General features: G+C 68.2%; 42 protein-coding genes, 2 tRNA genes and 1 pseudogene (2 of these 45 only partly in view). 23 read left to right on the top strand and 22 right to left on the bottom strand.

The window, feature by feature from the left end; all coding sequences use genetic code 11:
* Positions 1–398: the final stretch of an IclR family transcriptional regulator gene (locus OM513_RS01575; protein ID WP_264942389.1), read on the top strand. Its footprint begins 439 nt before the window's first position; 398 of the gene's 837 nt are visible here — the last part of the coding sequence; the start codon falls outside the window, past its left edge; its stop codon occupies positions 396–398.
* 6 nt (positions 399–404) lie between these two features.
* Here the strand turns inward: OM513_RS01575 and OM513_RS01570 are convergent, their stop codons facing one another.
* A complete protein-coding gene (locus OM513_RS01570) occupies positions 405–2039 on the bottom strand; it encodes a thiamine pyrophosphate-binding protein (RefSeq protein WP_264943008.1) in 1635 nt (544 codons plus the stop codon).
* On the opposite strand from OM513_RS01570, the gene OM513_RS01565 reads away from it, so the two are divergent.
* Positions 1929–2192, top strand: coding sequence for a hypothetical protein (locus tag OM513_RS01565; protein WP_264943052.1), 264 nt, complete (start codon positions 1929–1931; stop codon positions 2190–2192). The two genes, OM513_RS01570 and OM513_RS01565, sit on opposite strands and share 111 nt — an antisense overlap.
* Positions 2193–2244: 52 nt before the next feature.
* Here the strand turns inward: OM513_RS01565 and OM513_RS01560 are convergent, their stop codons facing one another.
* Positions 2245–3165 (bottom strand): AraC family transcriptional regulator, encoded by a 921-nt coding sequence (locus tag OM513_RS01560; RefSeq protein WP_264942388.1) that lies wholly within the window; start codon positions 3163–3165, stop codon positions 2245–2247.
* Positions 3166–3362: 197 nt separating this feature from the next.
* On the opposite strand from OM513_RS01560, the gene OM513_RS01555 reads away from it, so the two are divergent.
* From OM513_RS01555 to OM513_RS01540, 4 genes and pseudogenes are all read left to right on the top strand, one after another.
* Entirely contained in the window at positions 3363–5732 is a 2370-nt protein-coding gene (locus OM513_RS01555; RefSeq protein WP_264942387.1) for a TonB-dependent receptor, read from the top strand.
* Between the two features lie 31 nt (positions 5733–5763).
* Complete coding sequence (locus OM513_RS01550; protein WP_264942386.1) at positions 5764–7158, top strand: FAD-binding oxidoreductase; 1395 nt, start codon at positions 5764–5766, stop codon at positions 7156–7158.
* A gap of 28 nt (positions 7159–7186) precedes the next feature.
* Positions 7187–8788, top strand: a complete 1602-nt coding sequence (locus tag OM513_RS01545; protein ID WP_264942385.1) for a GMC family oxidoreductase — start codon at positions 7187–7189, stop codon at positions 8786–8788.
* Positions 8785–8976, top strand: a pseudogene (locus OM513_RS01540) (hypothetical protein); the annotation flags it as partial. The gene OM513_RS01545 and the pseudogene OM513_RS01540, both read left to right, overlap by 4 nt.
* 364 nt (positions 8977–9340) lie before the next feature.
* On the opposite strand, the gene OM513_RS01535 reads toward OM513_RS01540, so the two are convergent.
* The 3 genes from OM513_RS01535 to OM513_RS01525 are packed head-to-tail and all read right to left on the bottom strand — an operon-like array spanning position 9341 to position 12656.
* The gene (locus OM513_RS01535) at positions 9341–10285 is read right to left on the bottom strand and encodes an alpha/beta hydrolase (protein WP_264942384.1); all 945 of its coding nucleotides are present in this window, start codon (positions 10283–10285) and stop codon (positions 9341–9343) included.
* A gap of 32 nt (positions 10286–10317) precedes the next feature.
* The gene (locus OM513_RS01530; RefSeq protein ID WP_264942383.1) at positions 10318–11325 is read right to left on the bottom strand and encodes a glycoside hydrolase family 43 protein; all 1008 of its coding nucleotides are present in this window, start codon (positions 11323–11325) and stop codon (positions 10318–10320) included.
* Between the two features lie 29 nt (positions 11326–11354).
* The gene (locus tag OM513_RS01525) at positions 11355–12656 is read right to left on the bottom strand and encodes a sugar MFS transporter (protein WP_264942382.1); all 1302 of its coding nucleotides are present in this window, start codon (positions 12654–12656) and stop codon (positions 11355–11357) included.
* A 103-nt stretch (positions 12657–12759) separates the two neighbouring features.
* On the opposite strand from OM513_RS01525, the gene OM513_RS01520 reads away from it, so the two are divergent.
* The 3 genes from OM513_RS01520 to OM513_RS01510 are packed head-to-tail and all read left to right on the top strand — an operon-like array spanning position 12760 to position 17303.
* On the top strand, positions 12760–13884 hold the full coding sequence (locus tag OM513_RS01520; protein WP_264942381.1) for an aldose epimerase family protein: 1125 nt from the start codon (positions 12760–12762) through the stop codon (positions 13882–13884).
* Between the two features lie 12 nt (positions 13885–13896).
* On the top strand, positions 13897–15687 hold the full coding sequence (locus tag OM513_RS01515; RefSeq protein ID WP_264942380.1) for an IlvD/Edd family dehydratase: 1791 nt from the start codon (positions 13897–13899) through the stop codon (positions 15685–15687).
* A 23-nt stretch (positions 15688–15710) separates the two neighbouring features.
* A complete protein-coding gene (locus tag OM513_RS01510) occupies positions 15711–17303 on the top strand; it encodes an alpha-N-arabinofuranosidase (RefSeq protein ID WP_264942379.1) in 1593 nt (530 codons plus the stop codon).
* Positions 17304–17315: 12 nt separating this feature from the next.
* Here the strand turns inward: OM513_RS01510 and OM513_RS01505 are convergent, their stop codons facing one another.
* Together OM513_RS01505 and araD1 are read right to left on the bottom strand one after the other, a co-directional pair.
* A complete protein-coding gene (locus OM513_RS01505) occupies positions 17316–18251 on the bottom strand; it encodes a Gfo/Idh/MocA family protein (RefSeq protein WP_264942378.1) in 936 nt (311 codons plus the stop codon).
* A complete protein-coding gene (gene araD1 / locus OM513_RS01500; RefSeq protein WP_264942377.1) occupies positions 18248–19246 on the bottom strand; it encodes an AraD1 family protein in 999 nt (332 codons plus the stop codon). Before araD1 ends, OM513_RS01505 begins: the two co-directional genes overlap by 4 nt.
* Positions 19247–19357: 111 nt before the next feature.
* Here araD1 and OM513_RS01495 point away from each other — a divergent pair, with 111 nt between their 5' ends.
* The gene (locus tag OM513_RS01495) at positions 19358–20125 is read left to right on the top strand and encodes a FadR/GntR family transcriptional regulator (protein WP_380916264.1); all 768 of its coding nucleotides are present in this window, start codon (positions 19358–19360) and stop codon (positions 20123–20125) included.
* Between the two features lie 48 nt (positions 20126–20173).
* On the opposite strand, the gene rtcA is transcribed toward OM513_RS01495, so the two are convergent.
* The 5 genes from rtcA to OM513_RS01470 form a co-directional block, all read right to left on the bottom strand.
* Positions 20174–21199: an RNA 3'-terminal phosphate cyclase gene (gene rtcA, locus OM513_RS01490; RefSeq protein ID WP_264942375.1), complete on the bottom strand. Its 1026-nt coding sequence runs from the start codon at positions 21197–21199 to the stop codon at positions 20174–20176.
* Between the two features lie 189 nt (positions 21200–21388).
* The gene (locus tag OM513_RS01485; RefSeq protein WP_319951588.1) at positions 21389–22615 is read right to left on the bottom strand and encodes an RtcB family protein; all 1227 of its coding nucleotides are present in this window, start codon (positions 22613–22615) and stop codon (positions 21389–21391) included.
* 293 nt (positions 22616–22908) lie between these two features.
* Positions 22909–23038, bottom strand: a tRNA-OTHER gene (locus OM513_RS01480).
* Position 23039: 1 nt separating this feature from the next.
* Positions 23040–23128: transfer RNA gene (locus OM513_RS01475), tRNA-Arg, on the bottom strand.
* Between the two features lie 161 nt (positions 23129–23289).
* Positions 23290–24840 (bottom strand): RNA-binding protein, encoded by a 1551-nt coding sequence (locus OM513_RS01470; protein WP_264942374.1) that lies wholly within the window; start codon positions 24838–24840, stop codon positions 23290–23292.
* Between the two features lie 392 nt (positions 24841–25232).
* Here OM513_RS01470 and rtcR point away from each other — a divergent pair, with 392 nt between their 5' ends.
* Positions 25233–26831, top strand: coding sequence for an RNA repair transcriptional activator RtcR (gene rtcR / locus OM513_RS01465; RefSeq protein WP_264942373.1), 1599 nt, complete (start codon positions 25233–25235; stop codon positions 26829–26831).
* A gap of 33 nt (positions 26832–26864) precedes the next feature.
* On the opposite strand, the gene OM513_RS01460 is transcribed toward rtcR, so the two are convergent.
* Complete coding sequence (locus tag OM513_RS01460; protein WP_264942372.1) at positions 26865–27923, bottom strand: hypothetical protein; 1059 nt, start codon at positions 27921–27923, stop codon at positions 26865–26867.
* Between the two features lie 217 nt (positions 27924–28140).
* Between OM513_RS01460 and OM513_RS01455 the strand changes: the two genes are divergently transcribed.
* The 4 genes from OM513_RS01455 to OM513_RS01440 all read left to right on the top strand — a co-directional run bounded on the left by OM513_RS01455 (position 28141) and on the right by OM513_RS01440 (position 33486).
* Positions 28141–28560, top strand: coding sequence for a tetratricopeptide repeat protein (locus tag OM513_RS01455; RefSeq protein WP_264942371.1), 420 nt, complete (start codon positions 28141–28143; stop codon positions 28558–28560).
* Between the two features lie 67 nt (positions 28561–28627).
* Positions 28628–29329 (top strand): response regulator, encoded by a 702-nt coding sequence (locus tag OM513_RS01450; RefSeq protein ID WP_264942370.1) that lies wholly within the window; start codon positions 28628–28630, stop codon positions 29327–29329.
* Positions 29330–29421: 92 nt separating this feature from the next.
* A complete protein-coding gene (locus OM513_RS01445; RefSeq protein ID WP_264942369.1) occupies positions 29422–33072 on the top strand; it encodes an autotransporter domain-containing protein in 3651 nt (1216 codons plus the stop codon).
* Positions 33073–33153: 81 nt separating this feature from the next.
* Positions 33154–33486 (top strand): DUF1176 domain-containing protein, encoded by a 333-nt coding sequence (locus tag OM513_RS01440; RefSeq protein ID WP_264942368.1) that lies wholly within the window; start codon positions 33154–33156, stop codon positions 33484–33486.
* 11 nt (positions 33487–33497) lie between these two features.
* Here the strand turns inward: OM513_RS01440 and OM513_RS01435 are convergent, their stop codons facing one another.
* From OM513_RS01435 to OM513_RS01415, 5 genes are all read right to left on the bottom strand, one after another.
* Positions 33498–35447 carry a sensor histidine kinase gene (locus OM513_RS01435; protein WP_264942367.1) on the bottom strand — a complete coding sequence of 650 codons (1950 nt, stop codon included), beginning with the start codon at positions 35445–35447 and terminating at the stop codon, positions 33498–33500.
* A gap of 15 nt (positions 35448–35462) precedes the next feature.
* Positions 35463–36050 (bottom strand): hypothetical protein, encoded by a 588-nt coding sequence (locus OM513_RS01430; protein WP_264942366.1) that lies wholly within the window; start codon positions 36048–36050, stop codon positions 35463–35465.
* Complete coding sequence (locus tag OM513_RS01425; RefSeq protein ID WP_264942365.1) at positions 36050–36652, bottom strand: hypothetical protein; 603 nt, start codon at positions 36650–36652, stop codon at positions 36050–36052. The genes OM513_RS01430 and OM513_RS01425 overlap by 1 nt, the downstream gene beginning before the upstream one ends.
* 327 nt (positions 36653–36979) lie before the next feature.
* A complete protein-coding gene (locus OM513_RS01420; protein ID WP_264942364.1) occupies positions 36980–38398 on the bottom strand; it encodes a M20 family metallopeptidase in 1419 nt (472 codons plus the stop codon).
* 127 nt (positions 38399–38525) lie between these two features.
* Positions 38526–40853: a transketolase gene (locus OM513_RS01415; RefSeq protein WP_264942363.1), complete on the bottom strand. Its 2328-nt coding sequence runs from the start codon at positions 40851–40853 to the stop codon at positions 38526–38528.
* A 118-nt stretch (positions 40854–40971) separates the two neighbouring features.
* Between OM513_RS01415 and OM513_RS01410 the strand changes: the two genes are divergently transcribed.
* On the top strand, positions 40972–41445 hold the full coding sequence (locus tag OM513_RS01410; protein ID WP_264942362.1) for an Lrp/AsnC family transcriptional regulator: 474 nt from the start codon (positions 40972–40974) through the stop codon (positions 41443–41445).
* Positions 41446–41461: 16 nt separating this feature from the next.
* Here OM513_RS01410 and OM513_RS01405 read toward each other — a convergent pair whose 3' ends face one another.
* Positions 41462–42547 carry an NAD(P)/FAD-dependent oxidoreductase gene (locus OM513_RS01405; protein WP_264942361.1) on the bottom strand — a complete coding sequence of 362 codons (1086 nt, stop codon included), beginning with the start codon at positions 42545–42547 and terminating at the stop codon, positions 41462–41464.
* A gap of 83 nt (positions 42548–42630) precedes the next feature.
* On the opposite strand from OM513_RS01405, the gene OM513_RS01400 reads away from it, so the two are divergent.
* Genes OM513_RS01400 through OM513_RS01390 form a run of 3 tightly spaced genes read left to right on the top strand, consistent with a single transcriptional unit; the run spans position 42631 to position 48151 of the window.
* Positions 42631–44223, top strand: a complete 1593-nt coding sequence (locus OM513_RS01400; protein ID WP_264942360.1) for an N-acyl-D-amino-acid deacylase family protein — start codon at positions 42631–42633, stop codon at positions 44221–44223.
* Complete coding sequence (locus tag OM513_RS01395) at positions 44220–45752, top strand: serine hydrolase (RefSeq protein WP_264942359.1); 1533 nt, start codon at positions 44220–44222, stop codon at positions 45750–45752. The genes OM513_RS01400 and OM513_RS01395 overlap by 4 nt, the downstream gene beginning before the upstream one ends.
* Complete coding sequence (locus OM513_RS01390; protein WP_264942358.1) at positions 45749–48151, top strand: penicillin acylase family protein; 2403 nt, start codon at positions 45749–45751, stop codon at positions 48149–48151. The genes OM513_RS01395 and OM513_RS01390 overlap by 4 nt, the downstream gene beginning before the upstream one ends.
* Positions 48152–48259: 108 nt before the next feature.
* Here OM513_RS01390 and OM513_RS01385 read toward each other — a convergent pair whose 3' ends face one another.
* The 3 genes from OM513_RS01385 to OM513_RS01375 all read right to left on the bottom strand — a co-directional run bounded on the left by OM513_RS01385 (position 48260) and on the right by OM513_RS01375 (position 52602).
* Positions 48260–49459 carry a DmpA family aminopeptidase gene (locus tag OM513_RS01385; protein WP_264942357.1) on the bottom strand — a complete coding sequence of 400 codons (1200 nt, stop codon included), beginning with the start codon at positions 49457–49459 and terminating at the stop codon, positions 48260–48262.
* A gap of 40 nt (positions 49460–49499) precedes the next feature.
* Positions 49500–51680, bottom strand: a complete 2181-nt coding sequence (locus OM513_RS01380) for a TonB-dependent receptor (RefSeq protein WP_264942356.1) — start codon at positions 51678–51680, stop codon at positions 49500–49502.
* A 106-nt stretch (positions 51681–51786) separates the two neighbouring features.
* The gene (locus OM513_RS01375; protein ID WP_264942355.1) at positions 51787–52602 is read right to left on the bottom strand and encodes a TetR/AcrR family transcriptional regulator; all 816 of its coding nucleotides are present in this window, start codon (positions 52600–52602) and stop codon (positions 51787–51789) included.
* A gap of 60 nt (positions 52603–52662) precedes the next feature.
* On the opposite strand from OM513_RS01375, the gene OM513_RS01370 reads away from it, so the two are divergent.
* The 4 genes from OM513_RS01370 to OM513_RS01355 all read left to right on the top strand — a co-directional run.
* On the top strand, positions 52663–53151 hold the full coding sequence (locus OM513_RS01370) for a MaoC family dehydratase (RefSeq protein ID WP_264942354.1): 489 nt from the start codon (positions 52663–52665) through the stop codon (positions 53149–53151).
* Positions 53144–54430 (top strand): MFS transporter, encoded by a 1287-nt coding sequence (locus OM513_RS01365; RefSeq protein ID WP_264942353.1) that lies wholly within the window; start codon positions 53144–53146, stop codon positions 54428–54430. Before OM513_RS01370 ends, OM513_RS01365 begins: the two co-directional genes overlap by 8 nt.
* Positions 54427–55974, top strand: a complete 1548-nt coding sequence (locus OM513_RS01360) for a class I adenylate-forming enzyme family protein (RefSeq protein ID WP_264942352.1) — start codon at positions 54427–54429, stop codon at positions 55972–55974. Before OM513_RS01365 ends, OM513_RS01360 begins: the two co-directional genes overlap by 4 nt.
* A 150-nt stretch (positions 55975–56124) precedes the next feature.
* On the top strand, positions 56125–57671 hold the 5' portion of the coding sequence (locus OM513_RS01355) for a TonB-dependent receptor (RefSeq protein WP_264942351.1). The gene runs 613 nt beyond the window's last position; the window shows 1547 of its 2160 coding nt (coding positions 1–1547); its start codon is at positions 56125–56127; its stop codon lies off the right edge, out of view.

The following is a 57671-nucleotide window of genomic DNA, read 5'->3' as shown; positions in this document are numbered from 1 at the left end:
CCTCGCGTGCGGCCAAGGCGATGCATCAGCGCTACGCTGTGGAAATGGCGGCGAGCGGCCTGGGCAGCTCTTGGGAAGAGGTCCGGCGCGCGCTGCGGCGGATCAGGGCGGAGGAGATTTCCACGGCCTCGGACGGGCAAGAGCCCGGTCAGGCGACGACGTCGGTCGGCATGTTCGGCCATGACGGCGCCGTGGTCGGCAGCCTCAGCACGGTCATGCCGGCGCGCGCCCAGGCGCGGGTCGCCTTCGATGAGCTCAAAAGGCGCCTGCTGGATGCGGCGCAAACCATCCGTGCCGGCATCGCGCTGCTCGCCCAATCGGACCGCGCGGCCGAATTCCTGCGCCGCTCCGGCGAGATTGCGGGCGGCGAGGTCAGGCCCCCACGCTGGCGCTATTGAGGCCGGTCAGTCGGCCGAAAGCGGATCGCGGCCGAGCATGATCTTGGCCTCCGGCGGCACCGCATCGAAATCGACACGGATGTTGATGCAGGCCGGCCCACCGCTGGCAATCGCCGAACGCACCGCCGCCGCAACGTCGGCAGGCTGATCGATATAGCAGCCGAAGGCGCCGAACGCAGCGGCGGCATCGTGATAGTCGCCATTCTCCAATTGCGTGCCGGTGACGCGGTTCGGGCCTGAGAAGACCTCCTGGAAATGGCGCGTCGCGCCCCAATTGCGATTGTTCATAATGATGACGACCACGGGCAGCCTATGCCGGAACATCGTATCGAATTCGGCTACGCTGTATCCGAAGGCGCCGTCGCCGGTGACCAGGATCACGGGGCGGGTGCGATCCGCAGCCTGTGCGCCCATTGCCAGCCCGATTCCGATGCCCATCGATCCGAGAAAGCTGTGGGTCAGGAAGGTCGCTGGCCGGCGGCCGGGCACGACCTCCGTGAACCAGTGATAGCATTCGGCCCCGTCCGCGACATAATCCGCGCGCTCGCCTGAGGCCTCCACAATGGAGGAGGCGGCGCGGAAAGGGTGGATCGGCGAACGATCATGGGCAAGCCCGTCTAGAGCTATCCGGCGCGCGCGTGCATGATCGCGCGCCGCGTCCCGCCAGGCGATCCGCGCGTCCGACGGCGCACCTGCTGCCAGCGCCTCAACGAGCGCGGCCAGCATCTGCGCGCTGTCCGCGCTGACGGCGAGCGCCGGATCGCGCAAACGCCCTAGTTCGCGGGCGTCCTGATCGACCTGGATCACCGCCGCATCCTCGGGGATGAGACGGCCCGAGCCGCCCGCCGTGTACAGCCCGAAGCGCACGCCGAGCATCAGCGCGGCATCGGCCCTCTTGCCGTCCAGCATCAGGCCGTGCGCTCCCTGGATCAGGCCGGCGGCCGCCGGATGTTCGTCGGGGAGAAGCCCGTGGCCCTCATAATCCGAGAAAACTGGTATGCCGGTGCGATCGACGAAGGCGCGCAGAGCGGATGCGGCACCGCTGCGCACCGCTTCTGATCCGACGACGATGATCGGCCGTTCGGCCGCCTCCAGAATGGTGATCGCCCGCGCGACGGCCTGTGGCGAGGGCGCGGCGGGGAGGCCGGCGTCGAGCGCATCGGGCAAGGCGATGGCGTCCTGGTCAATCTCCTGAGTAAGGATGTTCCAGGGAAAATCGAGAAGGACCGGCCCGCGCGGACCGGACATCGCGATCCGCAGCGCTTGTGCGACCAGACGCGGAATGTTGGCTGTAACGGTGACCTGATGCGCCCATTTCGTGATCGGCTTGGCCAGCGCGACCTGATCGATCCCGGCCTGCAGCGTGTTCGTTTCGTCATCGGCCATGGCGCCGGAGCCCGTGATGAACAGCACCGGGGTACGATCGAGGAAGGCATTGGCGATCGGCGTCACCGCGTTGGTAAAGCCGCCGCCGGCGGTCACCAGGGCCACACCGAGCTTTCCCGAAGCCCGGGCATAGCCCTCCGCAGCATGGCCGGCGGCAGCCTCGTGCCGCGTATCGATCAACTCCAGCCCATGATCGGCGCAGCTCTGGAAAACCGTCTCGATATGAGCGCCGTGAAGGCCGAATATCGTGTCCACACCGGCCTTGCGCAGGACGCGCACCAGCAATTCCCCGCCCGTGATCTTTGCCATCGAAATCCTCCCCAATCAGCGGCGCGTTGTCGTCGAGCTGCCGGCGTCGTCGTTTCGAGGGGGATAATAATCTACAAAATTATTAGATATCAAGAATAATGAACATATTTTCCCGGGAGGCGGCCGGGTAGAGGCGCGTTTTGCGGCCGCGTCACCCGGTTTGCTGAACATCTGCGCGCGCCCGCCGCCGATAATCGCCTGGGCTTGCATGGTAGATTTTCTTGAAGGCGCGATGGAAGGCTGCCTCCGAATGATAGCCGACACGATAGGAGATGGACGAAATCGGCACGGCCTCCTTGAGGAGCATATCGGCCGCGCGCTCCACGCGCAGACGGGCGAGATAATTCATCGGTGTTGCGCCGATAACGGCCTTGAAGCGATCGATGAACCCCGAGCGACTGAGATGGGCGCGCTCGCTGAGATCGGAAACCGACCAGCGCGCCTCGGGATGCTGGTGCATTTCGAGCAGGACCTGCTTGATACGGTCGTCGTCGAGCCGCGCATTGTAGCTCGGCACTGGCGCCAGCTCGCGCATCCCGCACGCCAGGAGATAGATGGCCATCATCTCGTCAAGCCTGCGGTCGATCATCGCCTGCAACTGATCGGTCTCGGTAAATTGTTGATATATATCGAGAATCGACTGAAATCTGGGAGTTTTTGCGATGGTCTCCCGGGAAATAAGGACGATGTAGGGAAGCATGCCCTTGAACGGCGAATCCAGGGTTGAGGCTTCGGAGCTGAACACGATCGCGCCGCCGTCGCCGGGGGCGGCTTCGTTCACCCCCCCCTCTATGGCGCGGATCGGCGCGCACAGATGCGAATCCTCCGCGCGCTCGGTCATGCGAATCGTATGCGCGTACCAGCGATTGAGCACTAGGATGCAGCCCTCATCGACCGGCACAGGAACGTGGCGATCGACTTCGACCCAAATCCTTCCGCGCCTTACATAATAGAAAGTCGCGAAATCACGCCGGGCATCGCGGCGGATCGTCTCGGCCGCGCGCAATTCGAAATGCTGTTTGCGGCAACCCTGGAATCTGAGGTCTTCCAGCAATCCCAGATGACCGTGCATGTCTCCCCTCCCGAACCGGCGCGCCTCGCTCGGGCCGCCGATTTCCGTGCTCGGCCCGGCAAGCCGGTCGCGCCGACTCCGGGGCATAGCTTCCGTCCTCTGGGACATTGCATATGACGGTGACCCCTCTAAGTCCATAAGAAGCGCGATATTCTTAATAAACGCGAAATCTGTGTAAAACAGAGAGGGAGAGGGTGATGAGCAAAGCACGTCGTTTCATGGGGCCGCGGTCGTGGATGGGGGCGTCGGCTGCGGTACTCGCGGTGTCGCTGGCGGCGGTACCGGCGCATGCTCAGGAGTCCGCGCAGGAGCCTGCGTCCGAAAATGAGCCGGCGAGCGAGCCGGCGGTCGAAGATATCGTCGTCACCGCGCAGTTTCGCGAACAGAATCTCCAGCAAACGCCGCTCGCGATCACGGCGATCTCCGGGGACATGCTCGAGGCGCGCGGGCAGACCAGCATTGCCGACGTCGCGGGACAGGCCCCGAGCGTGACGCTGAAGGCCCAGGGGGCGGCATTCGGCCCGTCGCTCGTCGCGTCGATACGCGGCGTCGGACAGTTCGATTTCAATCCGGCGCTGGAGCCGGGCGTCGGCGTCTATGTCGATGACGTCTATTACGCCACGCTGACGGGCTCCATCTTCGATCTGCTTGATCTCGATCGCGTTGAAGTGTTGCGTGGACCGCAGGGCACACTGGCCGGCCGCAACTCGATCGGCGGCGCCATCAGGCTCTATTCAAGCCGGCCCACCGGCTCCGGCAACGGCTCGATTTCGGCCACTTATGGCAGCGATAACCGCATCGACCTGCGCGGATCGATGGATATCGCGATGGCCGACGATCTCTTCCTTCGCGTGGCCGGTGTCTCTAAGTCGCAGAACGGCTATATCGACCGGATCGACTATGGCTGCGCCTTCCCAGCCAGCGGCGTCCCGTCGCTGGCCGGCACTGCCGGCGACTGCATCATCGATCGCAACGGCGAGGTGAACTACGATGCCGGCCGCGTCCAACTGCGTTACGCGCCGTCCTCCGGGTTCGAGATCAATCTTGCGGCCGATTATACGCGCGACCGCCACAATACGCCGGGCGGTGTGCTGACTTTTGCGAACTATGCGGGGCCGGGGGACGTAAACCCCTTCGCGGTCAACGTTCCTTATGACAGCCGTTTCATGCCGCCCTATGGCTCCTTCTACAATTACGCCAATTTCTACAATCCGGCGGACGGCCCCAGCGCCCAATATGTTGCGGACGATATCACCGATTTCGAAGGGTGGGGCGTTTCCGGATCCGTCGCGGTCGATCTGTCGAGCCGGCTGAAGCTGACCTCGATCACGGCCTATCGCGCTTACGCGCTCTATTTCACCAACGACGACGATTATTCGCCGCTGGCGCTCAGCCTGGCGATCAGCGATCTCGATTTCTGGTCGTTCAGCCAGGAGGTGCGCCTCAGCGGCTCGCTGGGAACCGGGGACCGGCTCGAATACACGCTCGGAGGCTATTATTCGGAGCAGAAGTCCGTCTACCTGACGACCCAGGACATTCGCTATGCGGGCATTCCGGCCTTCACTGGCAATGATCCTGTGACAGCCGACACGCTCGCCGCCTTTGCGCATGTGGCATGGCAGGCGACCGATCGCCTGACGCTCACCGGCGGCCTGCGCTATACCGAGGAGAGTAAGGATTACACGTTCGGGCGCACCATGCCCGATGGCTCGCCCCATCCCGTACTCGGGGCGCTGGACGGGCTGACCGGCCGTTACTCCGGCAATCGCGTCGATTACCGTGCTAACGTCCAATATCGGTGGTCGCCGACGGTGATGACCTATGCCCAGGTTTCAACCGGCTTCAAGGGCGGAGGCGTCAACCCGCGTCCGTTCAGCGCCGCGCAGCTTCAGCCCTTCAATCCGGAAACGCTGACCTCCTATGAAGCGGGGATCAAGACGGACCTGCTCGACCGGCGCCTCCGTCTCAATCTTGCAGCCTTTCACAGCCGCTATTCGAACATCCAGTTGCAGCTCAATTCCTGTCCGCAATTCGGCGGGCCGGGTCCGTGCGCGATGATCGCCAATGCCGGCAGCGCCGATGTGAACGGCATCGAGCTGGAGGCCGCCCTGCGCCCTGTCTCCGGGCTGATGATCGATGGCTCGATCAGCTATCTCGACTTCGAATATACGGACGTGAATCCCCAGGCTGGCGGCGTCGGCGGCGTCCAGCTCGGGTTTGTTCCTCCTTATGTTCCGGAATGGAAGTGGAGCATCGGCATCCAGTATGAGATCCCGCTGGGCGATGCGGGATCGCTGACGCCGCGCTTCGACGCAGCCTATCAGAGCCGCGTCTTCTCCAGTGCGGTCAATGCGGGGACCAACCGGATTCCGGGCTATACGCTCGCCAATGCCAGCCTCACCTGGCGGACGGCCGACGAAGACTGGGCGGTTGCCTTCGAAGTTTCGAACCTGTTCGACCAATATTATTACACGACCAGCTTCGATCAATCCGCGATCGGGGGTGCGGCCAGCGCGCAGCCGGGCCGCCCCCGGCAGTGGGCGCTCACCGTGCGGCGGCAATTCTGATCGCCCCGGCGGGGCCTCCGAGGACAATAAGATGACCTTTCCTGACGTGTCGAAGCTCGCGGATGAGGTGGTGGGGGAGGTTATCTCGCCCGATCACCCCCGTTATGATGAATATCGCCGGATCTGGAATGCGATGATCGATCGCCGACCGGGCGCCATCGTCCGGGTCACGTGCCAGGCCGATGTCGTCGCGACGATCAACTTTGCGCGCAACGCGGGTGTCAATGTCGCGATCAAGGGTGGCGGGCACAGCGCCCCCGGCCACAGCATGTGCGATGATGGCATCGTCATCGACCTCGCGCTGATGAATCGCGTGATCGTCGATCCGGAGACCCGCCTTGTCCGCGTGGAGGGAGGTTGCCTGCTGCGCGATCTCGATACGGAAGCCCGAAAATATGGGCTGGCAGTGCCGGCCGGCGCCATTTCACATACCGGTGTTGCGGGCCTGGCGCTGGGCGGCGGCTTCGGCAATCTGATGCGCAAATACGGGCTGACCGTGGACAGCATGGTCGGGCTGGATGTCGTGCTGGCCGATGGTAAGGTCGTGCGCGTCGATGCCGGTAATCACGAAGATCTGTTCTGGGCGATGCGCGGCGGCAGCGGCAACTTCGGGGTCGTGACCGAGTTCACCTTCCAGGGACACGAGGTCTGCGATCCCGTGATCACGATCCTGCTGCATCCGTTGCCGGGGGCGAAGCCGGTGCTCGAGGAATGGCGCGCCTTGACCTCGGGGGGGATGGCGGACGAACTCAACTGGCTCACCTATTATCGATGGGCCCCCGATCAGCCGGGCGTTCCGGCGGAGCTTGTTAACAAGCCGGTGCTGATGTCGATGCTCCAGTGGAACGGAGATTCGGCGGAAGGCCTTCGGGTCCACCGGGAGATCGCCGACCGGATCGGCGGCCACGTGCTTTATCACGATGTGATGCCCTTTCTCGCGCTTCAGACGATCGCGGATGAACTCGGCGCGCATGGCAACCATGCCTGGATGAAGGCGGGCTTCTTCGACGAGATTGATGACGGCCTGCTCGATGCGCTGATCGCTGCGGGTGGCCAGGCGAACGGCTGGCGCTGCGCGATCGAAGTGCTGCCGCTGGGCGGACAGATCGACCGCGTCGATCCGGCGCTCACCGCTTTCTCTCATCGCGGCTCGCGCTATGTGTTCAACGTGATCGGCCTTTGGGACGATCCGGCGGATACGGACGCAGGCATTCGCTGGGTGCGCAACTCCTATGCCGCGCTCGAGCCCTATATGACAGGCGGCGTCTATGTGAACTATATGGGCGGCGATGAGACCGGCGGCGTTGATGCGGCTTATGGCGGCGAGGAATATCTCAATCGCTTGCGCGCGCTGAAGGGCCGGTACGATCCGACCAACCTCTTCTGCTACAATTTCAACATCAAGCCGCTTGAGACGGCGGGCTGAATGCGGAGCCGCGCGGGAGGGGCGCAACATGCCTAGCTACGACTATATCGTCGTCGGCGCGGGCTCGGCGGGCGCCGTCGTGGCCGCGCGCCTTTCCGAGGATCCGGACGTGTCGGTGCTGCTCGTCGAAGCCGGGCGCCGCAGGCACCGGCATCCCTTGATCCGGATGCCGATCGGTTTTCTCAAGGCCTTTCCGAGACCGGCCTTCAGCGTCTCATTCGAAGGAGAGCCGGAGCCGCAGCTCGACGGCCGGCGTATCACCTGCTTTCGCGGCCGCGCGCTCGGCGGATCGAGCATCATCAACGGGTTGATGTACAATCGCGGCAATGCGCGGGATTATGATCTGTGGGCGCAACGCGGGCTGAGAGGCTGGAGCTACGATGATCTCCTGCCTTATTTCACTCGGCTCGAGAGCAGTTGGCGTGGCGCGAGCGAGCATCATGGCGACAGCGGCCCGGTCGGCGTCTCCCTGATCAAAGATCCAGCCCTCCTTTACGAGGATTTCGAACGTTCGGCGGTGGAGGCGGGTTTTACCGCGCGCGAGGATCTGTTCGCCGGACGGACCGACGGCGTCAGCCGCGTCGAACTCACCGTTGGCCGGGGTGAACGGGCGAGTACGGCGCGCGCCTATCTCGATCCGGCCATGCGCCGAAGCAACCTGACCGTGCTGACCGATGCCCGCGTGTCGCGCGTGCGGCTTGATGGCGGGCGCGCCACCGGCATAGACTATGTTCGAAAAGGGCGGGCCGCGACCGCTTTCGCGCGGCGCGAGGTAGTCCTGAGCGCGGGTGCCGTCCAGTCTCCCCAGCTCCTGATGCTGTCCGGCATCGGGCCGGCGGATGATTTGCGGGAGGTGGGGGTCGCGCCCGTGATCGACCTCCCCGGGGTCGGCCGGAATCTCATGGAACATCCGATGTTCCCGATGATGTGGCTGGCCAACCGTAAGGACACCTTCCTCAACAATCTTCGTCTCGATCGGGCCGCGATCGCCGCGATGCGCTGGATGCTGGCCCGCAGCGGCCCCTTCACCACCACGGCTTGCCACGGCATGGTCTATGCGAAGTCAAAGCCGGAGCTGGACCGGGCGGATCTGTTCCTGGGAGCGACGGCCGTTGGGCTCGATGCCGACCTGTGGTTCCCGGGTTTGACCGCAAAAGCGGTCCATCGGTTCGTCTGCTGCATCGCGCTCAACTATCCGCAAAGCCGGGGTTGGCTGAAGCTGCGCTCGAACGATCCGGCGGCGCCGCCGCGCATCCAGTACAATCTGCTCGAAGCGCCCGAAGATATGGCCGCCATGGTCGCCTCGGTCAGGATCGCCCGCGACATCTATGGCGCCGGGCCGCAGGGGGCGTCGATCGAATCAGAGTTGCTTCCCGGCCCCGATGTGCGCGCGGATGCGCAGATCGAGACATTCCTGCGCGGGATCGTGCGGGTGGCAGAGCATATTTGCGGCACCTGCGCGATGGGGGCGGGCGACGACGCGGTCGTGGACGATCAACTGCGCGTTCACGGCGTGGCCGGGCTGCGCGTGATCGATGCATCGGTGATGCCTGACATTCCGGGCGGCAATATCAACATCCCCACCATCATGATTGGCGAGAAAGGCGCGGACCTCCTGCGTCGGCCTTGAGGGGCGCTGTCGGCCCAGGCGTCTGGCCCCGGTCTCCAAACGCGAGTGGGAGGAGGCAGGTGCGGCGCGGGAGCGCTCGTGCGACCGCGACGGTCCTTCGAGCGATACGGCATAGTCAAGAGAGCCTGAGGGTTCTGGCCAGGCGGCACGGCCTCAACTCGAAGGCGACCGCCAAGTGGATGAAGCGCCGGGCGTGGCGCCGCCATCATGCAGGAACGTCCGGTGCCGGTGGTGGATGCGCCGGGCGGCCTGGTGCAGGTCAACCGCTACGACGAGTTCGGCATTCCGCAGACGGATCATGTCTCTGGTGTATTGCTGAACCTCAATCCGAGGCGGTTCCAGCAGGAATTTCGGGGAATTCCGGGGACGTTATACCTAATTGCCGGTATCGCGGCGCGGTGCTGGTTCGTCGGGATGGCAAGGCTTGCGCGGCGTGCGAACGATACGCGCGGCGGGTTTGCGACGCGCTACGGCTATGATTCGGTCTCGCGTCTGGAGCGGCGTCCGCGCCTCCGATTGGGGCGCCCGCCATGTTGCCGCTCCGGCGATCTCTCACCCAAGAAAACCATGCATGGTGATCCAGGCGACGAAAGCGTCGAACCATCCGGTGCTGGTGGTCTTCTTCGGATACATGCCGAACCCGTGCCCGCCTTGCTCGTACAGGTGGAATTCCACCGGCCGCTTTGCCGCGCGCCAGCTCTCGATGAGGCCGAAGCCGGTGTTCCCGAACAGCGGATCGTCCGCCGCCAGCGCGACGAACATCGGGGGCGCGTCGAGCGGGACGGTGACCGGCGCCAGCGAGCCATAGATGTTGCCGATGAAGGCGGGCCGGGCATCCTCGCCCGCGAGCGTGGTCGCCATGGTGAGCATTGCGCCCGCGGAAAAGCCGACCATGCCGATGCGTTCGGGATCGATCCGCCACGCCTTCGCCCTTGCCCGGACCAGCGCAAAGGCGGCGCGCGCGTCGGCGATCTGCGGCGCCAGCCCGGCGATCTGCGCGCCGGGCGAGAGCCGGGGCGGGCGCGCCGCGCCAGAGAACATCTGCCGCATCGATTCCTCGAACGCCGCCATTTCCGCCGGCGTCTGGTTCAGCCGGTATTTGAGCACGAAGGCCGCCACGCCCCGCGCCGCCAGCGCGCGTGCGACATCCCAGCCCTCATTCTCCATAGAAAGCGTGCGAAAGCCGCCGCCGGGCGCCACGATCACGGCCGCGCCGGTCGCCTTGCCCTCCTCGGGCAGAAAGGGGGTGAGCGTGGCCACGGTAACGTTGCGCGCGAACTTGCTGCCATATTGGCTGTGCCACGCCTCCGGCGCGGTCGCGCCCGGCAGCGGGCCGGTGTCCAGCACGATCGCCGTCGGCTGTGCGGGGATCGCGATCGGCGTCATCCGGTCGTTCTGCGCCATAACAGGCGTCGCGATCGCGCAGCAGGCGAGGAGCGCCGCAGCGCCGATATCCGCCAGAGCGGCGGGACGGATCATGTGGAACAAGCGCTTCATGGCTGGTCTCCGGCCGGGGTGGGGCGATGGGTTCAGCGTGGCGGCGGCGCGGTAACGCCAGCCTCGGTCTGGGTGACGGGCAGCATCAGCCCGTTCGCATCGTAAAGGAGATATTCGACCGTCACCGCCCGGCGTCCGATCGCGCCGCCCTGATCGCCGATGGCGAGCGCGGCATTGTGCAGGAATAGATACCAGTGGCCGCGAAACTCCATGATACCGGGATGGATGGTGAAGCTGTACTTGCCCGATCCGGTCAGTTCGCCGCGGTAGGTCCAAGGGCCGCGGATCGATGGTGCGGTGGAATAGGAGACGCGCTCGTCGGTATGGGTCGCGCGATCGAGTGAGGCGTAGGTCAGGTAATAGAGGCCGCCGCGCTTGTGCAGCCAGGGACCTTCCTCGAAATGCGGCGGGGTGATCTCGACGATCGGGCCGTCGATCTCGATCATGTTGGGCTTCAGCCGGGCGATATAGGCCTGGCGATTGCCCCAGGCGATCCAGGTCGTGCCGTCGTCGTCGGTGAAGACGGTAGGGTCGATATCCTCCCAGCTATGGGTGCCCTTGGGCGTCATCTCGTTGGTGATCAGCGCGGAGCCCTTGGCGTCGGTAAACGGGCCGGTGGGACTGTCGGAAACCGCCACCGCGATCGCCTTGCCGGGATGCGTATCGTCATGCTCGACGGCGGCATAGAACCAGAATTTGCCGTCCTTCTCGATCGCCTGCGATGCCCATGCGTCCCGCTTCGCCCATTTGAAATCGGCGACGCGCATGATCGGGCCATGATCGGTCCAGTTGCGCATGTCTGTGGTCGAATAGACGAGCCATTCGCGCATGTTGAACATCTCGTCGCGCTTCGCCTCGTCGTGGCCGACGTACAGGTACAGCCGGTCGCCCACCACCAGCGGCGCCGGATCGGCGGTAAACTTGTCGCGGATGATCGGATTGGAGCCGGGCACGGGGGCCGGCACGGTCTGGCTCTGCGCGACGCTTGACAGCGTTGCCAGCGCCGCTGCGGCCAGAATCCGCGGAACGATGCTTCTCACCTCTGCTCCTTTCCTGCCCGGCGGCACGGTCAGTCCACGGCGGCAACGGCCTGCGGGGCGCTCGCGGGCTTCGATCCCCACAGCGCATAGAACAGCACATAGGCACAGCACGCCGCGGTCAGCAGGAAGCCCCAGTTCAGCCCGTAATCGTCCGCGATCCGCCCCTGGATGAACACCAGCGCGCCGCCCGCGATCGACATGATCAGGAAGCCGGAGCCTTCCTCGGTCAGCGGGCCGAGCCCGCGGATCGAAAGCGCGAAGATCGTCGGGAACATGATCGAGATGAACAGCCCCATCGCCATCAGCGCATACATCGCCACCGGGCCGGTCACGAACACCGCGACCAGCGCGCAGCCGATGCCGCCCGCCGCGAACAGCGCCAGCACCTTTTCCGGCGCGACGAAGCGCATGATCCACGCCCCGGCGAAGCGGCCCACCATCATGCCGCCCCAGAAGAACGCCAGGTACGATGCGGCATCCGCCTTGGTGATATTGGCGATCTGTTCCTGCGACGCGAAGTTGATGAACAGGCTGCTCACGCCGATTTCGGCATAGACGCACAGCGCGATGGCGCCGCATCCGAACACTAGGTTGCGGTGCTTCCACAGCGACAGGTTCTTGCGCGCCTCGGCCGATGCCCGCCGCGTCGATGCGCCCAGTTCGGGCAGCTTCGCCATGGCGATGGCGACGGCCAGCCCGGCCAGCACGATCGCGACGATCAGATAGGGCAGCTCGGTCGCCTGCGCGTCGGCCATGCGCTCGGCATAGCTCAGCTCGCGCCCGTCGAGCGAGGTGCCGCCCACGGTGCGCGCCAGGATCAGTTGCTGGCCGAATATGATCGCCAGCACGTCGCCCGTGGTGTTGAACGCCTGCACCAGCGTCAGCCGCGATTCGGAAGTCTCCGGCGGGCCGATCACGGCGACATAGGGATTGGCCGCCACCTGCAGCAGCGCGATGCCGCACGATACGGTGAACAGCGAACCCAGCGTCACCCAATAGGACGGCAGCCCCGCCGCCAGGATCATCCCCAGCGATCCTGCCGTCATGATCGCCAGCCCGGTGGTCAGCGCGCGCTGGTATCCGATCCGCTCGATCAGCAGCGCAGACGGCACCGACGCGAGCAGATAGCCGATGAACCAGGTCGATTCGATCAACGTTGTCTGGAAATAGTTGAGATCGAACACGCTGCGCAGGTGCGGCAGCAGCGTGTTGTTGATGACCGTGATGAACCCCCACATGAAGAACAGGCTGGCGAGCAGCGTGAGCGCCGGGCCGTAGCTCCGTGCCCCGGTTCCGGCGGCAACGATTCCTTCCTTCGGTGGCGGCGCCATCTCATTCTCCCCCGGCGGCAAATCGCTTGCCCTTTTTTTGTCGGACTATATTCACCGCCAATCAGCGTCAATCCTGCGGCGCCGGTTTTGGGGAGGTTGGGCGATGAAGGCGATGTTGCTTGCGGCGGTGCTGTGCGCGGCGGCCACCCCTGCGCTGGCGGCGGATGCCGTCCGCGAACAGGCGGGGAAGCTCTCCGGCGGCGAAGCGGTGGAGGCGGTGACGCTCAGCAACGCGCGCGGCGTGCGGGCGCGCGTCATCACCTATGGGGCCACGCTCCAGTCGCTGATCGCGCCCGATCGCAACGGCGTGCCGGCTGAGGTGACGCTGGGCTTCGACAGCGCAGCGGAATATGAGGCCAAGCCCAGCTATTTCGGCGTCACCGTCGGCCGCTATGCCAATCGCATCGCCGGCGGGCGCTTCAGCCTCGACGGGCACGCCTATCAGCTCACCCGGAACGACAAGGCCAATTCGCTCCACGGCGGCGTCCAGGGCTTCGACAAGCGCAACTGGAAGATCCTGTCGGTGTCCAGCGGCGCCACGGCGCGCGTGGTGATGGGCCTCACCAGCGCGGACGGCGATCAGGGCTATCCGGGCAAGCTCGACGTCACCGTGACCTATTCGCTCGACGACGCCGGCGACCTGACGATCGCGTTCGAGGCGTCGGCAGACAAGCCCACCATCGTCAACATGACCAATCACGCGCTGTTCAACATGGCCGGCGACGGGGCGCCCGCGGGCACCTCCGGCCAGCTCCTCACCATTCCGGCGCAGGCCTATACCCCGGTCGACGCCGCGCTGATCCCAACCGGCGAGCTTCGGCCCGTGGCGGGCAGCGTGTTCGATTTCCGCAAGGCCCGGCTGGTCGCCGCGGGGCTGCGCGACGGGCGCGATCCCCAGATCGTCACCGGCCGTGGCTACGACCATAATTTCGCGCTCGACAAGGGGCTCACCGCCACGCCCCAGCTCGCCGCCCGGCTGGAGGATCCCGCCTCGGGCCGCGTGCTGGAGGTGCTCAGCACCGAACCGGGGCTGCAATTCTACAGCGGCAACTTCCTCGACGGCACCGTCGCCGGGCGCGGCGGCCGCGTCTATCGCATGGGAGACGGCATCGCGCTGGAGCCGCAGAAATTCCCGGATTCGCCCAATCAGCCGGCCTTCGCCTCCGCGCGCGTCGATCCGGGCAAGCCCTATCGCCACGTCATGATCTACCGCCTCTCCACCAACTGATCGCGCCGCCCCATGACCGACCAAAAGCCGCTGCGCTCCCGCGCCTGGTTCGACAACCCGGCGAACATCGACATGACCGCGCTCTATCTGGAGCGTTACCTGAACTTCGGCCTGAGCCTGCAGGAGCTGCAATCCCGCAAGCCGATCATCGGCATCGCCCAGACGGGCAGCGATCTCAGCCCGTGCAACCGCCACCATCTCGTGCTGGCGGAGCGCGTGCGCGAGGGCATTCGCGAGGCGGGCGGGATCGCCATCGAATTCCCCGTCCACCCGATCCAGGAGACGGGCAAGCGCCCCACCGCCGGGCTGGACCGCAACCTCGCCTATCTCGCGCTGGTCGAGGTGCTCTACGGCTATCCGATCGACGGCGTGGTGCTGACGATCGGGTGCGACAAGACCACGCCTGCGTGCCTGATGGCGGCGGCGACGGTGAATATCCCCGCGATCGCGCTTTCGGTGGGGCCGATGCTCAACGGCTGGCACCGGGGCGAACGGACCGGATCGGGCACGATCGTGTGGAAGGCGCGCGAGATGCTCGCGGCGGGAGAGATCGACGACAAGGAGTTCATCCGCCTCGTCGCCAGCTCGGCGCCGTCCACCGGCTATTGCAACACGATGGGCACGGCCACGACGATGAATTCGCTGGCCGAGGCGCTGGGCATGTCGCTGCCCGGCTCGGCCGCGATTCCCGCGCCCTATCGCGACCGGCAGGAAAATGCCTATCGCACCGGCCTGCGCATCGTGGACATGGTGCGCGAGGACCTGAAACCGTCGGACATACTGACGCGCGCGGCGTTCCATAACGCGATCCGCGTCAATTCCGCGATCGGCGGATCTACCAACGCGCCGATCCATCTCGCCGCGATCGCACGCCATATCGGCGTCGATCTGCCGATTCAGGATTGGCAGGCGGTGGGCCACGACGTGCCGCTGCTCGTCAACCTCCAGCCCGCGGGCGAATATCTGGGCGAGGATTATTATCGCGCGGGCGGCGTGCCGGCCGTGGTTGCGCAGTTGATGCGGCGCGGTCTGATCGACGAAAATGCGCGCACCGCCAACGGCCTCAGCATCGGCGACAATTGCCGGGACGCGGCGATCGAGGACGAACGGGTGATCCGGCCGATAGACCGGCCGATCCAGGAGGCGGCCGGCTTCATCGTGCTGCACGGCAACCTGTTCGATTCCGCGGTGATGAAGACGAGCGTGATCTCCGGCGAGTTTCGCGCGCGCTACCTTTCCAATCCGGACGATCCCGATGCGTTCGAGGGGCCGGTGATCGTGTTCGACGGGCCGGAGGACTATCACGCCCGGATCGACGATCCGGCACTGGGTATCACCGCGCAGACGCTGTTGATCATGCGTGGCGCCGGGCCGATCGGCTATCCGGGCGCGGCCGAGGTGGTGAACATGCGCCCCCCCGATTATCTGATCACGCGCGGCGTGCGCAGCCTGCCCTGCCTGGGAGATGGCCGCCAGTCCGGCACCAGCGGAAGCCCGTCGATCCTGAACGCCTCGCCGGAGGCGGCCGCGATGGGCGGACTGGCGCTGCTGCGCGATGGCGACCGGGTGCGCGTCGATCTGCGCGCCGGAACCGCGAACATGCTGGTAGGCGAAGAGGAACTCGCCCGCCGCCGCCACGCGCTGGAGGCGGCGGGGGGCTATCCCTATCCGGAATCGCAGACGCCCTGGCAGGAGATCCAGCGCGGCCTGACGGGGCAGTTGGAGGGCGGCGCGATCCTGGAGGGCGCCGAGCGCTACCAGCGCATCGCCCAGACACGCGGCCTGCCGCGCGACAATCACTGATTCCGCAGACGAAGGAGAGCAAGATGAAGGGGAAGCTTTTGGGCGGCGCGATGATCGCCCTGCTGGCGCTCGCGGGTCCGGCGCTGGCGCAGCGCTCCGGAGAGGCGATCTCCGTCACGGTCGAGGCCGGCAAGGCCGGGCCGAAGATCGATCGCCAGATCTTCGGCCAGTTCGCGGAGCATCTTGGCACCGGCATCTATGGCGGCGTCTGGGTCGGGCCGGATTCGAATATCCCCAACGTCCGCGGCATCCGCAGCGACGTGGTCGCCGCGCTCAAGGCGATCAAGGTACCCAACGTGCGCTGGCCGGGCGGCTGCTTCGCGGACGAATATCACTGGCGCGACGGCATCGGCGATCCGAAGAAGCGGCGCATCACCGTAAACTCCAACTGGGGCGGCGCGATCGAGAACAATGCGTTCGGCACGCACGAATTCTTCGATTTCGTCGAACAGATCGGGTCGGAGGCCTATGTCTCGATCAACGTCGGATCGGGCAGCTACAAGGAGGCGGCGGACTGGGTCGCCTATATGACCGCCGACACGCGCAACACCGCCGGGCAGGAGCGCGCCGCCAATGGCCGCAAGGAACCGTGGAAGATCAAGTTTCTGGGCATCGGCAACGAGAGCTGGGGCTGTGGCGGCAACATGCGGCCCGAATATTATGCCGACGAGCTGAAGCGCTACGCCCGCTTCGCGCGCAACTACAATCCCGCGCAGCAGGGCGACGCCAATCCGGATCGCATGCTGCGCGTCGCCGTTGGCCCCAACGACAACGACACTACCTATACCGAAGGGGTGATGAAGGCGTGGAAGGACCGCGACTGGAGCTGGAGCATAGAGGGGCTGTCGCTCCACAGCTACACGGTGGTGAAATGGCCGCCCGCCTATGACTCGGTGAATTTCGGCGAAAAGGAATATGCCGAGCTGACCCAGGCGACGCTGCGCATGGACGCGCAGATCAAGACCCATTCGGCGATCATGGACAAATATGATCCCGAAAAGAAGGTGCCGCTGATCGTGGACGAATGGGGCGTCTGGCTGGCCAAGCTGCCCGGCACCACCGAAGGCTTTCTCCAGCAACAGAACACGCTGCGCGACGGCATCATCGCCGCGCTGAACTTCAACATCTTCGCGCGCCATGCCGATCGCGTGCGCGGCGCCAACATCGCCCAGATGGTCAACGTGCTCCAGGCGATGATCCTCACCGACGGGCCGAAGATGGTGCTGACCCCCACCTATTACGTCCACCGCATGTACCTGCCTTTTCAGGACGCGACCTTCATCCCGGTTCGCTTCGACGCCGGCGAATATCGCGTGGGCGACGTGGTGCTGCCCCGCATCGATGCGGTGGCGGCGCGCGGGGCGGACGGCAAGCTGTGGCTGGCGGCGGTGAACCTCGATCCCAATCGCGCCGCGCCGTTGCGGCTGGAGATCCCCGGCGTGCGCGTGCGCAGCGCAGCCGGCGAAGTGCTGACCGCGCCCAAGGTCAACAGCCTCAACAGCTTCGATGCGCCCGATTCGGTCGCGCCGCGGCCGATCGCGGGCAAGGCGCAGGGCGGCGGCGTGACGATCGAGCTGCCGGCGAAGTCGGTGACGGTGCTCGCGCTCGAAAGCTGACCGGGCGCGGGATCAGCCGGTGAAGGGCGCGGCACGGCGCATCGTGCCGCGCAGGAAAGCATCGGCCACCAGCCGCAGCGGCGCGATGTCCACCTCGCTCGCGCCGCCGCGGATCAGTTCGGCGAAGCGGGCATAGACGCCGGCATATTCGCGATCCTCCCCCTCCCGGCTTCCCTCCGGAAGGGTCAGCGCCGCGCCGCCCCGTTGCAGCAGCAGCCTGCCGCCGTCCGTCTCCACGGCGATGTCCCAGGTCTGCGGGCCGGTCTGCAGGAAATCCAGCTCCACGGTGATGGCTGCGCCGCCATCGTGCCGCATCGCCAGCCGCGCGGCGACCGGCGCTTCGCGGTTTTCGGGAATGTCGAGCTCGGCAGTGGCAAGATGGATCGCGCCGGGCAGGATATGCGTCGCGATCGACAGCGCGTTGATCCCCGGATCGAACACGCCCAGCCCGCCCGCCGCGAAGATCCAGTCCTGCCCCGGATGCCAGACGCGCACGTCCTCGCGCCACTCGATCGATGCCGCCAGCACGCGGCGCCCGGCCAGCCAGTCGCGCGCGGGCGCCACGCCCGCGGCGAAGCGCGAATGCCATGCGGCGAACAGCGTGGCGCCGGACGCAGCGGCGCGCGCCTCCAGCGCCGCGGTTTCGGAAAGCGTCGCCGCGGGCGGCTTTTCGAGTAGCACGTGCAGCCCCCGCGCTAGCGCCGCGTCGGCGATGCGGTGACGCGACTGCGGCGGCGTGCAGATCGCTACGGCATCCACCGGCGGTCCGTCCGCCAGCATCGCCTCCAGGCTTTCGAAATGCGGCACGCCCGCCGCGCCGGCGCGCGGATCGGGATCGGCCGTCGCAGCCAGAAGGAAGGCGGGATCGGCCGCGATCGCGGGCAGATGCTGGTCGCGCGCGATCTTGCCCAGCCCGGCGATCGCGATCCGCACCGGCGGCGCCGTCACAGGCTGCGCACCGCTGCTTGCTGCGGTTCGGCGAGCGCGAGCGGATTGCGCAGCGGCAGGCGGAATGGGGCGGCTTCGATCTCGAAGACGTCGCCGGGCCGGGTCTGCACGCCGTCGCTGAAGGAGAGGGTGGCCGTACCGAAGAAGTGGACGTGGACGTCGCCGGGGCGGCGGAACAGCGGATATTTGAAGTGATGATATTCCAGATTCGCGATGCTGTGCGACATGTTCGCCTCGCCCGAAAGGAACGGCTTTTCCCACATCACCTCGCCATCGCGCAGGATCCTGCTGGTGCCCCGCACATCGGCGGGAAGCGCGCCCACGATCAGCTCCGGCCCCAGCGCGGCCTGGCGGAGCTTTGAATGCGCGAGCCACAGATAGTTGTGACGCTCGGTCACATGATCGCTGAACTCGTTGGCGAGGCAGAAGCCCAGCCGGTGCGGCGTACCGTCCGGGCCGATCAGATAGATGCCGGCCAGCTCCGGCTCCTCGCCGCCGTCGCGCGCGAAGGCGGGCATGTTCAGCGGCTCGCCCGGCCCGGCGATATGGGTGCCGTCGCCCTTGTAGAACCATTCGGGCTGCTGCCCGGTCTCGCCCGGGGCGGGCTTGCCGCCCTCCAGCCCTTCCAGGAACATGCGCATCGAATCGGTCAGCTTCTCGCCTGCGGCCGCGGCGCGATGCATCTTGTCCCGCCCCTCCGCCGATCCGAGATGGGTGAGGCCGGTGCCCGTCACCACCAGATGCGCGGGATCTTCATGGTCGATCGGCGCGATCAGCTCGCCAGCGGCAAGCGCTGCGGCCAGGTCGATCTCCCCGCCGCTGCCGGCCTCCTCGACCAGCGCCGCGATTCCCGTGCCCCGCGCGATCGCCGCCGCGGCGAGGCTGCGGACATCGGCATAGCCCTTCACCAGCCACGCTTCCCGATCGCGGCAGGCGGCAACGCCCCGGGCGCCCCCGCGCGAGCGGTGTTGCAGCAGCGTCAACATCGGCGCCATCCTTTCCAATAGTGTTCTTTCCTCCGCGATTAGTCGGACATATTCGCAAAGGGAAGCCCGCTGCGCGAGTTGCGGGCGGCGGGGCAGGTGCCTAAGCACGCATGCTTCACCATGGAGGTGACGGGATTGAGTCTGGGACAGCCTGCCGAGGAGCGCGACCGCAGGGGCGAGCGAAGCACCGGCCGCCGGCTGCGCGGCGCGATCGCGCACTATCTGGGCCGGGCGATCGTGAGCGGCGCCATCGCGCCGGGCGAGAAGCTCACCGGCGAAGTCGCCAATGCGGAGGCGCTCGATGTTTCCCGCAGCGCCTATCGCGAGGCGGTTCAGGCACTGGCCGCCAAGGGCCTTGTCGAAAGCCGCACCAAGGCGGGCACCCGGGTACTCCCGCGCAGCCGCTGGAACCTGCTCGATCCCGATGTGCTCGCCTGGGCCTTTTCCGGCGAGCCTGATCCGGGCTTTGTCCACGACCTGTTCGAGCTTCGCGCGATCGTCGAGCCGGCTGCCGCGCGCCTGGCGGCCGAGCGCCGAGAGAAACAGGACATCGCCGCGCTGAAGGCCGCTCTGGCCAAGATGCGGCGGCACACGCTGGCCACCGAGGCCGGGCGCTCCGCCGATCGCGAGTTCCATGATGCGTTGCTTCAGGCGACACGCAACAGCGCGCTGACCACGCTGAGTGCGAGCATCGGCGCCGCCGTGAGCTGGACGACGCAGTTCAAGCAGCGGACGAAGGCGCTGCCCCGCGATGCCGTTCCGGATCATGTGCGCGTGAGCGACGCGATCGCCGCGGGTGACCCTGATGCCGCGGAGGAAGCGATGCGCGCGCTGATCGATCTGGCGTTCCGCGATACCCGCCATTCGATGGATGGCGCCGCGGATTGAACCGGGCGGCCGCCGGCCGGACGCGGAGCGCGATACCCGCAGGCGGAATCAAGCGTCGCGCTGCCGCCGCACCAGATGACAGCCGTTCGATTGCGGTTCGAACACCCAGCGCTGGCCGGTGAAGCGTTCGATGATGTCCCGTGCGGTAAGCGCATGCTGGCTCGGCTTGACCGTGGTGAAGCTGCCGCCGCCCGCCAGCGCGAAGGGCAGCAGGAGCTGGTCCGCCAGATAAGGCCCGGCGAACGCATCGGAGACCAGGAACCCGGCCATGCGCCGTGCCGCAGTCTTGGCAAGCGATTCCGCCGACAATCCCAGCTTGCCGAAACCCGTGACGATCTCGGTGGCATGCTCGAACACCGCCTCAAGCAACAAGACATTGCCCGGCCCCTGTTCGTCGGGAAGCTGCCGGGCCGCGAATGCATCCTCCGGCCAATCCGGCAGCAGCTTTCGCGCCGTCGCGATCTCGCGCTCGGCAATGTTGAACGGCAGCGCCGCGAACAATGCCGTGCCCGAGACCGACCGGAGCGCGCCGCGATCGATGCAGTCGACCGGCGCCAGCGTGCCCGGCACGATATCCACCTCGATCCGCCCGCCGCCGCGCGGATAGAAGCCGTGGCGGACCAGCCGCATCTCGATCTGCGCGCCCATGCGGCGCACCACCGGGGCAAAGACCCTGGCCATGAAATCGAAGGGCGGGGCCAGCATATTGTGGGTGCCGCCTTCGAGAACGAGCCGCGAGGGACCGCCGGCCAGCAGCAATGGCGTCAGCAGCGTCTGGAGGACCAGCCCCGTGCTGCCCGCGGTGCCCACGGCGAAGCGATATTCGCCGGGCACGATCTTGCCGGGCGTGAAGCTGAAGTCCGACGCGCCGACCGCCACGCCCTCGCAGGCCGCACTGCCGATCGCGCATGCCGCCTCGATCGCCGTGACGTGCTGGCGCATCAGCCCCGGCTTCGAACGCTTGCCGCGCGCGTTGGTGATGCGGAAGGGCTGGCCGGTGACGAGCGACAGCGCGCAGCTATTGCGCACCACCTGTCCGCCGCCTTCGCCTTCCGATCCGTCGATGATGATCATGTGTTCACCAGTTCCCGAAAAAGTCGATCCGCGCGATCGGCGAAGTGATCGCGCAACTTGCGCGGCGGAAGCGCGATTTCGCGCCGCGCTGGGGGGTACGTGCCGGACGGACAAGGGCGTTTGCCCGCGGCTGCCTGCGCAGCCGGTGAAACGGAGCGGCATGCCCCCGGCATCCCGCTTGATCCCGTTTCACCCCTTCACGCACACCACCTGCTTCAGCGTATGGACGATCTCGACCAGGTCGGCCTGCGCCGCCATCACGGCCTCGATCGGCTTGTAGGCCTTGGGCGTCTCGTCGATCACGCCCTCGTCCTTGCGGCACGCCACGCCCGCGGTGTCGGCGATGTGCTCGTCGAGCGTCACCAGCTTCTTCGCCGCGGTGCGGGACATCACGCGCCCCGCGCCATGGCTGCAACTGTCGAACGACTCCGCGTTGCCCAGCCCGCGCACGATGAACGACTTGGCGCCCATCGATCCCGGGATGATGCCCAGAACGCCCTTCGCCGCGCGCACCGCGCCCTTGCGGGTGACCAGCACATTCTCACCGAAGTGATTCTCGCGCTGGACATAATTGTGGTGGCAGTTGACTGCCTCCAGCTCCGCATCGAACGGCTTGGCGATCTGGTCGCGCAGCGCACGGATGACGTTGGTCATCATCATCCGCCGGTTCAGCGCCGCAAAGTCCTGTGCCCAGCCGACCGCCTCGACATAATCGTCGAAATGATCGGTCCCTTCCGGGAAATAGGCCAGGTTCTCGTCGGGCAGGTTGATGTGCCATTTGCGCATGTCCTGCTTCGCCAGTTCGATGAAGAAGCTGCCGATCGCGTTGCCGATCCCGCGCGAGCCCGAATGGAGCATCACCCACACGCGCTGGTCCTGATCCAGGCACAGCTCGATGAAGTGGTTGCCCGTGCCGAGCGTGCCCAGATGCACCAGGTTGTTGGTGTTCCTGAGCCGCGGGTATTTCTCGACGATCCGGTCGAACCGTGCCGAAAGCGTGGCCCAGGCCTCGACGATGGGCGGGGGCGGATCGCCCCACGAACCCTTGTCGCGCTTGCTGCGGCCCACGTCGCGTCCGTGCGGCACCGCCTGCTCGATCGCGGAGCGGATGCCCTCGAGATTGTCGGGCAGGTCGCTCGCCACCAGGGACGTGCGCGCCGCCATCATGCCGCAGCCGATATCGACGCCGACCGCCGCCGGAATCACCGCGCCCTTGGTCGGGATCACCGAGCCCACGGTCGCGCCAATGCCGACATGGACGTCGGGCATGGCGGCGACGTGCTTGAACACGAACGGCATCTGCGCCGCGCGTGCAAGCTGGGCGCGCGCCTCGTCCTCCACGGGCACGCCGCGGGTCCACATCTTGATCGGCACGCCGCCCTCGACGTGCTGGAAGTCATACAAAGTCTCGGTCACGGCGGACCTCCTGTGAATGGCATCATGGTGCCGGCGACGATGTTTGGCGAGACTGCCGGGCGAACCCGGGGCGGAGTCGAACCGCCTAGGCCTTTCGGCCTTACCGATGTAGTCCCGCCGGCATTCGCCAGCTTCGATTTGGGTTCCGGCGACAAGGAATGCGAAGGACAGTCCCCCGAAGGGGCATCGTGGCAGGATGTAGTCCAACGCGGCATTCGCCGGAGATTGCGGTGCTGGCGACGAAAGGGGGTGAGACGTACCTTGTGCTCTATCCATCTGAGCTACGGGCGCTGACGCCCGGCCGGATTCGAACCGGCGCCCCAAGGGCCTGATGTAGTCCCACCGGCATTCGCCAGCTTGAAATGGGTCACGGCGACGAGGGGTTTGACGGACGTTCCTGCTCTACCGCTGAGCTACGGGCCGATGGCGGCCCGGCGGGATTCGAACCCGCGGCCTGGGGATTAGAAGTCCATGTAGTCCGTCAGGCATTCGCCGTGATGTTCATGTCGGGCCGTGGCGACGAGGATCGGCGAGACGCGGCCCTTAAGCTACGTGTCGGCGGCGGGATTCGAACCCGCATCTCCGCAGTCCGTTGCCGGCGCTGCGGCGCTTTACTCGTCGGGCCTCCTCTGGTGACTATGTAGTCCCGCCAGCATTCGCCACGGCCCTGTTCGTTAGACCTCCACTTGTTTGACGATGCTCACCCAGTCGCGCGTCTCGCCGGAGACGAAGCGCGCGACGGTATCGAACACCGCGTCGGAGAAGCCCCCGACATTGAGTATGTCCGTCCGGCCCTGCGGCGCCTGGGCGGTGCCATAGGGCTGGATATCGATGCACACGAGGCGTGCGGCCGGGTTGCGGTTCTTCAGCCGTTCCCATTCGCGCATCGTCGCGGTCGCGCCATGCCGGGTCGCATCGATCCAGGACTCGTTGTCCGAAACGATCACGACCAGGTCGACCCGTGCCCGCTCCGCATTGAGCTGCGCCAGCGGTGCCGAGACACAGGTCCCGCCCCCGCCGATCGCCGCCAGCTTCCCCGCATTCACGGCGACGCGGGCACGCGGATCGAGCTTCAGCTTCACCACCGCCTGCTCGAAGGGCAGGACGCGGGCATCGCGGTTGGTGCGCAGCATCGCCGCCGCGACCAGCGCCGCGACATCGATGCACCGCACCTTCGACGAGGCGCCCTTGCGGTAGCCCGTCGCCGGAGAACCCATCGATCCCGACACGTCGGGACAGACGACCACGCGGCCCGGCACCATCGGCACGCGGACGAGCGACTGCTCGAGCGCGTCCTCCAGCGCCGCCTGGACCTTGAGCGGCACGCCCTCGCCTGCCTGACCCAGCGCCACCATCAACTGATAGGGCATGGGCCGGGCCTTCGCGATGGCGTCCGCGTCGGCGAGCCGCGCGGCAACCGCATCGGTGACCCCCGCCACGCCGAACGCGCCGTTGCGCGCCAGCGTGTTGAGGTTCATCCGCAACGCCTGCCACCCGATCCGGGTGGACAGCACCGCCCAGTTTTCCGCCGTCAGCGGAAAGGCGGTCAGCCATTCAAAGGGCACCGCCGGCAACGGCAGCGTGCGATCGGCCTTCCACGCCTCGAACGCTGCGATCTCGGCGGGCAGCGCGGCGACGTCATACGGACGCCCGATCAGCCATCCATAGAAGGCACGCCGCGCCGCATCGGCGGGCTTGGGGTGAACCATGCGCACGATATCCGCCAGGCTCGGGTCCTTGCCCGTCGCTGCGGCCATCAACTGCGCCATCGACGCCCGCTCCAGCCAGCGCTGGACCAGCCGCTTCGGCCGCGAGCCGAGCGAGGAGCGCCCCACCTGGCCCGAACGCATGATCTGCACGAAATTGCGCAGCATGCGGCCATTGTCGATCACGCGGTTGAACACCGCGACCGCCAGATCGGGATCGGCGACCGTCAGATAGGCCGCCAGCAGGGACGGCATGTCCTTCATCGCGCCCGACCGGCGGGCATAGACCGCCGCCTGCGCCACGAAATACGGATCGCAGGCGCGCGCCGCTTCCAGCACATCGGCCAGTTGCGCTTCGGCCGCGCCATAGAAGCCATCGGCCAGCGTGCCGGTCGCCGCGAGCTGGGCGAGCTTGTGCTCCGGCCCATAGGCATAGGCCGGCGCACCCTCCCGGTTCCGCGTGTCCGCGGCGGGCATCAGCTTTGCGATCGCCGAGGCGAAAAGTCCCTTGTTGGCCATCGTCCAACTCCCTTTGGTTCGGCTGGCACCGGTGGCTGGAGTCGAACCAGCAGACAGAGGCTTTGGAGGCCAAGCCGCGCCCACGCGCTCACCGACACGCAACCCATGAAGCGAGGCGCCCTATCGCGCCCCGTGAAATCTCCGGGGGCGGCCAGCCCATTCCGGCCGCCCCGCATTCCGCACGCTGACAAGAGGTTCGAGAGCTCCCGTGCAGCGCTTCTCCTAACGCAGGAGCCGTGCCAGTTTTCCGGGAGAGCGAGCCCGATATCGCGAAAGATATTGATAGTACGACATTTTATTTGCGGCTTCCGGGGAGGTGAGGATCGTCACGCCAGCAGCGCGACCGCGCTTTTGCTATCGTCAAGGATCGTAATTTATCCTATCAGATAGGAATGAAGCCGCTCGTGGTAATCGGATTTCTCGGCTCGACGCTGGATGCGAGCAAGTTCGGCCCGTCGCGCTGGAACAAGTGGCGCCCCTCGGTCGCGCTCACCATGCACGAGGATCTGCGCGTCGATCGCTTCATCCTGCTCCATGGCGGGCCGCACAGCCGCCTCGCCGAATACGTCGCCGGGGATATCCAGTCGGTATCGCCCGAGACGCGGGTCGATCTGCGCCGTCTCGACTTCAGCGATCCGTGGGACTTCGAGGAAGTGTACGGCAAGCTGCTCGACTTCGCCCGCGCCGAGCCCTTCGATCCCGATGCTGAGGACTATCTGGTCCACATCACCACCGGCACGCACGTCGCCCAGATCTGCCTCTTCCTGCTCACCGAGGCGCGCTATCTGCCCGGGCGGTTGCTCCAGACCCAGCCGGCCAAGCGTGCCGAGGACGGAGGCGCGCCCGGGCGCTGGACGGCAATCGACCTCGACCTCTCCCGCTACGACAGCATCGCCACACGTTTCGCCGTCGCCACAGAGGAGAGTACATCCTTCCTCAAGTCTGGCATCGCGACGCAGAGCGTTACCTTCAACCGGATGATCGATGAGATCGAGCGCGTGGCGCTGCGTTCCAAGGCGCCGATCCTGCTGATGGGCCCCACCGGGGCAGGCAAGAGCCAGCTTGCGCGCCGCATCTACGAACTGAAGCGCCTCAAGCACCAGATCGCCGGCCCGTTCGTCGAAGTGAACTGCGCGACCCTGAAAGGCGATGGCGCGATGTCCGCGCTGTTCGGCCATCGCAAGGGCGCCTTCACCGGCGCGGTCGCCGACCGGCCGGGGCTGCTGCGCGCCGCGGACAAGGGCATGTTGTTCCTCGACGAGATCGGCGAACTGGGGCTCGACGAGCAGGCGATGATCCTGCGCGCGATCGAGGACAAGCGCTTCCTGCCGGTCGGATCGGACAAGGAGGCGGCGTCGGAATTCCAGTTGATCGCCGGGACGAATCGCGATCTGGGAGAGGCGGTCGCGGCGGGCGGCTTTCGCGACGATCTCTACGCGCGGCTCAACCTGTGGACCTTCCACTTGCCCGGCCTGGCCGAGCGGCGCGAGGATATCGAGCCCAATCTCGACTATGAGCTGGACCGTTTCGCGGAGCGCGAGGGCGATCGCGCGAGCTTCAACAAGGAAGCCCGCCAGCGCTATCTCGCCTTCGCGACCGGCCCGGACGCGGCCTGGCCGGGCAATTTCCGCGATCTGGCGGCCAGCGTGACCCGCATGGCGACGCTCGGCCCCAAGGGCCGCATCGATCTGGACTGCGTGGAGGCCGAGATCGGACGCCTGCGGCGCCTGTGGTCCGGCCAGCGCGATGACGGGGCCGATGTGCTGGCGGAAGTCCTTGCGCCCGAGGCTCTGGCTGAAATCGATCCCTTCGATCGCGTCCAGCTTGCCGAGACCATTCGGGTCTGTCGGAAGAGCCGTTCGCTTTCCGAAGCCGGCCGCACGCTCTTCGCGGCTTCACGCGCCCGGCGCACCTCGGCGAACGATGCCGACCGGCTGCGCAAATATCTGGCGCGGTTCGGCCTCGATTGGTCCGCCGTGACCTCGGCATAGAGGCGGATTCAGCCCGGTGCTGCTCCCGCAAGGCTATCCGGCGCAGCCGCAGGGCGTGAAGCCGGGCTCGAAATTGACCGAGATCCCGCCGGTGCTGGTCGAGAAATTGCCCCCGCCCATATATTTCTCGGTGTAGGTGTAGATCTGGCGGGCGCAGTATTTCGCGCCGCGGCTGACGATGTCGACGCGGGTCGAACGCTCCAGCGGGATGCCGGTGATTTCGTTGCGCTCGACCTTCCACTCGTCGCCTGCGGCGATCACCCGGATGGGGGTGAGTTCGGGATCGTCCCAATATTGCCTGGCGACGGCGAGCGCGCGCGCCTCGATCGCGGCGCTTCCCGCCGCGCCGCGGCCGGGGCCGCAGACGGCCTTGTTGGCGGGCGCGAAGGCACCGGCCGGGACCGTGAGCGAGAAGGAACCCCGCGCCACGACCCCGCCGTCGATCGCGCCCGATTTCTCCGTGTTCGTGGCCGGGATCAGCTCCATCCCCACGGTGTGGCGGCCGGGCTGGAGCAGACCGGCCGCGGTGGCCCGGCTCAGCAGTTCCAGAAAGGCATCGGCGCCCGGCACCACCACCCTGTCGGGATTGCCGAGCTGGCCGCGCCAGGTGGTCCAGGTCTGGTGATCGTTGCGCCCGCCCCAGGGCTTGATCCGCGTGTCGAAGGTCTGGCCGGCGATGGTGAAGCGCGCGGTGTAATAGACCCCGTCGGCATAGACCTGCCGGGCGGGGACCCTGTTCTTGGCGGCGATCGCGTTGACGGCCGATCGCTCGGTATAGACCCGGAAGAAGATCGGCTGGCCCAGGGTGAAGTCGCTGGCCAGCGCGGCCTCGGTGATCGCGCCGAGCGTGAGATCGGACCGGGTGAAGACGATCTGGCTCTGGTGCGCCGCGTGCAGCGCATTGTGGACGCCCTGATCGGGGATGAAGCCGCTCTGCTGGGGCGCCTGCGGCACCTGGCCCTTGGGCCGGGCGAGCGATTGGGTCCGCTCGATCCTGGCCCGCGGATCGGTCTGCGCCAAGGCGGCGGCTCCGGCGGCGCCAGCGGCGGCGGCCGTGGCCAGGGCAATCGAAAGGATCAGCGTCTTGCGCATCGCGGCACTCTCCACGGAACTTGTCCCGCCGGACGATGCGTGGTGGCGGCCGCACCCTCCATCCCCCCAAATCGCGGGATTGCCGCGCCCGGCGCGTGACGGTGTGGCAGGCCGCGCGCGGCGGGTTTTCCCCTCATCTGCCGGGAATGCCCGTGGCCGCGCGCCGTGGTCTGCTCGCCCGATGGCAGGCCCGGATGGCAGACAGGGGAACAGGGCGATGATGTTGTGGCTGGGCTGGTTAGGCCGGGAGGCGCGGGTGCCGCCGGCGCCGGCCGCCCCCTCCGGCGATTGGCCGGGCGGCGGCGGCGGCGGTGCAGGGGACGGGGGGCGGCTGTTCGCGATCGCGATGGGACGCGGCCCCGCCGGCCGCAGCCGGGCGGCACGGCGCAGCGCGGCGGCCGATCTGGTGCTGGCCGGCGCGTTCGCCCGTGGAAGGGAGGCGTGGCTTGCCATCGCACGGGACTATCCGGGCGATCTTGCCGATGCGCTGGGCCATATCGGGGCCAGCTATCACCTTGAGCGGGACTATCCGCTCGCGCTCGAATATTACCGGTCGGCGATCCGGGTGGGGGCCGATCCGGCGGCGCTCGCGGCCATGATCGCCGGGGCGAGCAAAGGGCTGGCGGCCCTTGGCTGATTGGTGGGAGCGGCTAATCCGGTCGGCGGGATTGGCCAGGCCGGGCGGGCCGCGCAGGAGCGATGCGATGATCGAGCAAGGGAACCAGCGCGAAGACCGGCCGCCCGCGGCCAGCGCCCGGATCATCGTGGTGGAGGATGACGAGCGGCTGCGCAGCCACGCCATCGCCGCGCTCTCGCCCGCCGCCGAGATCGAGATCGTGGGGGACGCGGCGACCCTGGCCGGCGGGCTGGCGCTGGTCGATCTGCAGCCCGATCTCGCGCTGCTCGATCTCGGCCTGCCCGACGGCAGCGGGATCAGCCTGATCGAGGCGATCCGGGCCAAGGCGGCGCATTGCCGCATCCTGGTGTTCACCGTGTTCGAGGACAAGGCGAGCGTGCTGAACACGCTGAAGGCCGGCGCCGACGGCTATATCCTGAAGGATACGACCGCCGAGATGGTGCTGGCCCATGTCCGCGCGACGCTGGCCGGCGAGACGCCGATCAGCGCGCGCGCGGCCAGCCATCTGCTCAGCCTGGTCCGCAACGAGCCGGTGGCCGAGGAACCCGTGGCGCCCGACGCGCCGCACCTGTCGCCGCGCGAACGGGAACTGCTGGAGTATCTGGCGCGCGGGCTTAGCCGCAAGGAGGCCGCGCGGGTGATGGAGCTGTCGCCCTATACGGTCGCCGAATATATGCAGAGCATCTATCGCAAGCTGCAGGTCCGATCGCGCGCCGAAGCCGTGTTCGAGGCGATCCAGACCAGGCTGATCCGGCTCGACGGCGAGTGACGGGCCGGCCGCCCCCCTCCTCTGTGGGGATTTGAACTTCACCGCACCTGACGGACACCCGCGTGGAATGCATCACCCAAGAGGGGATTTCCATGTCTGTAGTGCGTCGCAAGAATAGCCGTCCGATCGCAAACCTCGCCCTGCTGGCGTCGGGATCGATCCTGTCCCTGACGATGGCGACGCAGGCGCAGGCGCAATGCGTGACCAGCAACGGCGAGCCGCTGAACAACATCACCGTCGATTCGACGATGGTGAACTGCACCGGCACGCTGGGTGCCCCGATCGTCGTCGCCAACGCCGACGATGTCTATGTCGACGTGAACGGGCCGCTGACCACGGCATCGGGCGCCATCATCAGCGTGACCGGCAACAACGGCACGATCGTGATCGACGGCGGCGCGAACGTGAACGGATCGGTCATCAACATGGCGGGCAGCGGCAACCAGATGCTGTTCGGCAGCGCGGTCACCAACGGGCTGGACGTCACCGTGGGCGGCGCCGATTCAGCGATCGTGATCGGCGCCCTGGCCCAGGTGACGCAGAACCCCGGCCGCATGGGCATCTTCGCCAATCCCGGCGAGTCCAACACGGTCGAGATCCGCGGCGGCCTGTATGCCACCGGCAGCAACGGCCAGTATCTGCTGCGCGGCGGCGACGGGAACCAGACGGTGCGCATCTCGGGCTTCCTGGGCGTGCAGGGCGACGGGCTGGCGATCGCGCTGTACGATGGCGACGACCGGATCATCCTGGAAAGCACCGCCAACATTCTCGGCGGCACCGGCAACAACATCCTGTTCAACGGCGGCGACGGCTACGACATGCTGATCGTGAACGGCGGGGGCACGCTGAACGTGAACTCGACCGAGATCGAGCGGCTGACGCTGAATATCGGCGCGGGCAACGTGCGCGTGCTGAACGGCACGGGCGAATATGAGCTGGTGGTGATCAACGGCGGCGACGCCGCCACCGGCAACCTGGCCGCGCTGGGGCTGACCAACAGCCTCGTCACGGTCAACACCGGCGCCAGCCTGCAGTTGAATCTGGGCGCGGCGGCCAATTTCAACAACGGCCTGGCCGGCGGCGGCACGTTGCGGCAGGCGGGGCAGACGATCACCTATGGCGGGGACGGGAGCGCCTTCACCGGCCAGTTCGATCTGCTCTTCGGCACGGCCGAGATATTCTCCAGCAACGCCTTCGGAACCGCGACGATCCTGAACAACGGCGTGATCAGCTTCGGCGCGGCCACGCTGGGCAACGATATCTCGGGCAACGGGTCGGTGGTGAAGCATGGCGTGGGGCTGGGCATCCTTTCCGGCTCGAACAGCTATGCTGGCGGGACCGACATCACCGGCGGCATGCTGATGCTCACCAATGGCGCTGCCGCGGGCACCGGCGCGATCACCATCGCGGGCGGCGCAACGCTGCGGCTGGACATCGCGGGCGACGAAACCCTGGCCAATGATATCGCGGGCGCGGGCAACGTCCTGAAGACGGGCGCGGGCACCGTCACGCTGACCGGCACCAACAGCTATTCGGGCGGGACCACCATCGCCGCCGGGGCGATCCGGGTCGACGATTTCGCGCGGCTGGGCACCGGACCGGTGCTGGCCGATGCCGGAGCGAACCTGATCCTGAACTATAACGGCGCGGGCCAGTTGCTGCTGACCACGCCGTTCCTGACCGGGGCGGGCGGCTTCATCAAGGAAGGCACCGGCGATGTCGTGATGAACCAGTCGAGCGGTTACCTGGGCGGCACGATCATCCGCGCGGGCCGGATCGGGCTGAACAACGGCAATGCGCTGGGGAACGGCACCATCCAGATCGACAGCGGCGCGGAGCTGGGGATCGGCGGAATTGCGCTGTACAACGACATCACCGGATCGGGCCTCATCCGCAAGACCGCGTCCAACGTCGCCGAACTCTATGGCGACAACAGCGGCTTCACCGGCACGATCCGCGTCGAGAACGGCATGCTGTACGCGACCGAGGGCGCCGCCCTCGGCTCCGGAATCCTCCAGATCGAAAGCGGCACCAGCGTCCAGCTCGACGCGGCGGCGGATTCGACGGTGGCGGCCTGGCTGGCCGGCGGCGGCGTTTTCGAAAAGCTGGGCGGCGGCCGGGTGGCGATGACCGGCACCAATACCCACAGCGGCGGAACTGTGGTGCAGGGGGGCACGCTGGCGGTGACGGGCAATTCCGGGCTGGGCAGCGGGCCGGTGACGATCGGCAGCGGCGCCGTTCTGGAATATGATAATGCAACGGCCAGCAGCTTCGGCAACACGCTTTCCGGCGCGGGCACGTTCCGCAAGCTGGGCGCGGGCCAGCTCAGCTTCACGGGCAACTTCGGCATCGGCGCGCTGGACCTGGTGGCGGGGCGGACGCGGATCAACAGCGTGGCGACCACCAATGTCTCGGTGGGCGGCAACGCCGTGCTCGACGGCACCGGCCGGATCGTGGGCACGCTGACCAACAACGGCACGGTGGCGCCCGGCAACAGCATCGGCACGCTGACCGTGCAGGGCAATTATGTCCACAACGGCAATTCGGTGCTGGAGATCGAGTTCGACGGCGCCGGGAACATCGACCTGCTCGACGTTACCGGCAACGCGACGATCAACGGCGGCACGCTGCGCTTCGTGTCGATCGGCGCGGCCGAGGGGCAGGGGGGCACGTTCCTGCGCACCGGCGGCACGCTGACCGGCACCTTCGCCACGGTCGAGACCGTCGGGGCGCAACTGCCGCTGGCGGTGATCTATCAGCCCACGGCGGGGCTGATGGCGCCTTCGGTGCTCACCGCGCGGCCCTCCACCTTCAACGCCCAGTCGCTGGCCGCCGCGGACACCGCGCTCGGCTTCATCGACACCCTGGGCGTGGGCGAGGTGCGCCGGGGCGAGGGCAACCGGATCTGGATGAGCGGCTTCGGCGCCTGGGGCAGCCGCAGCGCCGGCGGATCGACGCTGGCCTATGACCACAACAGCCGCGGGATCAGCGGCGGGATCAACTTCGATCTGGGCAGCGCGGTCACGCTCGGCGCGGGCATCGGCTGGGCCAAGGGCGACATCACGCTGGGCAGCAACGGCGGCGGCGGCGATCAGTCGAGCGTGCTGGGCGGGGTCAGCGCCCGCTATTCGGGCAACGGCTTCGTCTTCGGCGCCGGGCTGTTCTACGGCAAGGTGGACCAGGATACGTTGCGCAACGTCAGCTTCAGCGGCTTTTCCGACAGCGTGTACGGCAGCACCGAATCCCGCGTCTTCGGCGCCACCGCCGAGGCGGGGGTCCCGCTGGGGTCGGCCGGGGGCTGGGCGTTCAGCGCCAACGCGCGGGGCAGCTATGTCCGCCAGTCGCAGGACGGATATACCGAAGAGGGCACCAGCCCGCTGCGCCTGCGGCTGGACGATATCAAGACCAGCACGCTCGAAGGCCAGGCCAGGCTGACCGCCAAGGCCAGCCTGTGGCGGCCGGCGGGGGCCGAGGAGAATATGGGCGAGGGGCTCGACCTGCGCGTCGATGTCGGCGGGCGTTACCTCGGCACGCTGGGGGATCGCGAGATCCCGGTCACCTTCGCGGTCAGCAATGCCGGAGTGGTGCTCCAGGGCGATACCCGCGACGCGGTGCAGGGCGTCGCCGGGCTGGGTCTCGATTACGCCACCCGCGGGGGTGCGACGTTCAGCGTCGGCTATCGCGGCGAGGTGGGCAAGACCGATCGCCACGCGGTATCGGCGGGCGTCAGCTTCGCCTTCTGAAGGACTGGGCGGGCAAGGCGGCGGGCCGCAACATCCGCCGCTACCGCTTCGCCGACGGATCGGAACTATGGCGCACCGGCGATGCCGGGGGGCAGGAGCTGCTGGCTGTGGCAAAGGCGGGCGGGCGGGCAGCCTGCCCCGCTGCTGCTTCCGGAGCCGGTGGACCGGCGGCGGATCGACGCGGGGGCGGCAGGGCTGGACAATGCCCTCTTCGATTTCGACTTCGGCATCCTCAGATCCTATTCCTTCCGCCCGGGGCGCGAGGATTGCGGGATCTTTCGCGCCTGGGCCTATACGGCGGCGGGCTGGCGGATGGCCGAGCGGCGGGAGATGCCCGTGTGCCGGGGGCTGGCGCCGCCGGACTGGATCAGGACCTATCGCGCGCCGGCGGAAGGCGCCGCCGCGGGCGGATAGCGGGCGCCGGGCTATGCCCCGGCGGGCGGCAGCGTCAACGTTATGGTGGTGCCGGTTTCGCCGGTCTCGACCGTGATCTCCCCGCCTACCGCCGCCGCGCGGCTGCGCATGCTGGTCATGCCGCGGCCGCCATGGACGCCTTCGGGGATGCCGCGGCCATTGTCGCCGACGACGATTCTGATCCGCCCGTCCTCCAGATAGCCGCTGGCCAGCGTGATCGCGGCCGCGCCCGAATGGCGCATCGCGTTGGTGACCGATTCCTGCAGAACGCGCAGGATCTGCAGCGTCGGGCGCGCGCCCGGCCCCGGCTGGCCTTCGTCCAGGCCGTGGCTGACGCTGAACCCGATCCCCGCCGCCTCCACCTGTGCGCGGACGCGATGCTCGAACGACCGCAGGGTTTCGGCAAGGCCCTCCTCCGCGGTATCCATCGCATCGACGATCAGCCGCAGGTCGGCGATGCTCGATTGCAGCCCCTGCTCGACCAGCTTCGGCTCCGCCGCGCCGTTGCGCACCTGCATCATCAGGCCCAGCAACTGGCCGCCGATCCCGTCATGCATGTCCCGCACGATCCGCTGGCGCTCTTCCAGCATCACCTGGCGCTGGAGCATCTGCTTCTGCGCATCGTAGCTGCGCGAAAGCTCGGCATCCTGCTCCGCCAGCCTCTCGGCGAGGATGGCGTTGGATTTCACCACCACCCGCCTGGCCTCGCTCGCCTCGCGCGCGATCGACGCCACCACGCCAAGGCCGAGCAGCAGCCCGAGCGGCAGGCTGGTGTAGAAGGTTAGCTGAAGGTCCGGCTGGAACGGAACCGAGAGGCGCAGCGCGCTGTCCGCCGCGTCGACCAGATAGCCCGTCAGGCACAGCATCAGCACCAGATGCTCGATCCGCCGTCCTTCCTGCGTGCGAAGGATCGAATAGGCGAGCATCACGAACCCGCCGATCGCCACCGGCACGGTCACGGCCGCGATCGCGAACGGAAGGATCTTCATCACCGATTGCGCGGTGGGGCCGACCGCCAGCCCATAGGCGGCAGTCGCGACCGCCAGGCCGCTCAGCAGGCCCCATGCGATGTTGATCGCCCGCGCCCATGGCTGCGGGAGCGGCTGTTCGACCGCGATATAGCGCGCGAAGGACATCAGCGCCGCGATCTCGAGCAGGTAATAGATCAGATAGGTGGCCAGGAACGGAATCTCGAACGGCATCGAAAAGGTGATGAACCAGCTACGCGCCAGCCACAGCACCATCAGCAGCCGCAGCGCGCGGACGCGCCGGCGATCCTCCGCCGGCCAGTTGATCGCGAGCGAGAGCAGGATGGCGAAGGCGAGGAAGGATACCGCCACCGTCGGCAATATCTCGTTGACGATGCGCTGTGCCTCCGCGGCGGCGGCAGCGTCCAGCGCCGGGCTGATGCTGAAGGGGGAAAGCACCAGCACCGCGCTCTGCGTCTCGACGAACACGTCGATCCGGTTGGCCTTGGGCCTCACATTGGCCGGCGGCAGCATGTAATAACGCGCCTCGCCTTCGGCCGCGCCGCGGCGCAGGTTGAGCGGGACGTTGGGCTGGATCACCGTGCCGTTCAGGCGGATCTCCTTCAGCCCGGGCGTGGCGCCGAGGAAGAAGGCGAGCGGCGCGCCGCCCAGCGGACGATCGAAGTCGATATGGAACACGGCATAGGGGCTGCCATCGCCCACCGGGGCGCTGTAGTTCGGCGTGTTCTCGAACGTCGCGTGCAGAGTCCTGTCCGGTGACAGGGCTTTTCCCTGCGCGTCGAGCAGCTCATATTCCACCGAAGGCCGGTTCACCAGATTGCCCGGGCGCACCGCGCTTTCGCCGGCGGACACCATCAGCCAGAACACGAGCTGGACCAGCGCGATCACCAGCACGCACCCGGCGGCGCGCGCGCGGGCCGAATGGAGGGGGAACCGGCTTCGATCGGCGCGGGCGGCTTGCGTCTGGCTCACGCAGCGCGGCCTATCCTAGGCGGGTTGGACGCGGAAGCGCTTCTTCCAGCCCGTCACGGCCAGCGCCATCCCGCACAGCATCACCGCCGCATAGCCGGCCAGCCACAGCCCCCGCGCCAGCGGCGAGGTGCGGAACGCGAGCTGCCCGGCCAGCATCAGGCTGCCGGTGTCGCCGGGCCGGAAGACCACGGTCGTCCGCTGCCCCTCGGCATAGCCGGGATAATCGAAGCGGGTGACGTCGATCCAGCCGCTGACCTCGATCGCGGCGGCGCGCATGCCTGCTACGCGCGTTTCCTCCCATTCGCCATACGGCGTCGATGCGCCGAGATCGTAGCGGACTGCGATGCGATGGACGTTGCTGGTCTGGGGCGTGCCCCGGCGGTTGCTATGGGCGTTTTCGACGATCGCCTTGCCGGTGATCGTGGCGCCGGAGACCACGCCCGAATCCTTCAGCGCGGCATATTCGCGGTCCGCCTCTGCGTTCAGGAACCACACCAGCGGCACCGCCAGCAGGCAGAGCACGCCGAATATCAGCGGCAGCTCGCCCGGCCTTGCCCGCTTGCGCGGCGGACGCGCGGGCGCCGCCTGCCTGCCGCGCGCCATCAGGCGTTTCCGGACCCGCCGGCCGCCGTGGCGCCCCCGCGCTTGCGGCCGATCCACCAGCCGGCCAGCCCGAACAGCAGCGTCAGCGCCAGCGCGATGGCGATGCGGGGATGGAAGACCGCCGGATCGAACGCCTGGATATCCGAAACCAGCTCCGGCCCGTCGCCGCTATAGGGTGTGTCGACCACGGTCAGCACATCGCCGACACTGGTGCGGTCATAGACGTCGCGCGGAACCCACAGGACTTCGCTGAACGTCGAATCCTTCATCGGATCGCCGGTAACGCGGGGAGGGCCGGGCAGCGCGGACTCCGGAACCTTGGCCGGGTAGTCGGCGTAGCGGACCCCAGATTTGGGCAGGAAGCGGACCGATATGACCTGGACGTCCTTGCTGCGCGAACGGCCGGCGCGCCCTTCGTAGACCTGCTTGTCCAGCTTCTTGCCGGTGACGATCGCCCGCGAAACACTACCCTCGGCGCGATAGCGGCCGATGCCGGACTGTTCCTCCTGCATCCGCATGAAGAAGATGCCGGCAAAGATCAGCGCCAACACGGCCAGGCATTTGAAGACCAGCCCGATCCACGGGCGTGCGGCGTTGTTCATTGCGGGCTCCCCGTTTTTTCAGCGTTCCGCAACGGCTACCCCCACAGGCGCGGGGCGGGCATCCCCTCCATTTGAGGGGGATGCGCGGGTGCGTGGCGCCCTGCGGGGCCGGTAGAATCAGGCGCCGGTCAGTGCCTTCCGCGCGCGCTGGAGCCGGTCCCGTTCAGGCGGCACCGGCCCGCTCCCCCACCCGGTCACCCATGGAATAGACTGGCGTTGGGTGGCCGGGTGGGGGAGCGGGCGGAGCAGCCCAAGTTTCCGGCGATGCGCGGCATCGTTGGAAAGGTTGCGGAGCGTGGGGCCGATTCCGCCAAAGGCGGACAGACTCTAGGCGCGCGCGCGCAGGTGATCGGCCAGGATCGAGGCGACGGCCACGGTGACGTTCTTGCCCATCTGGATGTGCAGGAATTCGTTGGGGCCGTGCGCGTTGGATTGCGGGCCGAGCACGCCGGTGATCACGAACTGGGCCTGGGGGAACTTCTCGCCCAGCATGCCCATGAACGGGATCGATCCACCCTCGCCCAGCATCGCGGCCGGCTTGCCGAAGGCGAGGTCCGACGCCGTATCGGCGGCCTTCGCCAGCCAGGGCGCCAGCGCGGGCGCGTTCCAGCCGTTGCCCGATCCATCGGATTCATAGTGGACGCGCGCGCCATAGGGGGGATCGGCCTCAAGGACTTCCTTCACCAGCGCGTCGGCACGGACGGCGTCGAGCGTGGGGGGGAAGCGGAACGACAGCTTGGCGGCGGTGCCGGGACGCAGCACGTTGCCGGCGTTCTCCGGCAGCGGCGCCCCCGCCAGGCCGGTGACCGATAGCGTGGGCCGCCAGGTGCGGTTGAGCACCAGCTCCAGCCCGTCCTTGCTCACCGGCCCCATCCCCTCGACGAAGGGGAAGCGTTCCCACAGGCTGTCGCCCAGCGCGGCGGCGGCGCTGCGCGCCTGCTCGATCCGTTCGGGCGGGATCTGCGCGTGGAGCGCGTCTAGCGTGATGTCGCCGCTGTCCGGGTCCTCGACGCGGCCGATCAGGCTGCGCAGGATGCGGAAGCTGGAGGGGACCACGCCCGATGCATCGCCCGAATGGACGCCTTCCTCCAGCACATCGACCGAGAGCGTGCCGCTCGCCATGCCGCGCAGCGAGGTGGTGAGCCAGAGCTGGTCATAGTTGCCGCAGCCCGAATCGAGGCACACCACCAGCGACGGCGTGCCGATGCGGTCCGCCAGATGATCGATGTAGAAGGGCAGGTCCGGGCTGCCCGATTCCTCGCACGCCTCGATCACCAGCACGCATCGGGCATGCGGGATGCCCTGATCCGCCAGCGCGAGCAGCGCGGTGAGCGCGCCGTACATCGCATAGCCGTCGTCCGCGCCGCCGCGGCCATAGAGCTTGCCGTCGCGGATCACGGGAACCCAGGGGCCGGTGCCCTCCGCCCATCCGGTCATTTCCGGCTGCTTGTCGAGATGGCCGTAGAGCAGCACGGTATCGTCGATCGCGCCGGGCACCTCGATCAGCAGCAGCGGGGTGCGGCCCTCCAGCCGGACGACCTCCACGGTGGCGCCGGGAAGCTGCGCCGCCTTGGCGCGCGCCCATGCCTCGAACTGGACGACCGCGCGCTCCATATGGCCGTTCGCCGCCCATTGCGGATCGAACATCGGCGATTTGTTCGGGATACGGATATATTCCACCAGCTCCGGGATCACCTCGTCGTCCCAGAGCGTCCCGACAAAGGCCTTCAGCCGGCTGGCGTCCATATCTTCTACTCCTTCGCCGGCACCTGGCCGCCGGAAACGCCCGGCGGCCGCGGCCGGCCTGCACGCCCCGCGACCTATGCCTGCGGCGGGGCCGCCGCAAGGTGCGGGGATGTTTGCGGGCCGCTACCTAGCGGAACAGCGCGCGTGCGGCTGCGGCGATCGCGCGGGCGTCGAGCGCATAGGCGCGGTAGAGGTCGGGCAGGTCGCCGGTCTGGCCGAAGCGATCGACGCCCAGCGCCTGCACGCGCTGGCCATGCACGCCACCGAGCCAGGATAGCGCGGCGGGCGATCCATCCACCACCGTCACCAGCCGTCCGTCGCGGCCGAGCGGGGCCAGCAGCGCCTCGACATGGCTGTCCGGCGCGCGCTCGCCCTCCGCGCGGGCGCGCTGGGCCGCGCTCCATTCGCGGTGGAGCAGATCGGGTGAGGTGACGGCGAGCAGGCCTATGCCCGGATAGTCCTCCGCGATCCGGGTCCAGGCATCCGCGGCCTCGGGCGCTATCGCGCCCATATAGGCGATCGCCTGGGTGCCGCGCGGCTCGCGCAGCCAGTATCCGCCCCTCAGCATGTCCGTTTCCCAGCCGGCGGGGCGCGGCCCGGCCTGTTTGATGCTGCGGGTCGAAAGGCGCAGATAGACCGATCCGCCCTCGTCCGCCTGCATATGGCCGAACGCCCATTGCATCATCGCCGCCAGTTCGTCGGCATAGGCGGGTTCGAAGCTGGTCAGGCCGGGCTGGCCCATGCCGATCAGCGGGGTGTTGATCGACTGGTGGGCGCCGCCCTCCGGCCCCAGCGTGAGCCCGGAGGGCGTGGCGACGAGCAGGAAGCGCGCGTCCTGGTAACAGGCGTAGTTGAGCGCATCGAGGCCGCGGGCGATGAACGGATCATAGACGGTGCCGACCGGCAGCAGCCGTTCGCCGAACAACGGCATGGAAAGCCCGGCGGCGGCGAGCATCAGGAACAGGTTGTTCTCGGCGATGCCCAGCTCGATGTGCTGGCCGGTGGCGCCGCCCTGCCATTTCTGCGGCGATGCGATGCGCGCCAGGCGGAACACGTCCGCCATGTCCTGCCGCCGGAACAGCCCGCGCTGGTTCACCCAGGGGCCTAGGTTGGTGGAAACGGTGACGTCGGGCGAGGTGGTGACGATGCGGTCCGCGATAGGATCGCCGGACTTGGCCAGCTCCAGCAGGATCTTGCCGAAGGCGACCTGGGTCGATTGCTCCGCCGCCGCCGGGGCGGGGATGGCGGGCACCGGCACGGCGGCCGATCGTGGCGGCTGGTGCCGCGCGGCGAAGGGCGCGGCGGCGACGAAATCGCGCAGCGCCTGCGCGCTGTTGCCGCCAAGCCCGGCGAACGGCTCCCACTCCTCGCCCTCGGCGATGCCCATCGACGCGCGGAGCGTGTGGACCTGCGCTTCGGTCATCAGCCCGGCATGGTTGTCCTTGTGGCCCGCGAAGGGCAGGCCATAGCCTTTCACCGTATAGGCGATGAACAGCGTCGGCCGCTCGTCCTGCGCGGCGGCGAAGGCCTCCAGCAGCGTTTCCGGGCAGTGGCCGCCCAGATTGGTCATCAGCGCGGCGAGCGCGGTGTCGTCAAAGGACGCGACCAGCGCCAGCGCGGCGGCATCGCCCGCCAGATCGGCGGCCAGCCGATCGCGCCAGGCCGCCCCGCCCTGATAGGTGAGCGCGGCGAAATCGGCGTTGGGGCAATTGTCGATCCAGGCCGCCAGCGCCGCCCCGCCCGGCCGCGCGAACGCCTCGCGCTGGCGCTTGCCGTGCTTCAGCGTCAGCACGCGCCAGCCGCAGGTCTCGAACATGTCGTCGAAGCGGCGGAACATCCGGTCCGCGGTCGTCGCGTCGAGCGACTGGCGGTTATAGTCTACGATCCACCAGCAGTTGCGGATGCCGTGTTTATAGCCCTCGATCAGGCATTCGTAGATGTTGCCCTCGTCCAGTTCCGCATCTCCCATCAACGCGATCATCCGGCCGGCGTCCTGCGCGGCCATGCCGCCGTGGGCGATCAGATAGTCCTGGATCAGGCTGGCAAAGGCGGTGACCGCCACGCCCAGGCCGACCGATCCGGTGGAGAAATCCACGGGGATGCGGTCCTTGGTGCGGCTGGGATAGCTTTGCGCGCCGCCCAGCCCGCGGAACCGCTCGAGCTGGCCGCGGCTCTGATTGCCGAGCAGATAGTGGATCGCGTGCAGCACCGGGCCGGCATGCGGCTTTACCGCCACCCGGTCCTGCGGGCGCAGCGCACCGAAATAGAGCGCGGCCATGATCGTGCTGATCGAGGCGCAGCTCGCCTGGTGCCCGCCCACCTTCAGCCCGTCGCGGCTGTCGCGCAGGTGGTTGGCGTTGTGGATCGTCCAGGCCGACAGCCAGCGGAGCCTGTCGTCGATCTGCTCGATCAATTGCGGCAGCGCGGCGGCGGTTGTGCGGAGTGCGGTGTTCATGCGGACCTCCCGCCATCTGCTCTAGCAGCGGGGCTTTTGGCATGTCCTTGCGAAGATCGTTGCCATGGTACGATCCATTGGCATAATCCGATAGAATATCGGAAATCTGGAGCGGATCATGCCAATTGAAGCGCTGGACAGGACAGATCGGCGCATTTTGGACGCTTTGCAGCACGATGGCCGGATGACGAACCAGGATCTGGCCGATGCGGTGGGCCTTTCGCCCAGCCCGTGCCTGCGCCGGGTGCGCCAGTTGGAGGCGGCTGGGGCGATCAGCGGCTATGTGGCGCTGCTCGATCCGGCGGCGGCGGGGCTGGAGGTTTCGGCCTTCGTCCGCGTCCGGCTGGTGCAGCAGGACGATCGCCACCTCGCGGTGTTCGAACGCAGCGTGCGTGAGTTCCCGGAGGTGATGGAATGCTATCTGATCGCGGGCGAGAGCGACTATCAGCTCCGCGTGCTGGTCCGCTCGCTCCAGGCGTTCGAGGATTTCCTGCGCACCAAGCTGACCCAGATCGAGGGGATCGCGCAGGTGCAGACCAGCTTCGCGCTGCGCCGCATCGTCTATCGCACGGCGATCCCGATCGACACCTGAGCCGGTTTCGGCGGGTTTAGGCGGCGATGCGCGCCGGGCTGACGGCGGCGAGCAGGGCCGGGTCCGAGGTTGCAGCGCCGGTGACCGCCTCGGCCAGCATCGCGCCGAGCGCTGGCGCGGTCTGGACCCCGAAGCCGCCCAGCGCGGCGAGCCAGTAGAAACCGGGCACCGCCGGATCGGCGCCGATCAGCGGGTTTTCGTCTGGGACGAAGCTGCGCAGGCCCGCCCAGCTTCCGTGCATCCGCATGACCGGATGGCCGGTGAGCTTCTCATAGCGGTCGGCCGCGATCGCGAGGTCGATATCCTCCGGCCAGCAATCGTGCGGCTCGACCGGGGTAGCGTCCGCCGGGGAGAGCATCAGGCGGCCCGCGTCGGGCTTGAAGAACAGCGTCTCGTCCGCATCGACCACCATCGGCAGGCCGGCGATGTCGATCCCCGCGGGCGGATCGATCAGCATCGCCGATCGCCGCTTGGGCAAGACGCCCAGCGGACGCGCGCCGAACAGCGCCGCCACCGGGTCCGCCCAGCCGCCCGATGCGTTGACGGCCACTGGCGCGGATAGGCTCTCGCCGCCCGCCGCGACATGCCATAGTCCGGCGCGAAACTCCGCCCCGCGCACGGGCGACGCGGCGATCAAGGTGCCGCCGTTGGCGCGCAGCAGCTTCAGATAGCCGGTCTGCATCGCGTGCACGTCGATGTCGCTGGCGCCGGGCTCCCACCAGCCGTGATCCAGCCGGTCGGCGCGCAGGATCGGGTTGAGCCGTGCCGCCTCTTCGGCGGTCAGCCGCTCGCGGAACGGCGCCTCGCCCGACTCGGCCGAGCCTGCGGGAGTCACGATCATCACGCCGCGCGCGGTGCCCAGCGCGTCGAACAGCCCCGTCTCCCTCGCCTCGGCGAACAGCGCGGCGGCACGGGTGGTGATCGCCTGGACCGCGCCGCTGCCATAGCTGCGCACGAAGATCGCCGCCGATCGGCCGCTGGAATGATAGCAGGGGTGCTCCTCCTGCTCGACCAGCGCGACGCGGCCATGGCGCGACAGCGAAGCCGCCGCCGCCAGCCCCGCGATTCCCGCGCCGATAACGATGAAGTCGAACCCTGGCACCCCTTGCGCACTCCCTGCTTGCCTTCGCCCGGCACGGCTCGTACATAAAACTGATGTCAGTGTCATCTTTAATGCGCGCGGCGATGCTGTGCCTTGCCGCCCTTTCGGCGGGCGGCTGTGCGGCCGGCACGCGCTACGACCTAGTGATCCGCAACGGCACCGTCTACGACGGCACGGGCGCGCCGGGTCGCGCGGCGACCGTGGCGGTGAAGGACGGCCGGATCGCGCGGGTGGCCGACCCCCGCGCCCGGCTGAACGGCGGTGCCACGATCGACGCGCGCGGGCTGGCGGTGGCGCCGGGCTTCATCGATCCGCACAGCCACGTGCCCGAATCGCTGCCGCAGATGACCGGGGCGATGCTGGACGTGCAGGATCTGTCGCAGGGCGTGACCACGATCCTGGCCAGCCCGGACGGCGAGCTTTCGCCGACGCAGATGCGCTGGCTGATCGGCGAGCTGGAGCGGCGCGGCTCTGGCCCGAACTATGCCTGTTATGTCGGCCATAATGGTATCCGGAGCGCGGTGATGCCTGGCCAGCGGCGCGCGGCCACCGACGCCGAGGTGGTGGCGATGGCGGCGCAGGTGCGCGACGGCATGGCGATGGGCTGCGTCGGGTTTTCCACCGGACTGATGTATGATCCCGGCATGTTCGCCACGGAGGCGGAGGTGCAGGCGCTGGCGCGCGCGGTGATCCCGTTCGGCGGCAGCTATGATTCGCACACGCGCGATCCGGGGTTCCGGATGCTGGAATCCGAAAGCGAGGCGGTGCGCCTGGGCCGCGCGACCGGCGTGCCGGTGAAGCTGGCGCACCTGAAGGCGGTGGGGCTGATCAACAAGGGCCGCATCGGCGACGTGATCGCGATGGTGGAAGGCGCGCAGGCGGACGGCGTCGCGGTGGTGGCCGATCAATATCCCTATGACGGCGCCACGCTGCGCTATGCCCGCGAGCTGTTCCTGACGGCCGACGGCAAGGTTCCGGCGGCGGACGCGCTGGCCGCGGCGCTGGCCGATCCGGCCCAGCGAGAGGCGATGCGCGCGGCGACGGAGGGCGGCGCGGGCGGCTTCTCCTGGGTTAAGGCGGTCGGATACGGATCGATGCGGATCGTGGACGCGCCGGGCGCCCCCGCGCTGGTGGACCGCAACCTGGAGCTGCTGGCGCGCGAATGGGGCGTGGCGCCGTTCGACGCGCTGGCGCGGCTGGCGACCGGATACCGGGACGTCCGGCTGACGCTGGGCAGTATCGACGAGGACGATATCCGCACGCTGATCGTGAAGCCTTGGGTGATGATCTCCAGCGATGGCTTCTACGCCGATGCCGCCACGCTGGCCGCGGGCAAGGCGCATCCGCGATCCTGGGGCAGCTTCGCGCGGGTGCTGGGGCATTACAGCCGCGACCTGCGCCTGTTCCCGCTGGAAGAGGCGATCCGCAAGATGACGTCGCTGCCCGCGGACCATCTGGGGCTGGCCGATCGCGGCCGCATCGCCCCGGGCAAGGCGGCGGACATCGTGATCTTCGATCCCGCCACCATCGATGCCCGGGCGACCTATCTGGAGCCTTCGGCCCAGGCGACGGGCGTGGTCACCGTGCTGGTGAACGGCGTGGTTGCGTTCGACCGGGGCAAGCCGACCGGCGCCACGCCGGGCCGTTTCGTCCGGCGCCAGCCGCTCGCGCCGTGACCCGGCGGATCGCCGGATGGCGGCGCACGGCGGCGCGGGTGCTTGCGGCGCTGGCGCTGCCCGGGCTGCTCGCCGTTCCTGCCCGCGCCCAATCGCAGGCCGATTTCGCCGCGCTCGATCGCGGCGCGCGCGCGGCAATGGTGCAATGGGGGCAGCCGGGGCTGGCGCTGGCGGTGGTGCGCAAGGGGGCGGCGCCCTGGCTGCGCGGCTATGGCGTGCGCAGCCGCGAGACAGGCGAGCCGGTCGATCCCGCCACCGTCTTCGGCATCGGATCGTGCAGCAAGACCTTTGCCGCCGCCAGCGTGGCGTTGCTCGTCGCGCGGGGCAGGCTGGATTGGGAGACGCGCGTATCGGCGCTGCTCCCCTGGTTTCAGGCGCGCGATCCCTGGGTCACGCGCGAGCTGACGATGCGCGACCTGCTCGCGAACCGTTCCGGCCTGCGCAGCGAGGCGATCCGCACCGCTGCAACCAGCCGCCGGAGCTATCTGGAGACGGTCGCGCGATCGGAGCCGCTGCATCCGTTTCGCGCCAACTACGCCTATTCGTCGGACATGTTCACCGTCGCGGGCGAGGCGGTGGCGGCGGCGGGCGGCGCGGCAAGCTGGGAGGAATTCGCCGCGCGTGAGCTGTGGCGCCCGCTGGGGCTGGCGGATACCGGCGCGGACTATCGCATCGCGCGCACCATGGCCGATGCCGCCACTCCCTATCAGTTCGTGGGTGGCGCGCTGGTGCCGATCGAATGGCGGTTCGAGGACGATATCGCGCTGCCCGCCGCGGGGATGAACAGCAGCGTGCGCGATCTGGCGGCCTGGCTGGCCTTCCTGCTCGGCGAGCGCAGGCCGGGCGCCCCCGCGCTGGACGACGCGATCCTGGCCGAGACGCGGCAGGCGCAGATCCCGCTGCGCGGCCCGTTCAACGATTCGCCCTTCCGCGACGTCGCGGGCGTGAGCGACGAGGCCTATGGGCTCGGCTGGTTCCTGATGCGCTATCGCGGCACGGCAGTGCTCTATCACCACGGCAGCCAGGACGGGTTCCGCTGCTTCACCGCGATCGTGCCCGAGCTGGGGCTGGGCTTCGCCGCGCTGGGCAACAGCCCCTATGCGGGCCTTCCGCGCGCACTGTTCCTCGACCTGATCGATCGCGTGCAGGGGCGTCCTCCCGCGGGATGGAGCAGCGCCTTCCTGGAGCGGCAGCGCAAGGCCATCGCCGCGATCGACGCGCGGGAGGCGGCACTTTCCGGCGCGCGTGCCGCCACGGCCCCGCCGCGGCAGGGAGGCGCCTATGCCGGGCGCTATGGCGACGGCGGGCCGATCGGCGCGGCGCTGGTGGCTGCGGAGGGCGGCGCGCTGACGCTGACGATCGGCCGCGAAACCTTCGACCTGGCGCCCTGGAAGGGCGACTGGTTCGCGGTGATGCCGCGCCGGTCGTGGCCCGCGCCGCGCCAGGCCCTCCTCGAATTCCGCGCCGGACCCGACGGGCGCATCACCGGCCTGTCCCTCGACGGCCATATCCTGGAGCGCGAGCAATGAGCCGCCTGAAGAAAGCCGCGCGGATCGCGCTCTATGCCGCCGCGGGCACGGTGGCGCTGACCGGGCTGGGGCTGGCGGGCGGCTATCTGTGGCTGCGCGGTTCGCTGCCCGCCTATTCGGGCACGCTCTCCGCACCCGGGCTGAAGGCGCGGATCGAGATCGTGCGCGACGCCCAGGCAGTCCCGCACATCTTCGCGAGCAATCGCGAGGACGCCTTCTACGGACTCGGCTGGGTCCATGCGCAGGACCGGCTGTGGCAGCTCGAGATGACACGCCGCGCCGGGCAGGCGCGCATCGCCGAGGCGGTGGGCGAGGACGGGCTGGCGACCGACCAACTGGTCGCCGCGCTGGACCTGGACCGGGTGGCGCGCGAGACCGACGCTCGCAACGATCCCGCGACGCGCGCGGCGATCCGCGCCTATGTGGCCGGGATCAACGCTGCGATCGACGCGCGGAGCGGGCCGCTGCCGCCCGAATTCCTGCTGCTGGGCCTGGTGCCGGGGCATTGGAGCGAGGCGGATGTGAACCGGCTGGGCGGGCTCGCCGCGCTGGGCTTCGGCGATTGGCGCGAGGAGTTGCTGCGCGCGCGCATCGCTACGCGGATCGACTGCGCCCGGCTGCGCGATCTTTACGCCCGCGCGGACGAGCCGGGGCCGGTGACCTATCCCGGCGCCGCCGCGCAGGACGCGAAACCCGCGGATAGTTGCGGCGCGGTGGCGCTGCGCGGCAAGGCGGCATCGGCCATCCCCGATCTGCCGTTCGGCCGGGCCAGCCCCGCGTCGAACAGTTGGGCGATCGCGGGCAGCCGCACCGCCGGCGGATCGCCGATGCTGGCGAATGATCCGCACGGGCCGCTCGGCGCGCCGGCGGATTATTATCCGGCGCGGCTGGTGTGGCCCGGGTCCGAGATCGTCGGCGCGTCGCGGCCGGGATCGCCGGCGATCGCATCGGGCCGCAACCGCGACATCGCCTGGGGCGTCACCGACATGATGGCCGACCAGGCCGACCTGTTCGTCGAGCGGCTCGATCCCGCCGACGCCAATCGCTACCTCACGCCCGATGGGCCGCGTCCCTTCGCCACGCGGCGGGTGACGATCCCCGTGAAGGGCGCCGCGGCGCGGCAGGTCACGCTGCGCTATACGCGGCACGGCATCGTCATCTCCGATATCGACGCGGACGCCGCCCAGTTGCTGAAGGAACAGATCGGCGGCGGGCATGTGATCGCGCTCGCGGGGCTCGATTTCCCGGGCGGCAATCCGCTGGTGAAGGCGTTCCTGGGCATGGCCGAGGCGCGCGACTGGAACGGGTTCCAGGCGGCGGCGCGCGATTTCGGGCTGCAGCACAACTTCGCCTTCGCCGCGCGCGATGGGACGATCGGGATGCTCTCCGCCGGCCACCTGCCGGTGCGGGGCGGCGACGGCTTCCTGCCCGCGCCGGGATGGGACGCGCGCTTCGATTGGAAGGGGTTCCTTGAGCCCGCGCAATGGCCCTTCGTGCGCGATCCCGCGGCCGGATATGCCGCCAACGGCAACAACCGGCTGGTTTCGGGGCAGGGTGGCGCGATCGACAGCGCGGCGTTCGAGCCCGGGTGGCGTGCGGCGCGGATCACGGCGCGGCTGGCGGCGATGCCGCGCGCCAACCTGGAAAGCGTGAAGCGCCTGCAGACCGACATCGTCTCGGCCGAGGTTGCCGCGCTGCGCCCCGTGCTGGAGGCGTCCCGGCCCGCCACCCCAGGCGGGCAGCAGGCGCGGGCGATGCTGCTGAAATGGGATGGGGCGATGGCGCCCGACCGGCCCGAGCCGCTGATCTGGGCGGCGTGGCAGCGCGCGATGGGGCTTCGGCTGATCGGCCCCGCGCTCGGCCCGCTCGCCCAGAGCTGGCTGGCGGAGAACCGGCCGCGGTTCAAACGGCTGCTGCGCCCCGGAAGCCCGTGGTGCGGCGATTGCCGCGCGCTTGCGGCGCAGGCGCTGGACGAGGCGGTTGACGGGCTGAACAAGCAGATCGGCGGCACGATGGAATCCTGGCGCTGGGGCAGGCTCCATCAGGCGCGCTTCGATCATGAGATTTTCGCGCATGTGCCGCTGATCGCCGGGCTGGTGGCGATCCGGGTGCCCGCAGGCGGCGATGCGGTGACCGTGAACGCGGGGCAGGGCGCGCTGTGGAGCGACGATCCCTGGAGCGACGTCTATGGCCCGCGCTATCGCCAGATCATCGATCTGGGGGCGCCCGAGAAGAGTCTGTTCATGATCGCGCCGGGCGTTTCGGGCAACCCGCTGTCGCCCTGGTTCGGCCATCTTGCGGGGCGCTGGAGCCAGGGCGGATATTTCACGCTTACCGGCGATGCCGCGACGCTGCGCGCAGAGGGCGTGGGCAATATGATCATCGATCCCCGGCGCTAGGGACTTCCGGCGCCGCGGCCGCCGGGACGAACAACGAAAACGGCCCCGGCCTCTGCCCCTGCGGAAGGCGAGACCGGGGCCGGGCAGCCCTTTCGGGCGGGGACAGTGTCAGCGCTTGCGGATCAGCCGGCCGTGCGCCGCAAGGATGCGGACGAGCTGATCGTGCGGCAGGCCGAACACCTTGATGTTGTTCGCCCCGGTCATCGTCTGCGACGCGACGAGCTGGTTGACCAGCGCCTCCTCGGTCGCCTGCACCACCGCCGCGAACAGCGGGTTGAGCGTATCCGAATCGGTGTCGCCGATCAGGCCGGCGACGCGCGGCGCGCCGCCCGCGGGCGAGACGTTGGTGGTGGAGAAGGCCAGCGCCATTTCGCCCGAAAGCGCGCTGGCGGTGCTGCCGTTGCGGCCCACGCCCAGCGCCGCGCGCCGCGCCATCCGCTCAAGCTGGTGCGGCATCAGCGGCGCGTCCGTCGCGATGACGATCAGCAGCGAATTCTTGTCCTGGGGCTTGCCCGCATCGGGGCCAAGCGCGGCGATGCCGTTCACCTCCGGCCAATTGCCCTTGATCTCCGCGCCCACCGGGATGCCGGCGATGCGCAGGTCGTCGCGATTGCCGTGGTTGGCCTGCACCAGCACCCCCACGGTGTAGCGCTTGCCGTTCACCTCCACGACGCGCGAGGCGGTGCCGATCCCGCCCTTGAAGGTATAGGCGATCATGCCGGTGCCGCCGCCCACATTGCCCTCGGCCACCGGGCCGCCCTTCGCGCCGTCGATCGCGGCGAACACCTGGTCGCGGGTCAGCGGATGGCCGAACACGTCGTTGAGCCGGCTGTCGAGCGTCTCCGCCACCACCGGCAGCACGCGCGTGGTGAGCAAGGGCGCGGGCACATGGACAAGCGACCAATCCATCAGCGCCTGATGCACCAGCCCGACATTGCCCGAACCGGTGAGCGCCACGGGGCCGAAGAACAGCCCGGTTTCGTCCACCAGGTGCATGCCGGTCCATTCGCCGGTGCCGTTGATCACGGCGCGGCCCGCGGCGACGGCATCGAAGCTCGCCTTGCCCAGCGGATGGATGATGGTGACGCCGGTGCGCGCCGGCCCCTTGCCCGGATCGAGCGCGCCATCGCCCGAGACGACGGTGGTCTGCCCCACCTCAACTCCCGGAACGTCGGTGATCGCGTTGTTAGGCCCGGGCGTCCCTTCGAACGGGATGCCCAGATCGCGGGCGCGATCCTGCGCGGCGGCGCAGGGGGCCAGGGCCATGGTGAGCGCGATCAGCGCGCCCGACAACAAACGGAACAGCATCGCCTTCAAATCCTCCTCTGGCTCCCTGGCCCCGTGCGCATCAGAAGCGGATGCGCCCCTCCAGGCCGATCGTGCGCGGCCGGCTGGAAACGATGCGCGGACGGCCGGGCAATTCGATGGCCAGCGACGGCAGGTCGGAGAGGTTCGCTGCCTCGTCGAACAGATTGTCCGCGAACAGGCTGAGGTCGAGCTGCTCAAGATGCACCGTCGCGCGCAGGTTCACCAGCTCATAGGCCGGGCGCACCCGCCGCGTCGCCGGGGCGTTGGAGCGGCTGAAGCTCTGGCCGACATAGTTGTAGTCGGCGTGGAGGGTCAGCGGCACACCGGGGTTCGCCTCGATGTCGAACCCGGCGTTGAGGGTCCATTCGGGTACCTGCTGGATGCGCGCGCCGTTGGGAAAGGCGGGGTTGCCGCCGCCATCGGTGATGCGCGCGTCGGTGTAGCCCGCGCCGAAATTGAGGTTCAGCCAGTCGGTCGCGGCGAGCGATCCTTCGATCTCGCCGCCCTTGCTGCGCGCCTTGCCGCCGTTCACCAGCACGCCGAAGCCGCAGGCGAGCGAGATGCCCTGCTGCACATTGTTCCAATCGATGCGGAACAGCGCGCCGTTCAGCGTCAGCTTGCGGTCCAGCCAGCGGGTCTTGGCGCCCGCCTCATAGCTCCACAGCGAATCGGACTGGTAGGAGAGTGCGTCGGCGGGCGTCAGGCCCACCGCCGCGAGCGATCCGGCGCACAGCGACGCGGAAAAGGCGTTGACGCCGCCAGTGCGGAAGCCCTTCGCCGCGCTGACATACAGCATCGCATCGCCGCCGACGTCATATTGCGCGGCGAAGCGCGGGTTGACGCCGTTCTCCTTCTGCGTGCCCGCGAAGCTGGCCGGGGTGACGGCAACGCCGTCCTGCGCGCCGGTGAAGGTCACCTTGTTGTCGAACACGCGCGCGCCGGCGATCAGGCGCAGGTTCGCGACGGGGCTGACCGTCACCTCGCCGAAGGCGGCATATTCGGTCTTCTTGGTAAGGAAATCCTGGCTGTAGACGTCCGGCACGATGCCCGGCAGCGGGGTGGGCGGGAACACCAGCCGGTCGCTGCTCTCCTGATAGAAAAGGCCCGCGGTAAGGTTCACGGCGCCGCCCAGATCGGACGCGAAGCGCAGCTCCTGCGCGGTGCTTTCGGACCGGCTGTGCGCGCGCATGATCGCGGGAATCGCCGGGGTGCCGAACAGGAGCTGGGCGATTTCGGAGAAATCCTCGCTCTCATGCACGGTGCGCCCGAACACCGATGTGGCGGAGGTGATGTGCCCCTTGCCGGTGTCATAATCGATGGTCAGCGTGCCCAGGTCCCAATCGTCGCTGCCCGGCTCGGCGATGTCGAACAGGCGCGGCTGGACGAAGTTGCCGGCGTTGACGTCCGCCAGCGCGCGGCCGTCGGTGGTGCCGCGCTGGAACATGTAGCGCGGGGTGATGGTGAGCCCGCCGAACTCGGCGCCCAGCGCGATCGTGCCGCCATAGCGATGCGCGCTGTCGACATTGCGGACAGTGCCGAAGTTCGCCGGCGCGGCCGGGGAAGCGACGCGATCGTAGATGCCGGAGGTGGCCTCGTAATAGCCCGACGCGCGGATCGCGAGGACGTCCGCGACGATCGGCACGTTGATCGCGGCGTCGGCCGATCCGTTCTCGCCGCCGTGGCGCGTGGTGGAGACCTGGGCGGCGATCGCGGCGGTGGTGGCGCCCGCATCCGGGCGGCGCGTGATCAGGCGGATGGTGCCGCCCATCGATCGCGCGCCATAGAGCGTACCCTGCGGCCCGCGCAGCACCTCGATCCGTTCCAGGTCCAGCACGCGGGGATCGATGCTGCCGGGCAGCGGCGCATCGTCGAGGTAGAATCCGGTCGTGCCCGATCCGAAGACGCCGCGCAGCGTGACGCTCTGCGCCGTTCCGCCCAGGCTCTGGGTATAGCCGAACGCCAGGTTGGGGATGTGCGCGGCATAATCGCGGAAATCGGTGATGCCCTGGGTCTCCAGCGTTTCGCCGGAGAGCGCGGTGATGCTGAGCGGGACGTCCTGCACCGATTCGGCGCGGCGCGTGGCGGTCACCACGATCTCGTCGCTGTCCGCGGATGCCGCTTCGGTATCGGTACTCGTATCCTGTGCCCGTGCCGGTGTGGCACCGAGCATCACCAGCAGCGAAACCGAACCCGCAAGCGCCGCGACCCTAGAGCGTGTCATTCTATGCCCCCCAATTGAAAACATAAATATGACGCCAGTATCATATTTGTAAGCCTGACTGTCAACGCGCTCTCGCGGGTGAGTCGAAGAGGCTGGTTTTGTTGACTTATCGGGGCGGCGTGCCGCTGTTCGCCTGCGGCAGCAGCGCCGAAAGCGACGCGGCGGCGGCGCCGATCTGTCCGCCTTCCGGCACGCGGCCATAGAGCGCCTGGTACCAAAGCACGGCCAGGAAATCGGCGAGATCGGCATTGGCGGGGGCCACCCGGCCCTTCAGTTCGACCAGTGCCGGATCGGGATGGATCACCAGCTTGCGCGCCAGTTCGTCCATCATCCCGCCCAGCGCATAGGCGGACAGCAGCACGACATCGCGCGGCGCGACGCCCGCCGGATGATCGCGGATTACCGACTGGGCGATGCGCTCATACCACGCCTTGTTCGCGGCATGGGCGAGATCGCGGAAATCCTCCACCTCGTCGCCGAGCTGGAGGATGCAGCGCATCAGCCCGGCGTTGGCGTACATCACCTCGATCCACTTCAGGTGCGACGCGCGGATCGCGGCGAAGGCGCCCTTGCCCTCCGGGCGGACGGCCATCATCTTCATCGCGGCGTCCAGATATTCCGCCAGCACGACGCGCGTAACCTGCTCCTTGTTCTCGAAATAGAGATAGAAGGTCGCGGCGGCGACTCCGGCCGCCTCGCAGATGTCGGAAACGCGCATCGCGTGATAGCCGACCTCGTCCAGCACCTTGATCGCGCCGAACTTCAGCATGTCCTTGGTGCGCTCGCCCTTGGTCCGCTTCGGCGCCACCTCGATCATATATTCGAGATAGTCGGCATAGCGGACAAAGCTGTTCACCTCCCGCACCGGCACCGCCATCTTTGCGGAATCGCTGATCTTTTTCTGGGCCCTCGCCATCGCCATGCAAACCTTGCGCTTAAAAACTGATACTGATATCAGATTTTGAATTCAGCAGGGGCTACTATGGACGTTCAGGACAAAAGAGCAATCGTGGAGGCGGAGCCGGGCGACGAGCTGGGCAATTCCGAATGGGTGGTGGTTACCCAGGCGATGATCGATCACTTCAGCCATGCGACGCTGGACGACGATCCGATGCATGCCGATCCGCAATGGGCGGCGGAGAAGGGGCCGTTCGGCAAGACGGTCGCCTATGGCTTCCTCACCATGTCGCTGCTCACGCACATGCTCCACAGCGCGATGAACGACGGCCCCGCGCGCGATCCGGAGCGCACCGGATATTTCCTCAACTTCGGGTTCAACCGGATGCGGCTGATCACGCCGGTTCCGGTCGATTCGCGGGTGCGCGGCAAGTTCCGCCTGGCCGATCGCACGCGCGACCGCGCCGGCCGCACGCGCCTGGCCATCGCCGTGGAGATCGAGATCGAGGGCGAGGAACGCCCCGCGCTGGCCGGCACCTGGCTCGCGGTATGGGTGCCCCCCAGCCATGGCTGAGGCGGGCGCGCTCGCCGGGCGGCGGCTGGCCTTTTATGCGCTGGGCGGCTTCGGCACCGGCGTGCTCACTACCGTTCCGGCGGCGCTGCTGCTCTATTTCTGCACCGAGGTGCTGGCCATGCCGCCGGGGCTGGCGGCGCTGGTGGTGCTGCTGCCCAAGCTGTGGTCGATCGTCTGGGATCCGCTGGTCGGCGTCTGGTCGGACCGGATCGATACGCGGATCGGGCGGCGCCGGCCGTTCATCCTGGCGGGCGCGATCGGCGTGCCCTTGATCTTCGTGCTGCTGTTCTGCTGGCCCTATCCGGCGGGGGCCGCGGCCTTCGTGCCGGTGACGCTGCTTTATCTGCTGATGACCAGCGTCTATTCGATCTTCGCGGTTCCCTTCGTCGCGGTTCCGGCGGAGGCGAGCGCCGATCCGGCGGTGCGCGAGCGGATCACCGGCTGGCGCATCGGCTTCGCGATGATCGGCGTGTTCGCAGGCGCAGCGGCCGGCCCGGCGATCGTCGCCGCGGCGGGAGGCGGGCGGCATGGCTTCACGGTGATGGCTGCGGTGATCGCGGTCCTGTGCGGGCTGGCGCTGCTGAGCTGCTTCCTGGCCACGCCCTCGCGCTTTGCCGCGCGCGTGGCGAAGGCGGAGCAGGCGCCTGCGGCCGCCGGGGCCGGCGCGAACCTGTTTCGCGGCGCCGGGCGCTTCTGGGCGCTGACCGGCGCCTATCTGCTCCAGCTCGTCGGCGTCGGCGCGGTGACCGCGCTGACCCCCTATTGGGTGGTCCATCTCGCGCGGCTTGCGGAGGGCGAGACCGGCAGCGCGCTGGGCGCGATGTTCCTGGCGACCATCGTCACCGTTCCCGCTTGGATGTGGGCGATCCGCCGCTGGGGGGCGGGGGCGATGCTCGCGCTGTCCGCGCTGCTGTTCGGGGTGGTGGCGCTTTCGCTTTCGGCGCCGTCGCCCGCGATGATGCTGCCGGCCTTCGCCGCGCTGGGCGTGCCCTTTGCGGGCATCCAGGTCGCCGCTTTCGCCCAGGCGGCGCATGTGATCCACGCGCTGCCGCATTCCAGCGAGGGGCTGTTCACCGGAATCTGGACGGCGGGGGAGAAGAGCGGCCTGGCGATCGGCGCGGCGCTTGCCGGGTTCGGGCTCCAGATCGGCGGGTTCGTGGCGGCGGCGCAGGGCCAGTCGCCCGCGGCGCTCGACGCGCTGCGCTGGCTGATCGCGCTCAGCCCGCTGGCGTGCATGCTGATGAGCCTGCTGCTTCTCGCCTGGGCGCGCCGGGCATGAGCGGCTTTACCGCCGAGCCGCTGGCCACCACCGTCGCCCGCTGGGCGGCGCGCGATCCCGGGCGTGCGGCGCTGGTGCATGGCGAACGGCGGATCAGCTATGCCGGGCTTGCCGATGACGTCGCGCGGCATGCGCGGGCGATGATCGCCGCTGGGGTGCGGCCGGGCGACCGGATCGCCTGCCTGGCGCCGCCTTCCCCCGAGTTCGTCGTCACGCTGCTGGCGGCGAGCGCGGTCGGCGCGATCTGGGTCGGGCTCAACCCGCGCTACAAGCTGGAGGAGCTGCGCTACGTCCTCGGCGACTGCACGCCGCGGCTGATGTTCGCGCGTACCGAGATCGACGGGCGCGGCTATGCGGCCGAGCTGACGGCGATCGCGCAGGACCATCCGGCGATGACGATCGTCACCGCCGATACCCAGCCCGCGTTCCTGGCCGCGGGTGAAGCCACGCAGATCGCGCCGCTGGAGAGCCGCCCGCCGGTGGGCCGCGAGCCGTGCATGATCGTCTACACCTCCGGATCGACTGGACGGCCGAAGGGCGCGGTGCTCCACCATGCCGGCATCGCCGCCTTCGCGGAGGCGCAGAACCGGCTGTGGCCGCTCGATCCGATGCGCGTGCTCAACTATTTCCCGATCAACCACATCGGCAGCGTGGTGGACATCACCTGCCCGGCGCTGGCGGGCGGCGGCACGGTGGTGTTGATGGAGAAGTTCGATCCGCGCGAATCGCTGGCACTGATGGCGCGCGAGCGCTGTACGCTGTGGGCCAGCGTGCCCAGCGTGTTCCAGATGCAGCTCGACCTGCCCGATTTCGCCGGTTTCGATCTTTCGGCGGTGCAGCTCATCGTGTGGGAAGGCGCGCCGATGGCGGAGCCGCTGATCCGGCGGCTGCACGCGATCCACCCGCGGCTCGCCACCAACTATGGGATGACCGAGGCGACCAGCGCGATCCTGGCCGAGCCGCCGTGCGCCGATCCCGAAGTGCTGGCGCGATCGGTGGGGCGTCCCTTCGCGCATGCCGAGGTGCGGCTGATGGCGCCCGACGGGCAGGAAGGCGACGCGGGCGAGATCCAGCTCCGCTCGCCGCTGGCGATGCTCGGCTATTGGAACCGGCCCGAGGAGACGGCGCAGGCCTTCACCGCCGACGGATGGCTGCGCACCGGCGACATCGGCCGCCGGCTGGCGGACGGCCGCTACGCGATCGCGGGGCGGATCAAGGAGATGTACAAATCGGGCGGCTACAACGTCTATCCGCTGGAGGTGGAGGCGGTGATCGACGGTCACCCGCTCGTCCATGCCAGCGCGGTGGTGGGCGTGCCCGATCCGCTGTGGGACGAAGTGGGCGTCGCCTTCGTCGTCGCGGAGCCGGGGCTGACGGCGGCGGCGCTGCTCGAACACTGCCGCGCGCACCTGGCCAACTACAAGCTTCCCAAGCGGATCGAACTGCGTGACGCGCTGCCGCTGCTGCCCATCGGTAAGGTGGACAAGGTGGCGCTGCGCGAAGCGGCGCGTGCGCTCCCGCCGCTTCCCCCGGCCGGCGCCTGAGAGATGGGCGGGAGGCGGCGCCGCCCGATCGCGGCGCCCGTCCCGTCACGCTACGGAAAAGCTGCCCGGAGCGGTCTCCATTGTTACAAAGAGATTCGACTTTTCTGATACTGATGTCATAAACAGATTCGCAATCAGGGAGCTAAGATAATGACGATCAGAAAGGGCAATCGAACCAGATCGGCGCTATATGCGGGGATCGCGCTTTGCGCGGCGGCGCCGGCCCATGCGCAGCAGGAGGACGGCGACGTCGCGCCGGGCGAAATCGTGGTCACCGCGGAACGCCGCGAGACCCGGCTGCTCGACACGCCGATTTCCGTGACCGCCTTCACCGCCGAGAACCTGGCCGACCGCGACGTATCGCGGATCGAGGACCTGGGCGGCTATATCCCCGGCGTGTTCGTGGAGGAGCGCGCGCTGCGCACCCAATCGATCGCGATCCGCGGGCTTTCGGCCGATCTCAACAACCCGGGGCTGGACCAGAGCGTCGGCCTGTATGTCGACGGCGTGTACCTGGGCCGCGCGACGCCGGGCAACGCCAGCCTGTTCGACCTGGAGCGGATCGAGGTGCTGCGCGGGCCGCAGGGCGCGCTGTACGGCAAGAACACGATCGCGGGGGCGATCAACTATGTGACGCGCCTGCCCGACGAGGAGCTGCGCGGGCGGATCGAGGCCGGGTACGGCAACTATGACGCCTGGCGCCTGCGCGCGATGATCAGCGGGCCGCTGGCCGAGGGCGTCTCGGCCGGGATCGCCGGATCGGTGGACAAGCGCGACGGCTATGTCACCAACCTGGCGACCGGCGTGCGGCAGGACGACCTGGATTCGCTGGCGCTGCGCGGCACGCTGCGCTTTCAGCCCAATGCCGATCTGGACATCATCCTGCGCGGCGACGTGAGCCGCGACCGGACCAATTCGGGCAGCAGCGACGTGCTGTCGAACGGCGCCTTCACCGGATCGCCGCTGGCCGATGCCAGCCCGACCGACCGCACCGTGACGCAGGACGTCGATCCCGTGCAGGACCGCGACGTGTGGGGCATGTCGGCCGAGATCAGGTGGAAGCTGGGCGGCGGAACGCTGACCGCGATCAGCGCGCTGCGCGGCTTCACCTGGCACAACTTCGCCGACAACGACTATGTCGCGCTAGACATGCTCTCCTCGGGCATTGACGAGGACCAGCAGCAGTTTTCGCAGGAGATCCGCTACGGCGGCACCGCGGGCGGGCTGACCTACATGGCCGGTGTCTATTATTTCCGCCAGACGCTCGACACCGCTTCGACGTCCACGGTCGGCCCGGCGCTCGGCATCTATCCGGCGCCCGTCAACGGCGTGATCACCGGCGACGTGACCACCGACAGCTATGCCGCCTTCTTCCACGGCGACTATGCCTTCACCGATCAGCTCAGCCTGACCGCGGGGCTGCGCTATACCTATGAGAAGAAGAAGCTGGTCCACAGCCAGACCGGCGATCCGCTCGGCATCCTGCTCGGCACCTATCCGCAGCGCACGCTCAAGCGGTCGGAGGACGATTTCTCGCCGTCCGCCAGCCTGAACTACAAGCCGGGCAAGGACGTGCTGATCTATGCGAGCTATTCGCGCGGCTTCAAGTCGGGCGGGTTCAACGTCTTCTCGGTCTCGCCGACCAACGACGCGCGTTACGCCCCAGAGCATGTCGACAGCTATGAGATCGGCGTGAA

The organism is Sphingomonas canadensis (assembly GCF_026013525.1).
Taxonomy (GTDB): Bacteria; Pseudomonadota; Alphaproteobacteria; order Sphingomonadales; family Sphingomonadaceae; genus Sphingomonas; species Sphingomonas canadensis.
This window is presented reverse-complemented; position numbering and strand designations above follow the sequence as displayed.

What these genes read in the sequence shown, in the direction of transcription:
- OM513_RS01565 (WP_264943052.1), top strand. Translation starts at nt 1,929, where the DNA reads ATGGCCGGCGGCAGCCTCGTGCCGCGTATCGATCAACTCCAGCCCATG.
- OM513_RS01560 (WP_264942388.1), bottom strand. Translation starts at nt 3,165, where the DNA reads ATGCACGGTCATCTGGGATTGCTGGAAGACCTCAGATTCCAGGGTTGC.
- OM513_RS01555 (WP_264942387.1), top strand. Translation starts at nt 3,363, where the DNA reads ATGAGCAAAGCACGTCGTTTCATGGGGCCGCGGTCGTGGATGGGGGCG.
- OM513_RS01550 (WP_264942386.1), top strand. Translation starts at nt 5,764, where the DNA reads ATGACCTTTCCTGACGTGTCGAAGCTCGCGGATGAGGTGGTGGGGGAG.
- OM513_RS01545 (WP_264942385.1), top strand. Translation starts at nt 7,187, where the DNA reads ATGCCTAGCTACGACTATATCGTCGTCGGCGCGGGCTCGGCGGGCGCC.
- OM513_RS01535 (WP_264942384.1), bottom strand. Translation starts at nt 10,285, where the DNA reads ATGAAGCGCTTGTTCCACATGATCCGTCCCGCCGCTCTGGCGGATATC.
- OM513_RS01525 (WP_264942382.1), bottom strand. Translation starts at nt 12,656, where the DNA reads ATGGCGCCGCCACCGAAGGAAGGAATCGTTGCCGCCGGAACCGGGGCA.
- OM513_RS01520 (WP_264942381.1), top strand. Translation starts at nt 12,760, where the DNA reads ATGAAGGCGATGTTGCTTGCGGCGGTGCTGTGCGCGGCGGCCACCCCT.
- OM513_RS01515 (WP_264942380.1), top strand. Translation starts at nt 13,897, where the DNA reads ATGACCGACCAAAAGCCGCTGCGCTCCCGCGCCTGGTTCGACAACCCG.
- OM513_RS01510 (WP_264942379.1), top strand. Translation starts at nt 15,711, where the DNA reads ATGAAGGGGAAGCTTTTGGGCGGCGCGATGATCGCCCTGCTGGCGCTC.
- araD1 (WP_264942377.1), bottom strand. Translation starts at nt 19,246, where the DNA reads ATGGCGCCGATGTTGACGCTGCTGCAACACCGCTCGCGCGGGGGCGCC.
- OM513_RS01495 (WP_380916264.1), top strand. Translation starts at nt 19,358, where the DNA reads ATGGAGGTGACGGGATTGAGTCTGGGACAGCCTGCCGAGGAGCGCGAC.
- rtcA (WP_264942375.1), bottom strand. Translation starts at nt 21,199, where the DNA reads ATGATCATCATCGACGGATCGGAAGGCGAAGGCGGCGGACAGGTGGTG.
- OM513_RS01470 (WP_264942374.1), bottom strand. Translation starts at nt 24,840, where the DNA reads ATGGCCAACAAGGGACTTTTCGCCTCGGCGATCGCAAAGCTGATGCCC.
- rtcR (WP_264942373.1), top strand. Translation starts at nt 25,233, where the DNA reads ATGAAGCCGCTCGTGGTAATCGGATTTCTCGGCTCGACGCTGGATGCG.
- OM513_RS01460 (WP_264942372.1), bottom strand. Translation starts at nt 27,923, where the DNA reads ATGCGCAAGACGCTGATCCTTTCGATTGCCCTGGCCACGGCCGCCGCC.
- OM513_RS01455 (WP_264942371.1), top strand. Translation starts at nt 28,141, where the DNA reads ATGATGTTGTGGCTGGGCTGGTTAGGCCGGGAGGCGCGGGTGCCGCCG.
- OM513_RS01450 (WP_264942370.1), top strand. Translation starts at nt 28,628, where the DNA reads ATGATCGAGCAAGGGAACCAGCGCGAAGACCGGCCGCCCGCGGCCAGC.
- OM513_RS01445 (WP_264942369.1), top strand. Translation starts at nt 29,422, where the DNA reads ATGTCTGTAGTGCGTCGCAAGAATAGCCGTCCGATCGCAAACCTCGCC.
- OM513_RS01440 (WP_264942368.1), top strand. Translation starts at nt 33,154, where the DNA reads ATGCCGGGGGGCAGGAGCTGCTGGCTGTGGCAAAGGCGGGCGGGCGGG.
- OM513_RS01430 (WP_264942366.1), bottom strand. Translation starts at nt 36,050, where the DNA reads ATGGCGCGCGGCAGGCAGGCGGCGCCCGCGCGTCCGCCGCGCAAGCGG.
- OM513_RS01425 (WP_264942365.1), bottom strand. Translation starts at nt 36,652, where the DNA reads ATGAACAACGCCGCACGCCCGTGGATCGGGCTGGTCTTCAAATGCCTG.
- OM513_RS01420 (WP_264942364.1), bottom strand. Translation starts at nt 38,398, where the DNA reads ATGGACGCCAGCCGGCTGAAGGCCTTTGTCGGGACGCTCTGGGACGAC.
- OM513_RS01415 (WP_264942363.1), bottom strand. Translation starts at nt 40,853, where the DNA reads ATGAACACCGCACTCCGCACAACCGCCGCCGCGCTGCCGCAATTGATC.
- OM513_RS01410 (WP_264942362.1), top strand. Translation starts at nt 40,972, where the DNA reads ATGCCAATTGAAGCGCTGGACAGGACAGATCGGCGCATTTTGGACGCT.
- OM513_RS01400 (WP_264942360.1), top strand. Translation starts at nt 42,631, where the DNA reads ATGCTGTGCCTTGCCGCCCTTTCGGCGGGCGGCTGTGCGGCCGGCACG.
- OM513_RS01390 (WP_264942358.1), top strand. Translation starts at nt 45,749, where the DNA reads ATGAGCCGCCTGAAGAAAGCCGCGCGGATCGCGCTCTATGCCGCCGCG.
- OM513_RS01385 (WP_264942357.1), bottom strand. Translation starts at nt 49,459, where the DNA reads ATGCTGTTCCGTTTGTTGTCGGGCGCGCTGATCGCGCTCACCATGGCC.
- OM513_RS01380 (WP_264942356.1), bottom strand. Translation starts at nt 51,680, where the DNA reads ATGACACGCTCTAGGGTCGCGGCGCTTGCGGGTTCGGTTTCGCTGCTG.
- OM513_RS01375 (WP_264942355.1), bottom strand. Translation starts at nt 52,602, where the DNA reads ATGGCGATGGCGAGGGCCCAGAAAAAGATCAGCGATTCCGCAAAGATG.
- OM513_RS01370 (WP_264942354.1), top strand. Translation starts at nt 52,663, where the DNA reads ATGGACGTTCAGGACAAAAGAGCAATCGTGGAGGCGGAGCCGGGCGAC.
- OM513_RS01365 (WP_264942353.1), top strand. Translation starts at nt 53,144, where the DNA reads ATGGCTGAGGCGGGCGCGCTCGCCGGGCGGCGGCTGGCCTTTTATGCG.
- OM513_RS01360 (WP_264942352.1), top strand. Translation starts at nt 54,427, where the DNA reads ATGAGCGGCTTTACCGCCGAGCCGCTGGCCACCACCGTCGCCCGCTGG.